Source organism: Arthrobacter sp. StoSoilB22, from assembly GCF_019977315.1.
GTDB lineage: Bacteria > Actinomycetota > Actinomycetes > Actinomycetales > Micrococcaceae > Arthrobacter.
The window spans coordinates 2,690,064-2,747,734 of the sequence record NZ_AP024652.1 but is presented as its reverse complement, the minus strand read 5'-3'; the positions used below and the strand labels follow the sequence as shown (position 1 = coordinate 2,747,734).

The window sequence follows — 57,671 nt, the reverse complement described above, 5'->3', positions numbered from 1 at the left end:
TTCGCGGACGTCGTCACGGAGCAGGTCTCCTACGTGAATGCTCCGGTGATCGCCGAACAGCGCGGCATCAACACCCGCCTCATCACCACCCCGGACGCTGAGGATTACCGCAATGTCCTAACCATCCGTGGTGCGCTCAGCGACGGTTCCCAGATTTCCGTCGCCGGAACCCTGACCGGTCCCAAGCAGGTGGAAAAGCTTGTGGGCGTCAACGGGTACGACGTCGAAATTCCCATCAGCGAACACCTGGTGGTTGTAGCCTACGCCGACCGTCCGGGCGTGATTGGCACCATTGGACACATCCTGGGCATGAACAACATCAACATCGGCGGAATGCAGGTGGCACGCCAGACCGAAGGCGGCCAGGTACTGGCACTCCTGACCATCGACAGCTCCGTTCCGCAGCAAGTGCTGGAAGCCATCAAGGCCGGTATTGGCGCTGAGATGGTTCGCGAAGTGGACCTGGAGGACTAGCACTGATCCGTATCAGTTAGGTTCGCGTGCCGGCGACACACCTTGGCACGCAGGAGTGGCCGGTCTGCTTACAATGGCTGGGTCCGGAATTCGGACCCGGCAGCAGGCCGGCCACAACTTTTTTGCACATACAGCCCGGTATTCCTTTGTGTCTTTTGAGGAATAACGGAGCATGTGTGCGCGCCCGTAATCAAGGTCTCAGGGAGCCCAATGAACGCCGTCCAAAGGTTCATCAGAAGCCGTGTGCTGCTGCTGACCGCGGCCATTTTGATCGTCGCCATGTGCTTGTCCGTCCTCGTCCAGAGCCAGTCGCAGGCGGCTCTGAACAGGACAGTGGACGAGAACTCGCGGGGACTCTACGACATCCTGGTCCAGGCAAAGCCTGACCAGTCACAAGATGGCGACGGCGGTGCATTGATCCAGCCGGAAATCGCCAACGGCCAGGGCGGCATCAGCTTTGAACAGTTGGAGAAGATTCGGACCATGGGCCAAACGGCCGTGGCCGCGCCCATCAGCCTGGTCTCGCGCGTATCGCAAAACCTTGAGGCCCCTCGCCTTAACGCCATGGACTACCTGGGGTACAACGCGGGACTTGCCGGGGCAGTAACGGCGGGGGACCCCTCCGCCATGGACTCCAGCAAATGGCCTGCAGCGGAATCCGTGCTCTCTGATTCCCCCAAGAAGTATCGTCTGACCGCCTCTGCCACCAGCTCTGACGGCGTTAACCAGCAGACTCTCTTCAAGACCAGCGCTGAAGGTACTTTGGGCAAGGGCCGGCTGATCCAGGAACAGACTGCGGGCGGCACCAACGTCCGGATCGCGGGCCCCGAGGGCGAGACCGGCGTCAAGTTCCCGGCCCCCGCCTTGGGCTCCGAGCATAACCTCTTCAATCTCTCCGTAGCGCTTCCCTTGGCGCCCGAGGTGACAGAGTCCGTCGTCGCCGTCGACCCCGCCGCTGAGCGCGCGCTGCTGGGCTCCGCAGGAGACTTCCTGGCACCGCTGGAGAAAGCTCCTCCGGCAGACGCCCGTGACGCCGGTGCAATCGGACGCCACTTCGAAAGTCTTTTCACCACCGGCCTCAGCATGGACCAGCTGGAAGAAGGACCGGATTTCCTGGGTGTAAAGCTCAAATACTGGGCGCCGCTGATGACGCAGTACCAGCAAGCCAAGCGCGACGGCCTGCTGACCAATGATTCCAAGGCCATCCCGCTGATTGTCCGTTCCGGCACCTCCCTAGACCTCCAGTACTCGGTAAAGATCGAGGAACTTGATGCAAGTGGCAAGGTGGTCAAGGATGTTGGCACCGTAACGCGGTCCTTGGACAAGGACTACCTCCCGTTCGTATCCAAGTCCCCGTTCGCCCTCGAATGGCCGGGATCCACTGACCACAGCCAATTGCTGGGCAGCACGGCTTCCTTCAGCCAGGGCCTGTACAACCCGGCCGCTTGGAGCACCGCTTTTGCCGCCGCTCCGCAGTACAAGGACGGCGATGAAGCCGCCAACGGTGCAACAGACAAGAGCGCCATCCCGGGAGACTGGGTGACGGTCAACCGTTTGCCCGAGAAGTCCTCCTTTGGGGCAGCCGTGGACCAGACGCAACGCAAGCCGGTTGACGAACGTTCCTACCGGGAGGACCTGGAGACGGGCAAGAAGCCGGCTACACCATTGCCCATGGTGTACGGAACCTTCGACCCTGCCGCCGTAAAGTCTGCGGCCGGGGACGTCAACAAGCTTCCCTTGGGCGGCTATGACCCCACTCCCATGACGCTGAGCAAGGACGCTGAGGGCAAAGAAGTGGAGGGCACGGAACTGAAGCCGTCCCTGAGCGCTACGGGCCTGGTCAGCCAGTCCGCCGGAGCCATCACCGACTACTACGGTCTGGCAGCAGCTCGTGGCTACGACAGCAACGCAGATGTCATTGACGCCATCCGGGTCAAAGCATCAGCAAGCGGCAACTGGAAGACGGCACAGCCCGAGGTGGAGAAACTTGCCACCCAGATCCGCGAGCTGGGCCTTGAGGCCACTGTGGTGGCTGGATCCGCCCGCGAGGACGCCAACATTTTTGTCCCCGGCTATAGCAAAGACGACGCCGGTAAGGAATCACCGCTGGGCACCGTCCAGCAGTCGTGGGTACGGCAGGACGCGGCCGACGCCGTCTCCGGCTCCCTCACCGGAACCAATATCACCCTGCTGTTCCTGACCCTTCTTGGCGCCACACTCCTGACGGGTGCCTCCACCGTGAGCTACATCCGCCAGCGCAGGAGCGAAGCCGGAATTCTTCGCGCCATGGGGTGGACGCAAAAACGCATACGATCCTGGGTCCTGGAAGAGTTCGGCGTAGGTGCCGCTGCTCTCGCTGCCGCCGGCATTGTCCTGAGCCTGCTGAGCTGGAATATCGCCACCGTGATCGTCTCGGTGACCATGCTTGTCATTTACTGTGGTGCTGCATTGCTGGCCGCCCAGCAGTTGCGCCACCGCGTGGTGATTGATCAGGAGCCGCAGCACGACGACCGGCTGGTCACCGTGGACTCGCCGCTGACATTTGCGAACAGGCAGCTGACAACCAACCGGTTCAACTCGATCTCTCTGGCCGTGGCAGTGGGTGTGTTTGGTGCCGCAGTGGGTGCCCTCATCGCGCTCCTGATCGACATTCCCCGGGCTGCCGGCGCCAGCGCACTGAGTGGTCTTGCCGCAGCAAGCATCGCCCTGCCGAGCGTCATCCTCGCTGTTTTCGGTGTGGTTGTCGGGCTCCTGTTGACCTTGGTCACCGGCCGCTTCGAACTCCATGCCAAACGGGAGTACCTCGGTACCTTGCGTGCCATGGGCTGGAACCCGGACATGCTGGGCCAGGTCCGCTTCTTTGAAAACGCACTTGTGGGCACGGTGGCACTTCCGCTGGGTGTCCTCGGCGCCTTGGGGCTGGGGCTGCTCCTGGCTCCCTACGCGGCTCTTTGGGCCGGGCTGGCCGGTCTGCTGGCCGTAATTTGCTGGATTCCGATTGCAACGAAAGTAGTCAAATGACTGACAATCCCAACCCCGAGCTGACGGCCACCCCGGAATCGGCGGAAGAGTCATTGCAGACCCGTGCCAACACCATCGTGAGGGCCACGGATCACGCAACACCCCTGGAACTGAGCCGGGTCACCATCCACTACGGTGGCGACAAAGGCGGAGCCGAGGAAGTTGACGTGGTGGACGACTTCAACCTCACCCTTCATTCCGGCGAAATGCACTGTGTTGCCGGTCGAAGCGGCTCCGGTAAGACCAGCATCCTGACCGTCAGCGCAGGACTGACGCTCCCGACGTCGGGCAAAGTCTTCTGGGAGGGCCAGCCCCTGGACAGCATGGGCGACGACGAGATCGCGGACCGCCGCCGGGCGCTGATCGGCTACGTGGATCAGGGCGGTGCCTTGATTGACGGCATGAGCGCGTTGGAAAACGTCCTGCTCCCCGCCGTGCCCGATGGCGAAGTGGAACAGCGTACCGAGATGGCCAAGGACCTCCTGGACCTCGTGGGCCTGGGACGCCGCATGCGCCACCGTCCTGCGCAGCTTTCCGGTGGTGAACGTCAGCGCGTGGCTATTGCCCGCGCCCTGATCCTGGGAACCCGCGTATTGGTGGTGGACGAGCCCACGGCCAGCCTTGACCGTGCGGCGGCCAACCGCATCATCGGCATTCTGAAGGACACCACCAGCGATGGCATTGCCGTCCTGGTTGCCTCCCACGACCACGAGCTCGTGCGGCTCAGCGATACGCTGACCGAACTTAACTAAGCTATTTCATCCCAAAAAAAGGTAACTTCTTAGAGTGACGTCTCCAGAGAAATCCCCGTTCTACATCACCACCGCAATCAGCTACCCCAACGGCGTGCCGCACATCGGCCACGCTTACGAGGTCATTGCGACTGATGCCATGGCACGCTTCAAGCGCCTTGACGGCCATGAAGTGTTCTTCATGACCGGAACGGACGAGCACGGACTCAAGATGCAGCAGTCAGCCGAGAAGGAAGGCATCTCTGCCAAACAGCTCGCTGACCGCAACTCGGCAGCCTTCAAGCAGATGAGCCAGGACTTGGGCATCTCCCATGACCGCTTCATCCGCACCACGGACCAGGACCACTACGCCGCCTCCCAAGCCATCTGGAAGAAGATGGAAGCCAACGGCGATATCTACCTGTCCAAGTACGAGGGCTGGTACTCCGTCCGTGACGAGGCATATTACGTCGAGGACGACACCGTGGTGAAGGAGGACGGGCTTCGCTACTCCAAGGAAACGGACACTCTGGTGACGTGGACCGCCGAGGAAAGCTACTTTTTCCGGCTCTCCAATTACCAGGAGAAACTCCTTGCCCTGTACGAGGAACAACCGGAGTTTGGTGCGCCGCAGTCGCGCTTTAATGAGGTCATCAGTTTTGTCCGGCGCGGCCTGGAAGACCTGTCCATCAGCCGCACCACCTTCGACTGGGGCGTTCCCGTCCCCGGCGATGAAAAGCACGTCATGTACGTCTGGGTCGACGCCCTGACCAATTACCTGACCGGCGTGGGCTACCCGGACATCGAGTCGGAATCATTCAAGAAGTTCTGGCCTGCCGACGTCCACGTGATCGGCAAGGACATCTCACGCTTCCACGCTATTTACTGGCCCGCTTTCCTCATGAGTGCAGGCCTGGAGTTGCCCAAGCGCGTCATGATCCACGGCTTCCTCACCAACAATGGTGTGAAGATGTCCAAGTCATTGGGCAACGTGGTGGCACCGCAGGACTTCGTGGCACAGTACGGCCTGGACCAGTGCCGCTACTTCTTCCTCCGCGAAGTTCCGTTCGGTGCGGACGGCAACTACAACCACGAAGCCATTGTGGGCCGCATGAACTCGGATCTTGCCAACAACTTCGGCAACCTTGCCCAGCGTTCGCTGTCCATGGTGGCGAAGAACTGCGACGGCAAGGTTCCCGTACCCGGCGCATTCACGGCAGAGGATGATGCTTTGCTGGCACAGGCCGGCCAGCTGCTGGACACTGCACGCGCTGCCTTCGAAAAGCAGGAATTCAGCCGGGCCCTCGAAGCGATCTGGACCGTCCTGGGCGACACCAATGCGTATTTCGCGGAGCAGGCTCCGTGGGTGCTGCGTAAGACTGACCTTGAGCGCATGAACACCGTCCTGTACGTCACCTTGGAGGTTGTCCGTATTGTGGCGATCCTCGCCCAACCGGTAATGCCGTCGTCGTCCGCGAAGCTCCTGGAAGTTCTTGGGCAACCGGAAGGCGAGTCCCGCCAGTTCGCCGCAATCGCGACGCCTTTGGTGGCAGGGACAGCGCTGCCGGCACCTGCACCTGTCTTCCCGCGGTACGAAGAACCCGCCGAGGCATAAACCTTCTCTCACATCACAGCCGTAAACAAGAAACGCTCTCTCACTTCCTGCCGGTCTATCCAAGGAAGTGAGAGAGCGTTTCTGTTTAAGGGTGATTAGCTGATAGAGCGTCGGGGGCTTAGGCGGTAGCTAGCCCCTCAACCGGTGACAACCGTGCCGCCCGCCGGGCAGGCACCACCGATGCCAGAAGTCCGGCGACTACGGCTACGCCAAAGACAGCTGCCAACTGCAGCCACGGCACCGCCGGAACAACACTGGCCACGCCGCCCAGGGTTGCCTGCGCTCCAAGCCATCCGTAAACGACGCCCATGCCGGCTCCCATGATCGCTGCCACGCCTGCGACGAGCACGGCTTCAATAGCCAACATCCCGCGAAGCTGCCCCTTGGTCAGGCCAAGGGCGCGGAGCAACGAGTTCTCGCGCGTCCGCTCCAGGACCGACAGCGACAAGGTGTTGGCCACGCCAATCAACGCGATCACCACTGCGACACCAAGGAGCCCAGTGACCACCAGCAACAGGACATCGATGATGCTGTTGAAGGTCACTCGCTCAATTGCTGCACCGCTGACAGTGCGCTCATGAACACCCAGAGCGGACGCGATGTCCTTCTGGATGGCCTGAACCCGGTCCCCGGAGACCGAATCGTCCAGTTTCACCCACACCATGCCCGGCGTTTCCGGCAACGCAGCTGAAGAGATGCTGGAACTCTCCACAAAGGCGGGTACGTGGCGGGTTCGCAGAACCTTGGCGTCGAGCGTAACGCTGCCTGCCGCCGTCGAGATGTCTGCTGGTCCCTGCCCGGAGTCTTCAGGCAGGTACACGGTGCCTGGCGCTGGCTTGAGTTTGTTGTCGCGCAGTACGGATGCGGCATCAACGGCGGAGAGCCCGTAGACGGTGGTGGCGGCGTCAGGCGTCGCTCCGTCCTGCAGCGTTCCCAACGGTTGGAGCAGCACCGCAGCGCTGACGCCGTCGAGGGCTTTGATTCGAGACAGGGCCTGCGTGGGGTCGGTGCCGTCCACTGCTGTCTGAGCGGACAGGTCCACCGGATAGTTTTCCGCCAAGGTGTCGTTGAATGCCTGCCTGGACGTCGCCGCCCCCGTCATCATGAGGGAGACCAGCGTGACCCCGATCAGCAGTGCAGCGGCCGTAGCGGAAGTGCGGGCAGGGTTTCGCGTCGCGTTAACTGCTGCGAGCTTGCCGGGCACACCGGCCGGTGCTGCCAATCGGCCTGCCATGGCTACCACGGATGGGATGAACAGGGTGGAGCACAGCAGGATGCCCACAAACGAGGCAGCACCCCCGAGCAACGCCACCAGCAAGGAGACCGTCAGGCTGCCGTACACCAGCAAGACGGCTCCGCCCAGCACGGCCACGAGGCCCAGGATAAGGCGGATCTTGCCTCGCCGGTTGCCCACGGTGGCGTCGTCGGCCGGTCGGAGGGCCGCCAGTGGTGCCACGGCTGTTGCCGCTTTCGCGGGTACCAGGGCAGCCACCACCGTCAGGAGCGTGCCGGCTACCAGGCCGGCAATGATGGCCGACGGCGGTACCGCCAGTGTGGCGAAGGCTTGCTCAGGTTGGGACTTGGCCCAGGCAATCAAGCCGGTCATCAGGCCGGTGGCAGCGAGGACGCCCACAACCGAGGAAATGAAACCGACCACCAGCGCCTCCAGCATGACGGATCCGCGGATCTGTGACCGGCCGGCACCAAGGCACCGAAGCAAAGCCAACTCCCTGGTCCGCTGGGCAACCAGGACTGAGAACGTATTGGCTACCACCAAAGTGGAAACAAGGATGGCCACTCCAGCGAAAGCGAGCAACACAACGGTCAACTGATCCTGGCCGGCACTGAGCATGGCCACTGTGGAGGTGACCTTCTCCTGCGCCGTTTCCAGCACGGGTCCAACGGTGCCGGCCGCTTCCATACGGTGTGCGATGAAGTCCTTGGCTGCGGTGACGTCTTCCCCGGGCTTGAGCGCGAACTGCAGCCCCGAATACCCGGCGCCCGCGTCCTGCACGGCGTTCAGAACCGATTCCGAACCCACCAACTGGGCAGCCGATGACGAGAAAGGATCGTTAGTGGCTTTCATGAGGCCCGATATGGTGACCTTCGCTGTCTTGACCGGTCCCGCGCCGCGCAACTCCACGGTACTGCCGACTGTGAGGCCCAAATGCTCGGCAGTCTTGACGTCAATTGCGGCTTCCAAGCGGCTCGATGGCATGGACCCTGAGGACAGCATGCCACTCTCCAGGGAAACCGGCGCCGCATTGCGCAGGCGCCCGTACTGCTCACCGCCACCGGCCACGAACGTCACATACGTGGAACGCTCGGCGTAGCTGTCCTGGACTGCAGGGGATGAAACGGCTGCATCCACCGCAGCCTGGGTGAACGGCTCCCCGTTCTTGGACGTAGCCACAACATCGGCGTTGCGGTACGCCTCGCCGATACTCGCGCCCAGTGAGGCATTGGTGCTGGCGCCCACCATAAGGGTGGCCGAGAGAAACATGACGGACAACATGACTGCAAGCCCGATAGCGACGAATCGTCGGAAATGCGTCGTCAATTGGGAGACGGCAACACGCAACATGCCTCAGGCCCCCAGCTTGCCGAGGGCGGTCAGCACAGAGTCTGCCGTTGGATGGTGAATCTCGCCCACCAGGCCTCCGTCGCTCATCAGCACTACGCGGTCCGCGTAGCTGGCGGCCACGGGATCGTGGGTGACCATGATGATGGTCTGCCCCATCTCCTGGCTGCTCCGGCGCAGCAGTGCCAATACTTCCCCGCCGGCCTTTGAGTCGAGGTTGCCGGTTGGTTCGTCACCAAACACGACGTCGGGACTAGTCAGCAGCGCCCGGGCAACAGCCACGCGCTGCTGTTGGCCGCCGGAGAGCTCATGTGGCCGATGCTTCATACGGTCCTTGAGCCCAAGGGTTGTGACAACGGTATCCAGCCATCCGGCGTCGGCAGTGGTTCCTGCCAAAGCGAGGGGGAGCGTGATGTTCTGTTCGGCAGTCAAGGTGGGCACCAGGTTGAATGCCTGGAAAACGAAGCCGATCCTCTCACGGCGGAGCGCCGTGAGCTGGCGGTCGTTGAGCCCTGTCAGTTCCGTGCCGCCCAGCACAATCCGTCCGGAATCAGCCGTATCCAAGCCGGCGAGACAATGCATCAAAGTGGATTTGCCGGAGCCGGACGGCCCCATGATGGCAGTGAACTTTCCGGCGTCGAAGCTCACGGACACTTTGTTCAGGGCAGTCACGGTGGTATCGGCGCGGCCGTAGCTCTTGGTCAGCTCATGAGCCTCCACAGCGGGACGGGCCTGAGCGCCTGACGAGCCTGCCGGACGATCGGTTCCTGACGGGTGGGGGAGAGACGTGAATGTTGTCATGGTTCCACGCTATGTTTCAGCCCTGCGCTGGAGGATCGGGCTGCGGGCCCATTATTCCGGGGGCCCGTTCATACCGTGGTCTGAGACAGGCCGCCGCAGTGCAGGGCTGCCTAAGTACCCGGCGCCACCACGCCGGTCTCATAGGCAATGACTACAATCTGGACGCGGTCCCGTGCACCAAGCTTGGCCAGAATATGGCCCACATGGGTCTTTACCGTTGCCTCGGAAAGGAACAGACCCGCTGCTATCTCCGGATTGGACTGTCCCTGTGCGATCAGCTGGAATACCTCGCGCTCGCGGGTGGTCAGGCGCTCGACTGCGGCTGCATGTTCAGTTTGCTCCGGCGATTGAGTCCTCAGGAGCGGTGCCACGTGGTCAAGCAGGCGCCGGGTGGTGGAAGGAGCGATCACGGCGTCACCGCGGTAGACGGTGCGGATGGCCTCGAGTAGTTCCTCTGGCGGTGCATCTTTGAGGAGGAACCCGCTGGCACCGGCCTGAATCGCGGCAAGGGCGTACTCGTCCAGATCGAACGTGGTCAGGACCACGATTTTGATTTCGGCCCGTTGGGAGCCGGAGGGCTGTGCCGCAGCTTGTTCCAAAATTCGACGGGTTGCTTCAATGCCGTCCATACCGGGCATGCGGACATCCATCAGGACCACGTCGGCGGCAGTGGCGCTCAGGGCCTGTACCGCCTCCATCCCGTTTCCTGCCTCAGCCACCACCTCCAGGTCCGGCTGGGAATTGATCAACATGCCAAAACCGGACCTCACCAATTGCTGGTCATCAACGAGCGCCACACGAATGGGCGCAGGAACTTCAGGCATGGCTAGGCCTCCGAATAGGGGATGAATGCGGACACACGGAAACCGCCGCCCTGTACCGGGCCTGCGGTCAAGGAACCATCGTAGAGGGAGACTCGCTCGCCCATTCCCGGAAGCCCGTTACCGCCGCCTGCCGTTGGCGGATCAGCAGCGGCGCCCCGGCCGTCGTCGATGATGTCCACTTGCAGGCCTCGGGCCTGCCATGTGAGCGTTACGCCCGCCGTCGCCTTGGGGCCGGCGTGTTTCATCACATTGGTGAGTGCTTCCTGAATGATTCGATAGGCAGTGAGTTCGGCGCCGGCAGGAAGGGCCCTGCGGGGCACACCGGTCTGTTCGAAGGCCACCTGAAGTGTCGCAGCGCGGAAGCCGAGGAGGAGTTCATCGAGATCTGAAAGCCGGGGTTGTGGGCGGGTAGGGGAGTCCTCGTCCGATCGGAGGACCCCCAGCAGTCTTCTCATTTCGCCCAAGGAATCCCGGCCCGTGGCTGCAATGGTGGCCAGTGCTTCGGTGGCGAGCTCGGGTTGTGCCGCAGCCGCGTATCGTGCGCCGTCCGCTTGGGTAATGATGACGGACAGCGAATGCGCCACGATGTCGTGCATCTCGCGGGCTATATGGGAGCGTTCGTCGGCAGCGGCCAGTTTCCGTTCCTGCATCTGCTCCACTTCGAGTCGCCGTGTTCGGTCCTCCAGTGCCTGAAGCTGGAGGCGGCGGACGCGCGTCAGGTCACCAAGTGTCCAACTCACCAATACAAGCATCCATATCAGCACGGTATAGAGCGCGCCTATGGTCAGGCCCAGAATTCCGGATTCGGCGGTAGTGGAAAAGAGCCGTGTGGTGAGCATGACCCCACCGACGAGCCCGGCCAGCAGAACCGTCCGGCTCGCCCACGCGGGTCCGTAGGCAGCCGTTGCGTAGATGACCAGCGGGACCGCGATTTGGCCCGCTACCGGTTCCGCACCCACGGCCCACTGGATGAGGCACACAAGGATCACGACGCCGGCCGCCACAGCCGGGCGCGTACGTCGCCAGGCGAGGGGAAACAGGAGGCTGCAGGACAGAAGGAACAGCCAGGGCCTGTCGGCGACCAGATATACGGGACCGAAGAGGAGAATCAGCAGGCAGGTAGCCGTCATGTCCACTTTAAAGCGGTTGATCCGGAACCATTCGTAAGCTGCGTGCCTTCTATCCACACTATGACTCTATGCGCTGGGTCCTGGCATGGGCATCATGCCGTGGTCTGAGCCTTCCGTTGCTGCAACCAGATGCCATTGTTCAAGGAGTGAGACGATTTTGACCAGCATGTGGATTGCTTGGCTAGATAGAACCATGAGTGCAACGTCCATCAATCTCGCTGTCATCCCTGGCGACGGCATTGGCCCAGAGGTCATCGCCGAAGCCGTCAAGGTCCTCGAAAAGGCTGTAGCCGCCGAAGGCGTCGCCCTCGAACTGACCAACTATAAGCTCGGTGCCCAGCACTGGCTTGAGACCGGCGAGACCCTCCCGGACGAGGTCCTGGCGGATCTGCGCACCCGCGATGCAATCCTCTTTGGTGCAGTAGGCGCAGCTCCGGGCGATACCCGCATCCCGTCCGGCATCATTGAACGCGAGATGCTGCTCAAGCTCCGCTTCAGCCTGGACCACTTTGTAAACCTGCGCCCGTCCCGCCTCTACGGTACGGTCGGCAGCCCGTTGGCCAACCCCGGCGCCATCGATTTCATCGTGGTCCGCGAAGGCACTGAAGGTCCCTATGTGGGCAACGGCGGCACATTGCGAGGCGGGACACCCCATGAGGTGGCCACGGAAGTTTCCCTCAATACCGCCCACGGCGTGGAGCGCGTGGTTCGCGATGCCTTCCGCCGCGCCAGTGAGCGTCCGCGCAAGCACGTCACCCTTGTCCACAAGCACAATGTACTCGTGTTTGCCGGGCACCTGTGGAAGCGGACCGTCGAGGCCGTGGCCAAGGAATTCCCCGAGGTCACCCACGACTACCTGCACATTGACGCAGCCACCATCTTCATGGTGACCGACCCCTCCCGCTTTGATGTCATCGTCACCGACAACCTCTTCGGCGACATCCTCACCGACCTCGCCGCTGCCGTTACCGGCGGCATTGGCCTGGCGGCATCGGGCAACATCAACATGGACCGTACGGCACCGTCCATGTTTGAACCCGTCCACGGCTCAGCCCCGGATATCGCCGGACAGCAGAAAGCCGATCCCACCGCGGCCATCCTCTCCGCAGTGCTGCTCCTGGACCACCTTGGCTACACCACGGCGGCCCGAAAGATCGAAGCGGCAGTAGTCGCCGACGTCGAAAGCCGCACCGGCGAGCCACGCAGCACAGCTGCCATTGGCGACGCTATTGCGGCCGCACTTTAGGCCTAATACTCAGGCGTAAGCTTGTCTTGAATTATTTACCTGCTTCCCTGGTCCATCGCTGAACCACACCCTTTGTGGGACCCGGTTCGCCCTGCCAGGTAGCTGACTGTGGAGGAAACATGACTCAGACTGCCCATGGCGTCGAATTCAGCCAGCAGCTTTCGGAAACCCCGAAGTCTGCTGAGGAGCGTGCAGCCGTCCTGGCGAACCCAGGTTTCGGCGACTACTTCACCGACCACACCGCCGTCGTTGACTACAAGGTTGACGCCGATGGCAATGGCGGTTGGCAGAACGCCCGGATCGAGCCCTACGGACCCATCTCCCTGGACCCGTCCGCTGCCGTGCTGCATTACGGCCAGGAAATCTTTGAGGGTCTGAAGGCCTACCGTCACGCCGACGGATCCGTGTGGACCTTCCGGCCTGAGGCCAACGCCGCGCGCTTGAACAAGTCGGCACGCCGCCTTGCCCTTCCGGAGCTGCCCGAGGAGTACTTCCTCGGTGCCATCCGCGAACTCGTACAGGCGGACCAGGAATGGGTGCCGTCCGGCGACGGTGAAGCCCTGTACCTGCGCCCGTTCATGATCGCCACAGAAGCGTTCCTTGGTGTCCGTGCTGCCCGCGAAGTGTCTTTCCGGGTCATCGCTTCCCCTGCCGGCAACTACTTCGGTGGCGAGCTCAAGCCTGTTTCCATCTGGATCTCCCGCGAATACGCCCGTGCGGGCCGCGGTGGAACAGGTGCGGCCAAGTGCGGCGGAAACTATGCAGCGTCCCTGATCGCACAGCAGGAAGCCGAAGCGAACGGTTGCAAGCAGGTACTTTTCCTGGACCACTTCAACGACGACGCCGTGGAAGAACTCGGCGGAATGAACGTCTTCTTCGTCATGAAGGACGGTTCCTTGGTTACTCCCGCACTCAGCGGCACCATCCTGGAAGGCGTGACGCGTATGTCCGTCATCCAGGTGGCCAAGGACATGGGCCGTGAGGTCACCGAGCGGAAGATCACCCTGGACGAGTGGCGCGAAGGCGTCGCTTCCGGCGAGATCACCGAGGTCTTCGCTTGTGGCACCGCAGCAGTGATCACGCCGATCGGTGTGCTCAAGGACGCCACGGAATTCATCGGTTCCGAGGACGCGAAGGCCGGGGAGACCACCATGGCCATCCGCCAGCAGCTCCTTGGCATCCAAACCGGAACGGTTGAGGACACCCACGGCTGGCTGACCCGCCTGGTCTAGTACCCGGGTGCCCTGCACAAACTAAAGACGCACGACGGCGGCCCGTCCCCTTGGCAGACAAGCGGACGGGCCGCCGTTCTGCTTCCCCGGACGCTCTCGCAGATCCCTCGGGTTTGGGGCGGGCCCTCTTGCAGGTCACTGGGGGCGTTCTAACGCTGTCAAGTCTGGCACTTCAAGGCGTCTAGCCCGGGAAGGGCGCGGGATGTGAGAGAGGGTTGGTGGTTTGGGCGCCGGATGTGAGTGAGGGTTGGTGGTTTGGGCGCCGGATGTGAGTGAGGGTTGGTGGGAAGGGCGCCGGATGTGAGAGAGCGTGGGTTCAGTGCCAAGATGGGACAGTGACTTCTGAATCAATGGCGACTTCCGGCACCACTCCTCCCGGCGATGGCTCCTCTCTGACGCCCACCGCGGAGTCTTTGCAGCGCAGCAGCGAGCTCACCCGCTACCGATTGGCTCCAAACCCGGGACCGATGAGCCTGGACGGCACCAACTCCTATGTCATTGGCGCCCCGGATTCTCCCGACATCGCGGTGGTGGACCCGGGTCCTGAAGACGAACACCACTTGGCCGTGCTGGCATCGGCGGGCGTTGTGGAGGTGGTCCTCATTACGCATCGGCATGCTGACCACACTGAGGCATCAGCGCGGTTCCATCAGATCACCGGGGCACCGGTGCGTGCTGCGTTGCCGGAACATTGCCATGGCGGTGAGCCGCTGATGGACGGCGAGGTCCTGATGGCGGGTGGCGTGGAAATCCGCGTGGTGGCAACCCCTGGTCATACGTCCGACTCCCTCTGTTTCCATCTTCCGGATGACGGCCCCACCGGTTCCGTTCTCACCGGGGACACCATTCTGGGCAGGGGAACCACCGTGCTGGATTACCCTGATGGCCGATTAGGCGACTACCTTTCAAGCTTGGACAAGCTGGAAGCGATGGGGCCCGCAACTCTGCTGCCCGCCCATGGGCCTGTGCTCCCGGCTTTGGACGAGAAGTGCCGCGAGTATCGTGATCACCGTGAGCAGCGGCTCGATCAAATCAGGGCCGCGCTGGACCACCTGGGGCAGGACGCCTCGATTCCAGCGGTCACCGATGCCGTTTATCCCGACGTCGACCCATCCGTCAGGTGGGCGGCGGAGACTTCCGTGGCAGCCCAGTTGGATTACCTCCGAAGCTAGAGGCGGACTGTAGGCTTGAGCCCATGCGTATCGCCCGGTTTGTAGTTGATTCTGATCCCCTTTATGGCGTTGTTGAAGGCGAGCCCGGCAGTGAGGAAATCACTGTCATCAACGGCGACCCCTTCTTTAATGGTGTTGAGCGTACCCACGTGAAGCACAAGCTCGAGGACGTGAGGCTCCTCGCTCCGATCATTCCCCGAAGCAAGGTCATCGGTGTAGGCCGGAATTTCGCAGAGCACGCTGCTGAACTCGGCAACGAGGTTCCCCAGCAACCGTTGCTGTTCCTGAAGCCCAACACCTCGGTGATCGGCCCCAACGATCCCATCATCCTTCCTGAGTTCTCGGAGGAAGTTTCCTTCGAAGCTGAGCTGTGCGTGGTGATCGGCCGGATCTGCAAGGACGTTCCCGAGGACCGTGCGGACGACGTCATCTTCGGCTACACCTGCGGCAACGACCTCACCGCCCGCGATGTCCAGAAGACAGACCTTCAATGGGCGCGTGCCAAGGGATTCGATACCTCCGCGCCGCTGGGTCCGTGGATCGAAACCGAACTGGACCACGAGGACCTGTCCATCCAGGGCCGCCTCAACGGCGAACTCCGCCAAGATGGCAGCACCAACCAGATGATCCGGGGTGTACGCGAGCTTGTCTCGATCGTTTCGCACGCATTCACCCTCCTTCCGGGCGACGTCATCATGACCGGCACCCCCGCCGGCGTAGGCCTGGTCAGTGAGGGCGACCGGTTCGAGGTGGAGATCGAGGGCATCGGCCGGCTCTCCAACCCGGTGGTCCGCCGCTAGGCATCACGCAAAACGCCAGACCCCGACGGCGGTACGCGCCTCTCGCTCGAAAGGCGCGTACCGCCGTCGGGCTTTCCCGGCCGGGAAACCGAAGCGGCGCCAAGCGGTAAAGTTGGAACCACTATGACTACTGCTTCTGCGTCGAACGCTGCCTCCAGCGCCATTCCTGCCGTCAACGCCGAGACTCCGGTCCGCGTCCGTTTTTGCCCGTCGCCTACGGGTACACCGCACGTTGGCCTGATCCGCACCGCCCTGTTCAACTGGGCCTATGCACGCCACACCGACGGCAAGCTGATCTTCCGCATCGAGGACACAGATTCGGCCCGTGACAGTGAAGAGAGCTACCACCAGTTGCTGGACGCCCTGAAATGGCTTGGCATCAACTGGGATGAGGGCGTTGAGGTTGGCGGACCGCACGAGCCGTACCGGCAGTCGCAGCGAGGCGAGATTTACCAGGACGTCATCGCCAAGCTCAAAGCCGGGGGACACGTTTACGAGTCCTACTCCACGCCGGATGAGATCGAGGCCCGCCACAAGGCCGCCGGTCGCGACCCGAAGTTGGGTTATGACGGCTTCGACCGCCATCTGACGGATGAGCAGCTGGCACAGTTCAAGGCCGAGGGCCGCGAAGCAGTGCTCCGCCTCCGCATGCCGGACGAGGACCTGACCTTCAACGATCTGGTCCGCGGTGAGATTACGTTCAAGGCGGGTTCGGTTCCGGACTTTGCTGTTGTCCGCGCCAACGGTGCACCGCTTTACACACTGGTGAACCCGGTGGACGACGCTCTCATGGGAATCACCCACGTCCTTCGTGGCGAGGACCTGCTGAGCTCCACTCCACGTCAGATTGCGCTGTATCGCGCCCTCTATGCAATTGGCGTCGCCGAGTACATGCCGGAATTCGGGCACCTGCCCTACGTCATGGGCCAGGGCAACAAAAAGCTTTCCAAGCGTGACCCCGAGTCCAGCCTGTTCCTGCACCGTGAACGTGGCTTCATCCCTGAGGGCCTTCTCAACTACCTGTCCCTGCTGGGCTGGTCCCTCAGCGCTGACGAGGACATCTTCACGGTGGAGCAGCTCGTAGCCAACTTCGACATCCACGATGTCCTGGGCAACCCGGCGCGCTTCGATATCAAGAAGGCTGAGGCCATCAATGGAACCCACGTGCGGATGCTCGCACCGGAGGACTTCAAGGAACGCTTGGTTCCCTACCTCCGTGCTGCAGGTTTCGTAGGGGAAATCCTCACTCCGCGTCAGGAGGAGATCCTCGCCGAGGCGGCGCCTCTGGTCCAGGAACGCATCACCCTCCTGGGCGAAGCTCCCGAGATGCTGGCCTTCCTGTTCAAGGCTGATGACGCCGTTGATGTTGCCGACGATGCCCGCAAGGGCCTTCCGGAGAACCTGGAGGAAGTACTCGATGCGGCCTTGGCTGCCCTGGAACCGATTGGGGAGTGGTCCGCGGAGAACATTCAGACCGCGCTCAAGCAGGCGCTGGTTGAGGATCTTGGCGTCAAGCCGCGGGCAGCATTCGGGCCCGTGCGCACGGCCATTTCCGGACGCCGCATTTCTCCGCCGCTGTTCGAGTCGATGGTGATCCTCGGCAAGGATTCCTCGCTCGCCCGTGTCCGCGCCTTCCGCGGCTAAAGGCAGAAGCAGTCATGGCTATCTCCAGCTCGTTCGGAACCGTCCGCGGCGTCCTCTTCGACATTGACGACACCCTGGTGGACCTTGAGTACGCCATGACAACGGCACTGCGCGATGTCAGCGAACATCTCCTGCCCGGCCTGGATCAGGCCGGGTGGGTGAAGTTCGGACGTATCTTCACGCACGAAACAACGCACTTCTACGACCGCTACCTGGCCGGGGAGCTGACTTTCAATGAGCAGCGGCTCCTGCGGGGCAGGGCTGCTTTGGGACACTTTGGCGTGGAGCTTCAGGACGGCGAGGAATCCCAAGCCTGGGTAGCCGAGTACCATCAACGCCAGACGGCGTATGTGCGGGCTTTTGACGACGTTGAAGGCGTACTCGACGCCCTCGATGCCGCAGGGATTCCCTACGGCGCCGTGAGCAACAACGTGCATGATTACCAGCGGGCCAAGCTGGACGGTGCAGACCTGTCAAGGATCAAGGTCCTGGTGGGTACGGACACGGTGGGCGTGCCAAAGCCGGATCCGGCGATCTACCTCGAAGGTGTGCGTCTGCTGGGCACGGTGCCGGGAGAGACGTTGTATGTGGGCGACAACAGGTTGCTTGATGCCGACGGTGCAACGGCGGCGGGCCTGATCGGCGTTTGGCTCAACAGGACGGGAGAAGTGGTGGAAGAGTTCACCGGGCGCCAGGTGGACTCTCTGTCCCGGCTGCTGGTAACAGCTCCTGCTGCGGCGTGAGAATGGTGTGATGCAGGTAACGGCTTTCCGATTTGTGCAGGTGGCCAGACTCCGGTAGAGTCATTACTCGTGCTGAGGGGCACGGAGGGAAAGCTGAGGGAAACCAAAGCGCTGAACTCCGGTCCGAAAGTCACTTTGGGATATGGTGTAATTGGCAACACTACGGTTTCTGGTACCGTCATTCTAGGTTCGAGTCCTGGTATCCCAGCTCTGAAAATCCGCGTGAATACGCCGGAAATTCAGAACCTCCAAGTCGCTGAAGCGATTTGGAGAGAAGCTGAAAGTATGAAATACTCATTCAGCTTGATCGCCGGAAACGGTGACAAAAAAGTGCAAGGCCCCATCGTATAGCGGCCTAGTACGCCGCCCTCTCACGGCGGTAACGCGGGTTCGAATCCCGCTGGGGTCACAGACAAATCCCCCGGAACCACGGTTCCGGGGGATTTCTTTTTTCCTTGGTTTTATCCTCTGTGCCTGCGGCGCCGCTCCTGTGACGGGGATTGGGCTGGCATGATGATGCTGTGACCGCAAATGATGATGAGGCAAGACCCCGGGCTACCCCAGCTGCCTCGGGCGCGGCAGCCGCCGTCGAGACCCTGGTAGCTGCCCGCACTGAACTTGCGGCCACAACCCTTCCGCTCGCCGTGCCGGAGGTTCGGGAGGCCCGTCAGTGGATCCGTGAGTCCCTGGCCCAGCTCGACGATTATGTGATTCCCCGCTACCGCAGCCTCGACGCTCCGCTACTGGCAGTCGTAGGCGGTTCCACGGGGGCGGGGAAGTCAACGCTGGTTAACGCGCTGATCGGCTATCCGGTGACGCGTGCCGGCGCTATCAGGCCCACCACCCGCCAACCCATCCTCCTGCATCATCCGTTGGACGCTGAGTGGTTTGAAGGCCACCGGATCCTTCCGGGCCTGGACCGTATCCGCGGAACCGTGTCAGCGAGCCCGCTGCCGGCCCATCAGGCGGGTGCCGCTCCCGACGCGCAGGCCATCACGTCATTGGTACTGGTGGGACACGAGGCAGTGCCGCAGGGAATCGCGCTCCTGGATGCGCCCGACGTCGACTCCATCTCCGATGACAACCGCAGGCTCGCCGGTCAGCTTCTTGCCGCCGCCGACCTTTGGGTGTTTGTCACCACAGCAAACCGCTACGCCGACGCCGTGCCCTGGCGGCTGCTCTTGGACGCAGCTTCGAGGGACATCACCGTAGCTGTGGTGCTGGACCGTGTGCCCGTCGCCGCGGAAGAAGAGGTCAGGACTGACCTCCAGGCAATGCTGGATCGGCAAGGCTTGGGTGAGGCGGAGCTTTTTGTCGTTCCGGAGAGTGCCTTGAATGGGCTGGGGATGCTCCCGGAGGAATCCGTGATTCCCCTGCGTCAGTGGCTGGGCGCTTTGGCAGCCAATGCAGCCGGCCGGGCAGAGGTCGCCAGACGCACGCTTAATGGCGCCGTCAAAGCAGTCAGCGTCCGTTTGGAGGGAATCGCGGAGGCCGCTGCCGTCCAGGACACCGCTGCGCACAATCTCCGGGCAGCCTGCGTTGCAGAGTACGAGCAGGCGCTCCAACGTATTCTTGAGGCCACCAGAGACGGAGCATTGCTCCGCGGCGAGGTATTGGCGCGATGGCAGGACTTCGTAGGTACGGGAGAGTTCTTCCGTGCGCTCGAGCAGAATATCGGCAGGATGCGGGACCGCGTAGGAGCGTTCTTCCGTGGCGAACCCGCTCCTGCTGTGAAAGTTGAGACCGCCATTGAGACCGGCTTGCAGGCGGTGATCCTGGACGAAGCCGCGAACGCAGCCGAAAACGTGGACAGGCGGTGGCGTTCGGACATGGCTGGTCGGGAACTCCTTGGCACTGAGGATCTTTCGGGAACCAGCGAGGGGTTTGACGCGAAGGCCGCAGCGGCTATTCGATCCTGGCAGGAAGGGCTGATGGAGATGATCCGTACCCAGGGCCAGGGCAAGCGAACCCAGGCACGGTGGCTATCCTTGGGCGTCAACGGGCTTGGCGCCGCGCTCATGGTGGTGGTGTTCTCCATGACTGCCGGTCTGAGCGGCTTGGAGATCGGCATTGCCGGCGGAACGGCCGTTGTTGGCCAGAAGCTGCTCGAAGCGGTGTTCGGTGAGGACGCAGTACGTCGACTGGCCCAGCAGGCAAGGGACGATCTGCATACTCAGTGCCAACGGCTCCTTGACGATGAGAGGGAGCGGTTCCTTGGCCGCCTCGAGGCAGCACTTCCTGGATCTGGAGTTGACCTCGCCCGGCATGCTCAAGCATTGCGCGGCTTGGCAGGGGTCGCATGAGCCGGCACAGCCAGGTTCGCGAATCGTCCCGGTTGCAGCGCAGGCTTGAATCGCTCAATGCTGCACGGGAGCTGGCCGAGGGCGTCCTCCCGGATCCGGAGTTGCAATCCGTCTACGAGGTCCTGGAACGTGCCACCTCGCGGCGGTCACTCTCGGCCGATCACACCGTGGTGGGATTCTTCGGAGCGACAGGCAGCGGAAAATCCTCCCTGTTCAATGCTGTTTCGGACAGTCGGCTGGCAACTGCCACCGCGCGGCGTCCCACAACGTCAGCACCTTTGGCGGGCATTTGGGGAGAGGAAGGCAGCGGGCCGTTGCTCGACTGGCTGGATGTCAAAGAGCGGCACACGCTGCCGCCAGTTCCAGGTCTCGCGGACGAACACACCGGCCTGGTGCTGCTGGACCTACCGGACTTCGATTCCACCAAGGTGGAAAACCGGGAGATCGTCCAACGGATGGTGGGCATGGTTGACGTCCTGGTGTGGGTCTTGGACCCACAAAAGTACGCCGACGCCGCAGTGCATAATGACTTTCTTCGCCCCATGGCCTCCCACGGTGCAGTCACGCTGGTTGTCCTGAACCAGGTGGACAAACTCAGTGCTGCCGACGCCTCTGCGGTGATGGAGTCTTTGGAAGCTATCCTGGCGCGGGACGGACTGGGGAAAGTTCGGGTCCTCAGTGCCTCAGCACTGACTGGCGACGGCGTCCAAGCCCTCCGCAGTGCCATCAGGAAGGTGGTGGTCCAACGGGAGGCAACCACAGAACGCTTGGCGGCGGACGTTGCAAAGGCGGCCGGGGAACTCGCCCGCGCCTCCGGCGAAGGCGAAGCCCGGGGCGTCAAGGTAGGTACGAAAGCCCGCCTGGCGTCTGAATTGTCGACGGCGGCAAATGTACCGGTGGTGGTGGACGCGGTTCAGCGATCTTTCCAAAGAGAGTCCGCCAAGAGGACGGGGTGGCCCGTCACCCGCTGGCTCTTGCGTTTCCGGCCCGACCCGCTCCGGCGGTTGAACCTTGGCAGGGATGACACCAGGCCGGAGCTGAACAGGACATCGCTGCCACCTGCAGGCGCACCCGAGCGGGCACGCACGGATGCGGCCGTCAGGGATTTTGCCGACGACGCCTCGACGGGTGCCCCGGGTCCTTGGCGCGCAGCCATCCGCAGCGCGGCAAGGGACGGGCGGGAGGAGCTGCCCGACGCCTTGGACCAAGCGATTGCAGGCACTGACCTCTTGGCGGGCAAACGTCCCCTGTGGTGGCTTATTTTCAATACCCTCCAATGGATCGCGCTTGTGCTCGCAGCAGGGGGCCTGGGCTGGCTGGGTGTGTTGGCCGTGCTCGGCTACTTCCAAATGCCGGTGCCTGAGGTGCCTCGAACAGAAGGGTGGCCGTGGCCAACCCTGATGGTTGCCGGGGGAGTGTCGCTGGGAATTGCCCTTGCCATCACCGGGAGGATTCTTGGTGGATGGGCCGCTCGGGTTAGGGCGTCGAAGGCAGGGAAACGGTTGAAAGCTGCCGTGGCGGCGGTTGCCGAGAAGCGGATTGTAGAGCCCGTCGAGGTGGAAATTACCCGCTTGAAGGCGTTCAACGCAGCCCTCAAGGCCGCACGTTCCGGCTAGAGGGCCGCGGCTGCGTCCCTGACTTTGATGAGTGTTCTCAAGTTCCGGGTAGTGGTGCCGGCTTTGTAGCGTGCCTTGGCGGAGAGCTTGCTGAAAGGGCTGTCCAGCGTGCCGCCAGCCGGTGCCAGCCAAGCGGAGGCCTCCGGGCCAAGGCGCACTTGTTCTACGCCGCCCAGGTTTTCGCCTGCTTCAAAGAGTTCGTCGAGCATTGCGGTGTCCGAGGCGAGAGTGATGTAACTGTGCGTGGATTTGTCGTCGGCCGGGTATGGGCACGCGTCCACCAGTTCGCTGACCCGCGCGGCGGTGAGGACCACCACCCAGGCGTCGTATCCGAAGGTTTCCCGCAAGCACTTTTCGAACTGCGCTTTGACGAACTTTGGGCTGAGGTCACTCTGAAGCACCACGTTTCCGCTGGCCAGGAGCGTTTTGACCTTGGTGAACGGGTAGTCCTTCAGGGCTGCGGAGAGATCGGCCATCTTGATGTTGATGCCGCCCACGTTGATGCCGCGCAGAAAGACGGCGTAGCTTTCCATGGCTAGTCGTTGTTCTTCCTGAGGGCCTCGGTCAGTACCCTGGCGGCGTTACAGACCACTTCGGCGTGCAGCCTGCCCGGCTGGCGGGTGAGTCGCTCAATAGGACCGGAAATCGATACTGCGGCAATGACCCTTCCGGAGGGTCCGCGCACGGGGGCCGAAACCGAGGCGACCCCAGGTTCGCGTTCGCCGAGGCTCTGACCCCAGCCCCGGCGTCGTACTCCTGCCAGGACGGTAGGCGTAAAGCGGGCGTTTTGCAGCCCCTCAAGGAGGCGGTCATGGTCTTCCCATGCCAGCAGTACTTGGGCGGCGGAGCCGGCCTTCATGGACAGCTGGGTGCCGACGGGAATGGTGTCGCGAAGGCCGATAGGGCGTTCCGCCGACGCCACGCAGACACGCCAGTCGCCTTGGCGGCGGAAAATCTGCGCGCTTTCGCCCGTGGCGTCGCGGAGCTGAATGAGAACGGGACCGGCGGAGGCGATGAGCCGGTCTTCACCGGCAGCGGATGCGAGTTCCACCAGCCGGCTGCCCAGGACGAAGCGCCCTTGAATGTCGCGGCTTACCAGGCGGTGGTGAACCAGGGCCAGCGCGAGCCGGTGAACTGTGGGCCGGGCAAGGCCTGTGGCCGCCACGAGCTGCGCGAGAGTGGTGGGCCCGGCCTCAAGGGCATCGAGTACTTGGGCCGCTTTATCAATGACACCGACTCCACTAGAATTGTCCATGTAATGATATTGCCGTCTCAATATCTGAGATGCAAGTTGTTTCGCTGGCCTATTTTGACGCCGGGCTGCTTCAGTGGAACAAGAACATGCAACAAGCCAATCGCAGTGAAGGGAGCAAGGCCGTGGGAAAGACACTGGCCGAGAAGGTCTGGGACGCGCACATAGTGCGCAAAGGTGAAGGCGAAGGAGCCAATGCCCAGCCCGACCTTCTCTTCATCGACCTGCACCTTGTCCATGAAGTAACGTCCCCGCAGGCATTTGAAGGCCTGCGCCTGGCCGGCCGGCCTTTGCGCCGGGTAGACCTCACGATTGCCACCGAGGACCACAACACTCCCACGCTGGACATCGACAAACCAATTGCGGACCTGACCAGCCGTACCCAGATTGAAACCCTCCGCGCAAACTGCAAGGAATTCGGCGTCCGCTTGCACTCCCTCGGTGACAAGGAACAGGGAATCGTGCACGTAGTGGGTCCGCAGCTGGGCCTGACTCAGCCGGGTATGACCGTGGTTTGCGGCGACTCGCACACCTCAACCCACGGGGCCTTCGGGGCGTTGGCCATGGGCATCGGCACGTCCGAGGTGGAGCACGTCATGGCCACCCAGACCCTGTCCTTGAAGCCGTTCAAAACCATGGCCATCAACGTTGAAGGTACCCTGCGCCCCGGCGTCACCGCCAAGGACATCATCCTGGCCGTCATCGCCAAGATCGGCACCGGCGGCGGTCAGGGATACGTCCTGGAATACCGTGGCTCCGCCATTCGTGCGCTGTCCATGGACGCCCGCATGACCATCTGCAACATGTCCATCGAAGCCGGCGCCCGCGCCGGTATGGTGGCTCCGGACCAGACCACCTACGACTACATGCAGGGCCGCCCCCACGCCCCCGAAGGCGCCGACTGGGATGCCGCCGTCGAGTACTGGAACACGTTGAACACGGACGCCGACGCGACCTTCGACGTCGAAGTTGACCTCGACGCTGACACCCTGGAGCCGTTCGTGACCTGGGGAACCAACCCGGGCCAAGGCGTCTCGCTGTCCGCCAAGGTGCCTTCGCCCGAGGACTTCGGTGATGAGAATGCCAAGGCAGCCGCTGAGCGCGCACTGCAGTACATGGGCCTGGAGGCCGGCACTCCCATGAAGGACATCCGTGTGGATACGGTCTTCCTGGGTTCCTGCACCAATTCCCGGATTGAAGACCTGCGCGCTGCTGCAGACATCATCCGTGGCCGTGAAAAGGACCCCAACATTCGCATGCTGGTGGTTCCCGGATCAGCCCGTGTCCGGCTCGAAGCCGAAGCAGAGGGCCTGGACAAGGTCTTCAAGGACTTTGGCGCTGAATGGCGTTTTGCTGGTTGTTCCATGTGCTTGGGCATGAACCCGGACCAGTTGGAGCCGGGGGAGCGTTGCGCCTCAACATCCAACCGCAACTTCGAGGGACGCCAAGGTAAGGGCGGCCGCACGCACTTGGTCTCGCCGGTGGTGGCCGCCGCCACGGCGGTCCGAGGCACGCTGAGCTCGCCGTCGGACCTCGAGTCCGCTGCCGCAGGCACACTGACCGGAACCGCAGTCTAGGAGGATCCCATGGAAGCATTCACTACCCACACCGGCATCGGCGTTCCCCTGCGCCAGAGCAACGTGGACACGGACCAGATCATCCCCGCTGTGTACCTCAAGCGCATCACCCGGACAGGGTTTGAGGACGCGCTGTTCGCCGCTTGGCGGAAAGACGAGTCCTTCATCCTGAACCAAGCCCCGTTCAGCGCAGGCTCCGTCCTGGTGGCCGGCCCCGATTTCGGTACGGGGTCATCCCGCGAACACGCCGTCTGGGCGTTGAAGGATTACGGTTTCAAAGCTGTTCTGTCATCACGTTTCGCAGACATCTTCCGCGGAAACTCCGGAAAGCAGGGGTTGCTGGCGGCGCAGGTAGCCCAGGACGACATTGAGTTGATCTGGAAGGTCCTGGAAAACCACCCCGGTACCGAAGTCAAGGTGGACCTGGTCTCCAAAACGGTTGAGTGCGGCAATGTAGTGGCGCCGTTCGAGATTGACGACTACACCCGGTGGCGCCTGCTGGAAGGCCTCGACGACATCGGCCTGACCCTTCAGCATGAGGCAGACATCACGGCGTACGAGGCCACGCGCCCGTCTTTCAAGCCGAAGACGCTGCCAGCGAAGGTTCAAGCCCAGTAGCCTCTGCTGTGAGGTCGCAACCTTGCGGATAACGGACCGGTGGGCCCCCCTGGGAGGGCCGGCCGGTCCTTTTTTGTCGGTGTGCTTCAGGGACGTGATCGGCGAGCCTTCGGGCGGTTCCATTTCGGATCGGTAAAGCGAGCTTCTATGCTTAGCTGGAGCCTTTGTAAGTTTGGGGGGCGAGTAGTCGTGAGGAAACCGGTATAGATGAGTAGTGTTCTGACAATCCGCGGTGGCGTCCCGTTAACCGGACGAGTGACCGTTCGCGGTGCCAAGAACCTGGTGCCCAAGGCCATGGTGGCGGCGTTGCTGGGCAGCGAGCCATCGGTGCTGAGGAATGTGCCGGAAATCAAGGACGTAGAGGTAGTCACCAGCCTGCTGCAGCTGCATGGCGTGACCGTCGTTAAGGATCCGGTTTCGGGCGACCTCACCTTGGATCCCAAGGATGCGAAGACGGCCTCCAGCACAGCAATTGATGCACACGCGGGCGATTCAAGGATTCCCATCCTGCTGTGCGGACCCCTGATCCATGCGATCGGCGAGGCATTCATCCCGGATCTGGGTGGCTGCAAGATCGGCGACAGGCCCATCGACTACCACCTGAACGTTTTGCGGCAGTTCGGTGCCGTGGTGGAAAAGCGCCCCGGTGGCATCCACATCTCTGCCCCGAACGGCCTTCACGGAGCCAAAATTTCCCTGCCATACCCCTCGGTTGGGGCCACCGAGCAGGTGCTGCTGAGTGCAACGCGTGCGGAGGGCATCACCGAACTCATTGGCGCGGCCACGGAACCGGAGATCATCGATCTCATAGCTGTCCTGCAGAAAATGGGCGCCATCATCAGCGTCCAGACGGACCGGACCATCCGGATCGAAGGCGTCAAGGACCTGCGTGGATACAACCACCGCGCACTCCCGGACCGCAACGAGTCCGCGTCCTGGGCTTCGGCTGCTTTGGTGACCCGGGGCGACATCTATGTTGAGGGCGCTTCGCAGCGGGACATGATGACCTTCCTCAATACCTACCGCAAAGTGGGCGGTGGCATGGACATTGGCGATGACGGCATCCGCTTCTACCATCAGGGCGGCAAACTCTCCCCGCTCGTCCTGGAGACGGACGTCCACCCCGGATTCATGACGGACTGGCAGCAGCCGTTGGTGGTTGCCCTCACGCAGGCCGAGGGCGTCTCAATCGTCCACGAGACGGTCTACGAGAACCGGTTCGGATTCACCGAAGCCCTTGCGCGAATGGGTGCGAACATTCAGGTACACCGTGAGTGCCTGGGCAGTGTTCCCTGCCGGTTCGGACAGCGGAACTTCCTCCACTCAGCAGTCATTTCAGGTCCCACTCCACTCAGGGGCACCGATATTGACATCCCTGATCTCCGGGGCGGTTTCAGCCACCTCATCGCAGCGCTTGCTGCTACGGGAACTTCACGGGTTACGGGCATCGACATCATCAATCGCGGCTATGAGCGCTTCACCGAGAAGTTGGCCGGCCTGGGCGCCGATTTCGATATCACCACCACCAAGTAGCGGGGGCTCCTTTGAAGGAATCGGCCAAGAGCCGTGCAACATTCATGCTGCTGGCCGGTCTCGCGCGTCCGCTGATGAATCTCCTGATGGCCAAGAAGTGGGAAGGCATGGAGAACCTGCCATCCGGCGGCTTCATCGCAGTACCAAACCACTGCACCGAGATCGACCCCATCGTGATCGGGCATATGGTGTACAACCAGAAGCGGCCACCGCACTTCCTCGCGAAGACGGGCCTCTTCAAGGTTCCCGTATTGGGTGCCCTGTTGCGCGCCACCAGGCAAATTCCGGTTGAACGCTCGACGGCGGGAGCGAACCGCTCGCTTCAAGTCGCCAAAGAGGTAGTGGACGCCGGCGGCGCAATCATTATCTATCCCGAGGGCACCCTGACCCGCGACCCCCATCTGTGGCCGATGAAGGGCCACACCGGGGCCGCCAGGCTTGCCCTGCAGACCGGCGCGCCCGTGGTACCCATGGCGCACTGGGGTGCACAGGAAGTTTTTCCGCGGTACGCCAAGCGGTTCCACATCTTCCCTCGCAAAACTGTGCGCGTGCTTGTGGGTAAGCCCGTTGATCTCAGTGCGTTCAGCGACCGGCCCATGGACCGTACAACGCTGACGGCGGCCACGGAGGTCATCATGGATGCGATCACGGAACTTCTTGAAACCCTTCGCGGAGAAGATGCGCCGGCTGAGCGCTGGGATCCGGCTGTCCACAAACAGTCCAAGCACGGCCGCTTCACCCAGGAGGGCTCCCTTGACGAGCACGAAGGGGATGACGGCAAATGACCACTGTGGACGGTACTGTCAATACACCGGATATCGTGGCAGTTTTGGGTGCGGGGTCCTGGGGAACCACGTTTGCCAAGGTCTTGGCCGATGCCGCTGCGGCAACCGGATCCGAGCGCAGCATCCGGATCTGGGGTCGCCGCTCCCAGGTGGTTGAGCAGATCAACTCTTCGCACCGCAACGAGCAATACCTCAAAGACATAGTGCTCCCGCCTTCAGTCACCGCCTCCACGGATGTGGCCGAGGTGCTCAAGGACGCCACCTTGGTGGTCCTCGCCGTGCCCGCCCAATCCCTGCGGCCACAACTCGGGGAATGGAAGCCCTTGCTTGCACCCGACGCCGTGGTTGTCTCTTTGATGAAGGGCCTCGAGCTGGGCACGGACGCCCGGATGAGCGAAGTCATCGCCCAGGAGTTGGGTCTTCCCGCGTCCCGCGTAGCAGTGGTCTCCGGTCCTAACCTGGCCATGGAGATCGCCAGGGAGCAACCAACAGCATCCGTTGTTGCTTGCAGCGACGCGGACACCGCTGCTGCCATAGCCTTGTGCTGCACGGCACCGTACTTCAGGCCCTACACCAGCACTGACGTTGTGGGCGTGGAAATCGGCGGGATCGTAAAGAACGTGATTGCCCTTGCCGTTGGAATTTGCGAAGGCAAGCAGATGGGCGACAACACCAAAGCGTCGGTGATCACACGAGGACTCGCCGAGACGTCCCGGCTTGCGCTGGCCCTCGGCGGAGAAGCTCACACCATGGCCGGCCTTGCCGGGCTGGGGGATCTTGTTGCCACATGCTCGTCAGCTCTCTCACGCAACCACACCGCCGGGAGGTTGCTTGGAGAAGGCCTCAGCCTCGAGCAAGTTGCCGAACAAATGACACAAACAGCCGAGGGCATCAAATCGGGCCCGGCTGTACATGAGCTCGCTGGCAAGTTGAATGTAGAAATGCCGATTACGGCCGCCGTCGTGGCAGTGCTGGAAGGCAGAATGTCCGTTGATGACCTGGGACCGCGACTGCTGGCCCGGGCACTGAAGTCCGAAGGCGACTACTGATGGTGACTGACCAATCCACCCCCGTGACGGGCCGTCCCCGTGTAGCAATCCTCTTCGGGGGGCGCTCCAGCGAACACGCAGTCAGCTGCGTCACTGCCGCTGGCGTGATGGGCGCGATCGACAAAAACAAGTACGAGGTCATACCGATCGGCATCGCCAAATCCGGTCAGTGGGTTCTCGCTTCGGGCGACACCAGCGACTGGTCCTTGAGCTCCGCAGCGCTTCCCGAGGTGGCGCCGTCGGGTAAAACCGTCACCTTGGCCGAGGTGGGTGGTGAGCATCAGCTCATCGTGACCGAGCCCAACGCCGTTCCCTTGGAATTGGGTGCCGTGGACGTGGTCTTTCCCCTGCTGCATGGGCCGTGGGGAGAAGACGGTACAGTCCAAGGCCTCCTGGAGCTTTCGGACACCCGCTATGTCGGAGCCGGTGTGCTGGCCTCGGCTGTGGGAATGGACAAGCACTTCATGAAGGTGGTGTTTGAATCCGCCGGACTAAGCGTGGGCCCGTACGTGGCTGTCACGGACCGCGAATGGAGCACTGACTCCGAGGCAGTTCGTAAGCGGGTGGACAAGCTTGGGTTCCCCGTGTTCGTCAAGCCTGCCCGCGCGGGTTCGTCCATGGGTATTTCCAAAGTGGACTCGATGGATGGGCTGGACGCTGCCATAGAGGAAGCGCGACGCCACGACCTGAAGCTTGTCATTGAAGCCGGCATCGTGGGCCGTGAGATCGAATGCGCGGTCCTTCAAGGCCGTGGCACCGATGCTCCCCGTACTTCCATGCCCGGTGAAATTGCCGTGGCAGAAGGAGAGCATCAGTTCTATGACTTTGCCGCCAAATACGTGGAGGACGGGGCCGCAGCCCTGAGCTGCCCTGCCGATATGCCGGATGAGGCAATCGCGCGTGTGCGCGAACTTGCCGCCGTCGCTTTCGACGCCGTCGGGGCAGAAGGCCTTAGCCGTGTGGACTTCTTCTACACCCCGGCCGGCGAGCTCATCATCAACGAGATCAACACGATGCCTGGCTTCACGCCTAAGAGCATGTACCCGCAAATGTGGGCCGCATCCGGCCTTGCCTACGGGGATCTGATTGACGAATTGATCCATCTGGCGCTGACCCGCAAAACGGGCCTGCGCTGACCTGGTTGATTGACTACTGCGCTGACGGCAGGTTCTGAAGGTCTTCCTGGCCAACGCACTTTCCGGTTGCCTTGATCTTGCCAACAGCTGCTGCCAGTTCGGTGAGCACGGTAGCCGAACTGATGTTCGCTGCCTCCAATTTGACCGGATCAATCAGGATTTCCGTGGCGGGTTCGCGCCCGAAGGTGGTCAGGGTATAGACGGGATCGCCTTCCTTGATGACCCAGTCGATGTCATTGACGCTCACGCAACGGTCTGTGGTGGGACCTGGAACGTTTACGCCGCAGCGGAGAATAACCTGAGAAGGATCTCCCCATGCGGCTGTGGCCTGGCTGTTGGTTTTGCGAAGGGCCGCATCACCGATTTGGTCTGGCAGGGCCACCATCATGGGTGCGCAGGCAGGATTGGCCGCGTCCGCGGCGGCCGTGACGTCCACGGCCGGGGAGCAGGCCGACAAAGCGGTGACGGATGCGGAAGCCAGGGCGATGGCCAGAGCTGTCCGGCGGAGGGTCTTACGGTGCATCCATCCAGCCTATCCCGCACGCGGGTGCTGGAAGATACGCGTTGCCGGGGTCACATTCCTGCTGGAACGCCAGAGGGAGTGCCGCATTATCCTGTCGGTGGAGCGCGATAGCGTTAGGCAGTACCTGGAAAAGGGTGGAGATCCGTGTCGAGAGAAGAATCGAGTGCAGTGCCAGTAGATCAGTTGACCGTCCAGGACCTAACGGAGTCCGCGCTCCTTGCCCGGATCTTCCCGCGACTGCACCATAGCCCCGGCGTTCTCCTGGGACCCGGCGACGACGCTGCCCTGATCGCAGCACCGGACGGCCGTACCCTCATCTCCATCGACACCCAGACCCAGGACCAGGACTTCAGGCTTGAGTGGCGCAACGGCTATCGGACCACCGGATACGACGTCGGCTGGAAGGCCGCGGCGCAAAACCTCAGCGACATCAACGCCATGGGTGGCAGTGCCACCAGTATGGTGGTGAGCCTTACCCTGCCACCGGACACGCCCGTCGAATGGGTTGAAGCGTTTGCCGATGGCCTTACGGCGGCGATTAGTGGCCTGGGAGCACCGGACTGCTCCGTGGCTGGCGGGGACCTGGGCCGTGGCCGGGAGCTTGCAGTGACTGTCGCCGTCGTCGGCACGCTCGCCGGCCTCGCGCCGGTGCTGAGGTCCGGCGCCAAACCCGGGGACATAGTGGCTGTTTCGGGAACGCTGGGAAGGGCAGCTGCCGGGTGGGCGCTGTTGGAAAGCGAGATTTCCTTGGACAGCTTATCTGCTGACTTGCGGATCCTGGTGGACAACCAATGCAGGCCGCTGCCACCACTGCTCGCCGGGCCTCTGGCTGCGCGCGCGGGTGCCACCGCCATGTTGGACATCTCCGATGGCCTGATGCGCGACGGCAGCCGCCTGGCCGCAGCAAGCCGCGTGATCCTGAATTTCGATTCTGCGGCCTTGGAGACTTATGCAGCCACGTTGGAACCAGCAGCTGCCTTGCTTGGCGATGACGCTATGCGATGGGTACTGGGCGGGGGAGAAGACCATGGTTTGCTTGCCACTTTCCCGGCAGATATACAGCTGCCGAAGGGCTTCACTGCGATAGGCTCGGTTCAAGCCGTTGTCGAGCCGCCAGGCAGTGGCGTCCGGATTTCCGGGCAAACTGCTGACACCGTTGGATGGGATCACTTTGCAGACTAAGATCGCCGCGAATGCGCACGCCATGAAACGTTGGCTCGGCAAGGCGGAGGTGGTCCTCGGCAATCACAGCGACCGTCTCAACGCGATTAACATTTTTCCTGTTGCCGATGGCGATACCGGAACCAACCTCTATCTCACCGTCCGGGCAGCCGTCACTGCTTTGGGTGGCACGGCAACTGATGCCGCGGAAACCGGCAACGATGTCGGCGCCTTGCTGTCGCGTGCCGGGCAGGCAGCCATGGAACAAGCACGGGGTAACTCGGGCACGCTCTTTGCCGTTTTCCTGTGCGCCGCCGCAGAGCCTCTGGTTGGTAAATCGCGCCTCAGTGCACCACTGCTTGCCACCGCATTGAACAGGGCGCAGATCAGGGCCTGGTCCGCGCTCAGTGAGCCGGTTGCCGGCACTATGCTCTCCGTCCTGGAGGCGGCCGCCCATGCTGCCCAAGCAGTGGACGCCTCCCAGAGCGGCGATGACAGCAACCATGCCTTGGGGCTTTCACTTGACGCCGTGGCGGAGGCCGCCTACCAAGCTGTTGTCCGGACAGAGGACGAGCTCGCACAGCTGCATGAAGCGCGCGTTGTGGATGCAGGGGGCGTGGGCATGCTGCTGGTGCTCGATTGCCTTCGTGCTGCCGTTTTGGGGGAGGAACTTCAGGATGAACTTCTGGACGGCCTCCACGGATACAAAATGCAGGACCCCCACATCCATGAGCACATGCCTGCCGATGACGGTGTGGAAGTCATGTGCACCATCAACCTTTCGCCCTTGAATGCGGCTATTCTCCGCCAACGTTTGGACGAGATGGGCGAATCCGTGATTATGAGCCAGGTTGGCGGTGCCCAAAGCAGCGATGATGACGACGACGAAACCGGCGTCGAAGTCAGCTATCGTTGGCGCGTTCACGTACATGTTCCCGATCCGGAGCCGGCTGTCGCCCTTATCCGCTCATTGGGAGAACCGACGGATATCGCGGTAAGCCAGTTGGCGATACCCCGCGACAACGAGCCGGCCTCTCAGGAAAGCTCCGGTGGTGCCAATGGCAGCGGTATCGAAGCCGTCAACGTCCCAGGCCAGTCACGGCATGAATTCTGAACTGGAACTGCCCCTCGAACGCAGGATTGGAAAGCGCTCTGCGGCTGTCATCGACAAACACCTGGGCCTTAAGACCACCGGGGCTTTGCTGAACTACTTCCCGCGCAGGTACTTGAGCCGCGGTGAGCTGACGCCCATCAGTAAACTCCCCCTGGATGAGGAGGTCACGTTGATTGCCCGCGTGCTGTCCAACAGCACGCGCCAGATGCGGGCCCGGCGTGGTTCCATCACAGATGTGGTGGTCACTGATGAGGCCGGGGGCGGCGGCGTTCCAGGTACCTTGAAGGTCAGCTTTTTCAACGGATTCCGGGCGAAGGCAGAACTTCTGGCTGGGCGGCGGGCCATGTTCTCGGGCAAGGTGTCCCGGTATGGTGGGGCTCTTGGCCTGACCAACCCGGACTTCCTTCTGCTGGATGAGGACCCTGAAGCCGAGGGCGCCGTAGACCCCGAAAAGCTCGCGGCCATGCCCATTCCCGTCTATCCTGCAACGGCTAAGCTGACCAGCTGGTCCATTCACAAAGTGATAACAGCGTTGCTCCAGACCATGGACCTGGATTCCCTGCAGGATCCCTTGCCGCAAAGCATCGTCCGAAGGGACGCATTGCTCAGCGTGGCTGAGGCATACCGTCTGATCCATTCACCCGAAACAGCCAAGGACTGGCAACAGGCCCAAGAACGCTTCCGATTTCAGGAAGCCCTCGTGCTGCAAACGGCGCTGGCACGCCGGCGCGCGCAGCTCGCCGCCGAGGAAGCCACTGCGCGCCGGCCGCGCGCGGGCGGTTTGCTCAGCAAGTTCGATCAAAACCTCCCTTTTACGCTGACCTCCGGCCAGGCCGCCGTCGGAAAGACACTGGCTGAAGAGCTCGGGCGAGATACTCCCATGAACAGGCTGCTGCAGGGTGAAGTGGGCTCGGGCAAGACGATCGTCGCCCTACGGGCCATGCTGCAGGTGGTTGACGCAGGCGGCCAGGCTGCCCTGCTGGCGCCCACGGAAGTATTGGCGGCCCAACATTTTCACTCCATCCGAAAGACTCTGGGGGTGCTGGCCCGCGATCAGATCTTTGGTGGTGCGGGCATGCTTGGCGGTGACTCGGCTCAGGAAGCCGTGCAGGTAACGCTCCTGACCGGTTCCATGCCCACGGCTGCACGCAAGCAGGCTATGTTGGATGCGGCCTCCGGGAATGCGGGAATCGTCATTGGCACCCATGCCCTGCTGAGCGACAAAACCAGCTTCCAGGACCTCGGACTGATCGTGGTGGATGAGCAGCACCGCTTTGGCGTTGAGCAGCGCGATGCCCTCCGCGCAAAGGCGCAGCGACCTCCACATTTGCTGGTCATGACGGCCACTCCGATTCCTCGTACGGTTGCCATGACAGTGTTTGGCGACCTTGAGACGTCCATTCTTGATGAGCTTCCAGCCGGGCGCGCACCTATTTCCACGCACGTGGTGGGACTCGCTGAAAATCCAGGCTGGGTGGACCGCATCTGGAAGCGTTCACGCGAAGAAGTGGACTCCGGTCACCAGGTCTACGTGGTGTGTCCCAAGATCGGTTCGGACGACGACGGCGACTTCAGTCCGGGCGAAGCGGAACCAAGCGAGGCCGAGCTCGCGGACGAAGGCCCGGCGCGGGAACTGGCATCGGTGACCTCCGTCGTCGACGCCCTCCTGCAGGAGCCGGCGCTGGCCGGCGTCCCCGTTGCCCCGCTTCATGGGAGGCAGGATCCCCAGGTGAAGTCCGAGACCATGGCGTCCTTCGCGTCCAACAACACCAAAGTACTGGTGTCCACCACCGTCATTGAGGTGGGCGTGGACGTCCACAATGCCACGCTCATGGTGATCCTCGATGCCGACCGTTTCGGTATCTCGCAGCTCCATCAGCTGCGTGGCAGAGTGGGCCGCGGGGGATTGCCGGGCACTTGCCTGTTGGTGACTACTTTGGAACCCGGGCATCCGAGTCGTCGGCGGCTCGATGCCGTTGCTTCAACAACTGACGGTTTTGAGCTGTCCCAGGAGGACTTGAAACTCCGAAGGGAAGGGGACATCCTGGGTGCTTCGCAATCGGGCGGACGGTCCACGCTGAAGTTGCTCCGCGTACTTGAGCACGAAGACATCATTGCCCGTGCACGTACTGACGCCCAACGCCTCGTATCGGAAGACGTGTCCTTGGACCATCAGCCGGCGTTGGCCGCCGCTATTGACGAATATTTGAACCCTGAGAAGGAGGCGTTCCTTGAGCGCGGTTAGAGATTCCTGGATGCTCGCACGCGGAGAATCCCGGTGAGCCGCATTATTGCCGGCGTTGGGGGTGGAAACCCGCTGACCAGCGTCCCTGGGACGGCCACGCGACCAACCACGGACAGGGTCAAGGAGGCTCTGTTTTCCCGTCTGGAATCCTTGGCCGTCATTGACGACGCCCGGGTTCTGGACCTTTATGCCGGTTCTGGAGCCTTGGGTATTGAAAGTGCCAGCCGAGGCGCCCGGAGCGTGGATCTGGTGGAGTTCGATGCCAAGGCCAGCGATGTCTGCCAGCGTAATGCGGACTTGGTGAACCAGCTGCTGCGCAGCAGGGCGGTCTCCGTGCACCGATCCAAGGTGGAGTCATTCCTGGAGCGGGCAAGCGATGCAGACAGGTGGGATCTGGTCTTTCTTGACCCGCCGTACCCTTTGGATGAGGCGGCGCTGAGTGCTGTGCTGGAGAAACTGGCGCCGCATATGGAAGACGGTGCCGTTGTAGTGGTGGAACGGAGTTCGCGGAGCCCGGAACCGCTCTGGCCTCAGGGTTTGGAGTGTTTTGCCGACAAGAAGTACGGGGAGACCAAACTGTGGTTCGCTGAGCCTGCCTAACGCTCGCGGGCCCTAGGCAGTAATCTTGTCCAGCTCCACGCCCGTGAGGACGGTTGCGGGGTGGGGGCCGCGGGCCAGTAGCTGCGCTGTCCATTCCGGAGACCACTGCTTGCGGGTGCCCACCAGGATGATGTTGCCGGGGTAGCGGCCGGCAAACATTCCTGTTTCAGCGAAGGCTGCAACATCAGCCATGGCTTGGCGCAGTGCGCTCACTTGGCTGCGTACCAGAGTCAGCGCAGGTTCGTCGCCCACGTTGACGATCAACACGCCGTCGGGCCGCAGCCGCGCCGCTGCTTCTTCGTAGAATTCCCTGCAGGCGATGTGGGCAGGGGCTTCCGGTCCGGAGAAAATATCGAGAATCACGACGTCGAACCCCACTTGGGCGGGAAGCTCACCTAGGGAGTCTCGGGCATCGCCGATGTGCGTGGTGAGGATGGTGCCGTCAGGCATGGGCAGCTTCTGAAGCACGAAGTCCAGAAGTTCGCGCTCAAGCTCCACGGCGTACTGTTCCGAGCCGGGGCGGGTGGCTTGGATATAGCGCGCCAAGGTAAGGGCACCGGCACCAAGATGGAGGGCGTTGATGGGTTGTCCGGGCTCGGCCGCCAGGTCCACCACATGCCCGATCCTGCGCAGGTATTCGTAGAAGATCTCTGAGGGATCGGCCAGGTTCACATGTGATTGCTCGGCGCCGCCGATGCTCAGGATGAACCCGCCCGCAACCAGTGTGTCGGCTTCGATCGTGGCGTGCTGTCCTGTGGTTCGGAGGAAGCGCGTGGCCTGGTGCTGGCCGGAGCCTGCGGCGTTCAGAGCCTGTCCTTCAAGGTGGCGAGCCGTTCGGCGGCTTGCTGGAGGACATCGGTCTTCTTGCAGAAGGCGAATCTCAGCAGGCTGCGCGTGCGTTCGGCTCCTGCCGGGTGGCAAAACACCGGAACCGGAATGGCTGCCACTCCAATGAGCCCGGGCAAGCGCCTTGCGAGGTCGACCGAGTCGTGGATGCCCAGGGGTGCTGTATCGACGTTGATGAAGTACGTGCCGCTCGGGTTGTACACACCGAATCCGGCAGCGCGCAGGCCCTCGGCGAGGATGTCGCGTTTTTCGCGGAGGGTGGCAGCGATGCCTGTATAGAACTCGTCTGGAAGGGCGAGGCCCACGGCGATGGCGCCCTGGAAGGGTGTGCCCGAGCTATAGGTCAGGAATTGCTTGACGGTGCTAACGGCGGCCACCAGCTGCTCCGGTCCGGTGAGCCAGCCAATTTTCCAGCCGGTGAAGGAGAAGGTCTTACCGGCAGAAGAAATGGTGATGGTGCGTTCTGCGGCGCCGGGCAGTGATGTGATGGGCAGGTGCGCCACGCCGAAGGTGAGGTGCTCGTACACTTCGTCGCTGACGATCATGGCATCGTACTTTTCGGCCAATTCCACGATCCTGGCTAGGACGGGCTCCGGGAAGACGGCACCTGTGGGGTTGTGCGGATTGTTCAGAAGGACGATTCTTGTGCGGCTGCTGAAGGATTCTTCCAAGACGTTGAGGTCGGGAAGAAAATCCGGGGCGAGCAAGGGGGCTGTGACATGCCGGCCTCCGGCCATGCCAATGATGGCCCCGTAAGAGTCGTAGAAGGGTTCGAAGGTCAGGACTTCGTCGCCGGGCTGGATGAAAGCCAGCAGGGTAGCTGCGATGGCTTCCGTTGCGCCCGTTGTGACCAGGACTTCAGTGTCCGGATCCGGCTCCAACCCGTAGAAGCGTTGCTGGTGTGAGGTGATGGCTTCCCTGAGGGCGGGAACGCCTTTGCCGGGCGCATACTGGTTGACGCCGGTTGCGATCGCTGACCTCGCCGCGGCCTTGATCTCCGCCGGGCCGTCTTCGTCGGGAAAGCCCTGGCCGAGGTTGATGGCACCGGTGGACAGTGCCAAGGTGGTCATTTCCTCGAAGATTGTCACTCCCAGATGTCCTCCCGGGGCGAGCAGGTTGGCGCCTGTGGCGGCACGCTGCCACGGTGCCGGTCGGGTGCCTCCGGGGGTGCCGGCGCTCATATCTAGGGAGGGGCTACTGCCTGCGGATGCCATGTCAGCCATGGTATCCCGGCAAAGTCATGGGGTAGGTTCGTCTCATGAGACGCGCGGTATGCCCTGGATCCTTTGACCCCATCCACAACGGACATCTCGAAGTCATTGCCCGGGCCGCCGGCCTGTTTGACGAAGTCATCGTGGCCGTGTCAACGAATTACGCCAAGAAGTACAGGTTTAGCCTTGAGGACCGCATGGAGATGGCCCGTGAAACGCTGGCTTCGTTGCGGGGCATCATCGTTGAGCCCATGGGCGAAGGGCTCTTGGCTGAGTACTGCCGTCACCGGGGTGTTTCAGCCATCGTCAAGGGTCTGCGGTCATCCTCGGATTTCGATTACGAGCTTCCCATGGCCACCATGAACCGCCAGCTGACTGGCGTCGAAACGGTCTTCCTGCCTGCTGAAGCGCATTACCTGCACCTTTCCTCCACTTTGATTAAGGAAATCAATGTGCTTGGCGGTGACATCTCCGATTTCGTCCCTAAATCTGTCCTGAAAAGGCTTCTGGCAGGCGAGCCGCCAGCGGAACAGTCTCGTAAGGGGTAGGCTTGACGGGTACCTTGCGCCTTAGCGCGGAGTTCCCCAAGCTGAAACCCTTGCGCATTTACCTGTGCCCGGGGCCGGTTTGAGTCCTCAAGCGTGATCAGGCTAAGATGGTACGTCGGTCATATGTTCTACAGGAGTTCTCATTAAGCGAGATGCAAGTTCGCCCTTGGCGCTAGTAGTCAAGGACCTTGGACGTAGTCCAGGGACCATGCGGACACTCAACGAGCATGTACCTGCGCCGAGTGACCTTGGTGTGGCGCTCATTGGCGTAAAGGAAGGCTCGGATGTCGAGCTGGATCTTCGTCTCGAGGCCGTACACGAAGGAATTCTGGTATCCGGAACCGTAGTCGTCGAAGTAACCGGCGAATGCGGTCGATGCCTGGATCCCCTTGCGTATGACCTTGAGGTCAATGTGCAAGAACTTTTCTTCTATGAAGGTGCTGAGCTTTCAGAAGAGGAAGACGATGAAGAGCAACGTCGAGTCGAGTACGATCTGATCGATCTTGAGCCGGTGTTGCGGGACGCAGTAGTCACAATGCTGCCGTTCCAGCCGGTGTGCCGGGAAGACTGCCAGGGCCTGTGTTCCGAATGCGGAGCGCGCCTGGAAGACGAGCCGGGGCACCACCACGAGGTCATTGACCCTCGCTGGGCTGCCCTAGCTGATCTGGCTAAGACTGACCGGCAAACCGATTAGTAAGTGTTCGTCTAAGAGAGAAATGAGATAGCCGTGGCTGTTCCCAAGCGGAAAATGTCTCGCGCAAATACACGCGCCCGCCGTGCCCAGTGGAAGGCAACTGCCCCCAACTTGGTCAAGACCATCGAAAACGGTCAGGTTACTTACAGCCTGCCGCACCAGGCAAAGGTCGTTACTGACTCTGCCGGCACCGCGCTGTTCCTTGAATACAAGGGCCGCAAGGTCGCAGACGCCTAATCTGCCGTACAGGCTGACTAAGGATGTCTTCAACTGAAGAGCTTCTGAAGCGTCTCGGTGTCTCGATTGACACCGAGACGCTTCGTCTTGCTCTGACACATCGCTCATATGCGTATGAGAACGGCGGGATTCCCACCAACGAGCGCCTTGAGTTCCTTGGCGACTCCATCCTGGGATTCTCGGTCACCGATTCTCTATATCGTGAGAACCCCTCACTGCCTGAAGGTGAGCTCGCCAAGCGGCGTTCCGCCGTCGTCAGTACCCGGGCGTTGGCCGGTATTGGCCGGGAGATCGGCGTCGGCGAGTTCATCTACCTCGGGCAGGGCGAAAAGCTGACCGACGGCAAGAACAAGGCCTCCATCCTGGCTGACACCATGGAGGCCCTGATCGGTGCCACGTACCTCTCGAACGACATCGAGACCGCACGGCAATTGGTCATGCGCCTGGTGGGCCCGCTCCTCAAGGACGCCGGTGCGCTTGGCGCAGGAACCGACTGGAAGACGAGCATCCAGGAGCTTACGGCGAGCAGGCAATTGGGCGCCATCCACTATGCCGTGGAAGGCTCGGGGCCGGATCACGCCCGGACCTTCGAGGCAGTGCTTAATATTGGCGGTACGCCCTACGGCCGGGGATCGGGCCATTCCAAAAAGGAAGCAGAGCAGGAGGCAGCCGCTGATGCCTGGCGTGCTCTGACTGCTTTGGACCCCACCTCCGCCGGTCCCGCTACGTCATAAACCCACATGCCTGAACTTCCCGAAGTAGAGGTAGTCCGACGCGGCTTGGCCCGTTGGGTGCGTGGACGTACCATCACCGGTGTTGACGTGCTGGATGCACGCTCCATCCGCCGGCACACCCTTGGTACCGAAGACTTCATCGGTAATCTTGAACACGCCACCGTTCTGGACGTTGTGCGCCGTGGGAAGTTCCTCTGGATGCCACTTGCCATGTCGGACTCGCCGGATCCCAGCACTGAAATCAACCGGGAAGACCTCCCCAAGGTAGCGCTCATGACCCATCTGGGAATGAGCGGCCAACTCCTCATGCAGGACCCGGACGTTGCGGACGAAAAGCACCTCAAAGTCCGAATCAGGCTAAGCAGCGCTGACGGCATGCCTGAACAACTGCGGTTCGTTGACCAGCGCATTTTCGGCGGCCTCTTTGTGACGTCCTTGGTGCCAACGCTCGACGGCGGTCCCGGTGGTCTGGGCGAAACGCCGCTGCCCGAGATCGCCGAGGAAGCGTCCCACATCGCCAGGGACCCGTTGGACCCCTTCTTCTCCTTCGATGCCTTCTACCGAAAGGTTAGAGGCCGTAAGACTGGCCTGAAGCGCGCGCTGTTGGACCAATCGGTGATTTCCGGCATCGGCAATATTTATGCGGACGAAGCCTTATGGCGTGCCCGCCTCCATTACGCAAGGGCAACGGACACACTTCGCAGGGCGGACGCGGAGCGGCTGATTGAAGCTGTGAAGGACGTCATGAACGCCGCCCTTGACGCAGGAGGAACAAGCTTCGACTCTCTTTACGTCAACGTCAACGGCGACTCAGGCTACTTTGCCCGTTCCCTCAATGCCTACGGCCGTGCTGGTGAACTGTGCAGCCGCTGCGAGGCAACAGGTTTGCGTAGCATCATGAAGCGGGAACAGTTCATGAACCGTTCCTCCTACACCTGCCCGGTGTGCCAGCCGCGGCCGCGAAATGGACGTTGGTAGGGCCAAAACTGTTCCCGAATCGGGGCGGCAATGGCAGACTGTCCCCATGAACAGCTTGGCGCTTCGAATCGCCATCGCAAACGTCAACGCCACCACAATGCGGGTGGCGTCAGTTCTACCCGCAGTGTTTTCCGAAACGGCCCATCAACCTGTTGCCCAGCCCGTCACCCCGGACATGCCATGATGGCGCGGCGGCTGGTCATTGCGGGTATTTGCCTTGCTGTGCTGATCGCCGCCGTAGCCATCATTTTGGATCAGATGGCAGCGAAGCCCGGGCCGACGGCCGCCCAAAGCACATCGTCTTCGGCCCCAACCCCAGGCTCCAACGCCACCGCTTCAGGGACCCCGACCCCAGGTGGTGCCGGGGAGCCCGCCCAGTCCGGCAGCCCGGCGTCGGGCACTGAAGGCAGCGGCGGCAGCAGCAGCGACAACAGCACCGAAGGTACCAGCAGCGAGGGCGGCCCTTCCACGGCTAAGCCGCTTGAGGTCCTGCCGCCGGTCACGACCACCCCCACCGGCTTGCCCGAACCTTCCGCCCCCGCGCCGTTGATTACCGGCTCCTTGCCCCAGCCGGGAAGTGCGGCCGGTGAAGTGGTGGACGGTTGGCCGGCCGGCGTCCTGACCTTGCCCGAAGGTACAACAATCGGCTCCACGTCAGTCTCGACCTCCGGTGATGTCCTCCAGGTTGCCGCGGATGGCGTCATCGGCAAACCACAGGCTGAGGTTCTGGCGAACTTCCGCCAGTCCTTGGTGGCCCATGGATTCTGGTTCGAGGCGGCGCCGGCGGCGGAGGGGGCGATGGCCGAACGGTTCGTTCGTGGCACGGATACGGTCACGGTGTCAGTGACGACGACAGGTACAGGCAACTCCCGTTTCCAACTTTTGGGCAGCCTGCGCACGGCGGCGGACTAGGAGCTGCGATGTACATTTCACTCTCGGACCGAGGCAAGCGGGACAAACCGGAGGGAGCACGAACGGCACTAACAAGTGAAGTGCCGTTCCGTTTGTCCCCGGTCATCCTCTGGCTGGGCATTGTGAGCATGGTGACCGATGTTTCCTCGGAATCGGTCACCGCGATCCTCCCGTTGTACGTGACCGGATTCCTGGGTCTGTCCACCATTGCCTTCGGCCTCATCGACGGCATCAACCAAGGAGCCAGCGCGATTGTCAGGATCGCAGCCGGCTGGGCCGCCGACCGCAGCGGCCACCCCAAACGAATCGCCTTGGCCGGCTACGGCTTATCCATGCTCGCCAGGATCGGTTTCCTCTTCGCCGGCGGTTTCTGGGCGATCGCTGCGATAGTCACCGGGGACAGGATCGGCAAGGGCATTCGCACAGCTCCGCGGGACGCTCTGATCTCCGTGTCTGCACAGCCTGAACATCTGGCGCGATCCTTTGGCGTTCACAGGATGCTGGACAACATTGGCGCTGCAACCGGTCCGTTGATCGCCTTCTTTGTGTTGCTGATGATTCCCAACGGTTTCAGTACGGTGTTTGTGGTGTCTTTGGCTTTCGCGGTGATTGGTGTCGCCGTCCTGGCTCTGGTGGTGCCGGATATCAAAGCACGTGGTCTCCAAGGCACGGAGGACCGCGAGGAGCGGCGTTTGTTCGCTTTTTCCTGGAGTCACCTGAAGGAGCCGGGGCTGGGCAAGCTGCTGGTTGCTGCTGGCCTCCTGGGTTTGGTCACCATTGGTGACGGCTTTATCTACCTCGTCCTGCAGGCTCGGGATTCTTTCGCCGTACAGTGGTTTCCCCTGTTGTTCGTAGGCACCAACGTGGTGTTCCTGGCGTTCGCCGTTCCGTTGGGCAGGCTCGCGGACAGGGTGGGGAAAATTCCGGTGTTCGTGGGTGGGCACCTTGCATTGCTGGCAACGTATCTCCTGGCGGCAGCACCTTTTTTCGGAGGGCTCTGGGCAACCATTGGCTGTCTGGTCCTTCTGGGGGCGTTCTACGCGGCCACGGACGGAGTTCTGGCGGCCTTGGCGAGCCAACTGACGCCCCCGGGAAAGCTTGCCTTGGGCATCGCATCCGCACAGACGGTGGTGGCCCTCACCCGGATGACGGCATCGGCAGGTTTTGGTGTCCTGTGGTACGCAGTAGGTGCTCCAACGGCCATGGTGGCAGCGGCCGGTTTGCTCGCTTGCGCTGTGGTGGCTGTGGCTTTCATCCTGCGTGGCGCCCGGGTGGCACCGGCAGGGGACGTGAGTGACGGGGCATGAGTGGCGCGCTGGCTCAAAGTAAGTTGCGGTGGGGCGCACTCCTTGCTGTCACGGCACTGGTCCTGGTGGCGGCCGGTATTTATGCTGTGGGCGCGTACCAGCGTTTTGAAGAGAGCCGAACTGCCGCTTCATCAGTAGGCGTCACGGCAGGCCAGCCTCTTCCGGCAGGCCCGTTTATCCTTTTTCGGAATACAGCGTCGGGCCAGGGATACGGCAAAGCAGCTACAGTCCCGCTGTCGGCTCCTGACGGTCCCCGGGCCGTGAGTGAGCATGAGTGCGATCGTGTTTACGGAACACCGGAGAAAGTGGTGTGCCTGAGAACAAACCGGGGCTTGGTAACAGCGTTTGAAGCTGAGGTCCTGGACCGCAATTGGCAGCAACAGCGTTCATGGCCGGTCCCGGGAATTCCCAGCAGGACCCGCATCAGTCCTGATGGGTCCATGATCGCCACAACGGTATTCGTCTCCGGCCATTCCTATGCCGCCGCGGGGTTTTCGACCGCCACAGAGATCAGCTTCCCGGACGGCACCTCAGGAAACCTTGAGGACTTCGCCTTGATGGTCAATGGTGAGCGGGTTCTTGCCACGGACAGGAACATATGGGGTGTGACGTTCGCTCCAGGCCAGGGTGATGTCTTCTACGCCACTGCCGCTTCTTCCGGACGCATCTGGCTGGTGCGGGGGAGCCTGTCCGACAGGACCTTGACAGCTATTCACGACAACGTGGAGTGTCCGTCCATTTCCCCTGACGGTACACGAATTGCGTACAAGAAGAACGACGGCGGGGCGCTGGCGCCGCACTGGAACGTCGGTGTGCTGGAGCTGGCCACGGGACAGGAAACCGAGCTCTCAGAGAAGCGCAGCGTTGATGACCAGATCGAGTGGCTGGATAACCAGAACCTTCTTTATGGTTTGGCTGACGAAACCACCGACGGAGACAGCAACATCTGGAAGCTGGGAACCGGACCCGGCTCCCAGCCCAGTTTGTTCATCGCCCATGCGTGGTCCCCGGGCGTTGTTCGCTAAAGCCGTCAGCAGACCCGCAACAGCCCGCAGAGTAGCCCGCCTGATTGCGTGGGACTGGGTGTCGGGCTCGGTGACGGACTAGGAGTTGGCGTCGCTGTGCCTGTCGCAGTCGCCGTGGGGGTCGGTGCCGGTGTCACTGTGGGGGTGGCTGTAGACGACGGAGCTGGCGCGGCCAACTGCTGCTGGGCCGGCGCAGTGGTTGAGTACACCACGTCCACAAAGTAGTTCGTGGCGTTCCACGAGTTAGTGGGCATGGCGCCTCCCGAGCCGTACCGGTACCGGCCGTTGTTCGGACCGGTGGCGGTGAAGACCCCACTTGTCCAGGTCTGGTTGAAGAAGCCTTGCGTCGAAGAGTAACGGCCATTCGGTGCCCGGTAGGACACCACGTAGGTTTGGCCGGTCGCCAGTGCCACTGGTGTGGCCAAGGTGGCGGTTTGCCAGCCCGTGGCCGTCTCGTTGGTGAAGGTCACTTGCGCCAGACGGGTGCCTGCCGAGTTCCACAGCGAGCCAACGTGGGTTCCAGTGTTTCCAGCTCCCTTGTAGAAGCGGATTCCCGTCACGTTCCCGGCTTGGGACACCGTAAAGGCGGTACCCAATTCGACAGGCATGAAGTCCGATGTTGTGGCAACCTGTGGAACCAGCGACCCGAAAATTGTGGATTGCTGGACGGCCGGGGCCGCAGTAGTGAATTGCCATGTAGTGGTGGGGAAAGCTTGCCCCTGTTGGGACAAGACATTCGCCACGCTTGCAGTAACCACAGTGCTGGCGGGCAGCGCCGCTGCGGGGGTGAACGTCACGCTCCGGTTGTCGGCGGATAGGGCTGCCGCCCCGGCGATCGGGCCGCCATTTGCCGTCAGGGTGAACGAAGCGCCCGGCCGTATGGCTGATGAGAAAGTGATCGACGGTTTGACGTCAACCGGAATCCCAGTAGCCCCCCGGTGCCGGAACTTGCTCGGAAATCGTCAATGGTGGCGTGGTCACCGTGAACACCAGATCCACCAGGTAATTGGCAGTAGAGGATGCATTGGGGAAGTCACCGCTGTAGGAGAAGGCTCCGGAATCGGAAGCCGCACGGAGCGGACCACTTGTCAGGCCGGCACCAAATCCGCCTGAGCTGTAGGAGTACTTGCCGGTGGGAGACTTGTAGGCCACCACGTACTCTGTATCTGCTTCGATGCTCACTGGCTGGCTGAACGACGCAGTCTGCCATCCTTGACTGGACTCGTTGGCGAAAGTCACGGTTGCCAGTAACTGCCCGGCCGTTGTGTACAGCGAGCCCGTGTGCGTTCCGGTGTTACCGGCCGCCTTGTAGAACCGCACGCCGGTGACCTGCCCGGCGGTGTCGCTGGCAAACCGGACACCGAGGGACAAAGGCACGCCGTCATTCGCATCCGGAGTGGTGGGAGTCACAGTGTCCTGGAAGAGCGTGCAGGGGCAAACCCCGGGCGTTCGCGGAGCCGGAACAGTGGTGAAGGTCCACGTGCTTCCGCCGGACATCGGCTGGCCGGACACCGAAGTCGCAGTAACTGTTGCCGTGTAGGACGTCCCGGCGGCCAAGGGTGCAGCCGGGGTGAAGGTGACCTTGCGGGTGGCTTGATCATAGGTGGCGGACCCTGCTACCGAGGCTCCACCGGTGACTTTCAGTCCCAGTGTGACGCTGGATGCGACTGCTTCCTCGGAGAGCACTGCACTGACCGCGGAGCTCAAGGGAACGCTGGCCGCGTTGGGTAGCGGGGACTGTGAACCGACAGTAAACGGCGGGTTGGGGACGGTGACCACCACATCCACCAGGTAGCTGGAGGTGGACCGGGAAGAGGCAAAATCGCCGCTGTACGTGTAAGCGCCTGCGTCGGAAGCAGCCCTCAGCGGACCCACACTCATCCCTGATCCGAAACCATTGGTTGTGGCTGAATAGGTGCCGGTCAGTGACTTGTAGGACACGATGTAGTCCGTATTTGCGGCCATTTGGACAGGTTGACTGAACATCGCGGTTTGCCAGCCGGAGGCGGTCTCATTCGTGAACGCGACCGTTGCCAGTTGCTGGCCGGTGGCCGAGTAGAGGGCGCCGTTGTGGGTTCCTGTGTTCCCCGCCGACTTGTAGAAGCGCATGCCCAGAACCTCACCCGCCGAGACACTGGAGAACCTCACGCCAAGCGTCAGGGGAACCCCTTCACGCAGTTCGGCGATGCCGGGAGTGACCGAGTCATTAAAGAGACTGCACGGGCAGGCGCCGGGGACCGGCAGCGTTGCTGCTGTGGTGAAGGTCCAGGTTCCGCCGGCTGTTACCGGACCACCAATTGAATCGGTGCCGGATAAGGTTGCGGTGAATTGGGTGCTGAAGGCTAAAGCGTTCGACGGCGTGAACGTCGCCCGACGCGTGGCGGCGTCGTACGCCGTGGTGCCTGCTACCGGCCCCGACGGCGACTGCACGGTCAGTTGCACACTGGCGGCAGTGACGGGCTTGGAGAAGACCGCGCTCACCTTCGTGTCAACAGGAACACTCGAGGACGAGGGAATGGGGGAATGTCCCGAAACGGTCATAGGCGAGCTGTCCACGGTGCTGAAAAGAGCATCAGCGAAGTAGTTGCCGCCGTTATAGCTGGCGGTGGGGAAGCTTTGGGATGTTGCATAGACACCGGCCGGTTCGGCCCCGAATCCTCCGGCCACCTTCAGCGGGGGATCGGCGGATCCGAAGCTCGCCCACTGGAAGTCCTTGGTGGCGTAGTGACCGTTGGGTGCCCAATAGGAGACCGTGTACTTTTGTCCGGCCGCCACCGGAACAGCTTGCGTAAAGAGTGCGGTCTGCCACCCCGAAGCCGTTTCATTCGTGAAGGTCACTGTGGCCAGGCGCTCGCCGGTGGAGCTCCACAAGGATCCTGTGTGCGTTCCCGTGTTGGCAGCACTCTTGTAGAAGCGAACCCCTGTGATGAAGCCATCCACAGAGGGAGTGAACCGGAGGCCCATCTCATAGGCGCCTCCGTCACCGGAGTCTTTGACCGTTGGAACGGTTTGGCCGAAGACGCTGTAGGGCCCACTGAGAGTCAGGTTTCTGACGGTGGCCGCCCCGATGTTGGCACTATCGTCGATGGCCCGGGCCTGAATGGTTGCCGTGGCGAAGCCCGTTTGGACGTAGCTGTATGTCCAATTTTGCTTGCCTTGGGCAGGATGCCACGTGGTGCCGCCGTCGGTGGAGACTTCCACGCCAGCGATCACGCCGCCCACATCGGCGGCAGTTCCCGTTACTGTGACGCTGCTTCCGTGGGCCACCGTTGCACCATTGGCCGGCGCTGTGATGGCGGCCGTGGGCTTGGTGGTATCGGTGCTCGGTGCTGCCGCAACCAGACCGGCAGCCCTCGTGGCGGGCTGTGCACCCATATCGGCCAGTAGGTTGACCTGTGCCTGCCTCATGCGTACATCGGCCGCTGCACCATTGCCGTCGTGCTCCTGGTCCAGGCCCCAGGTCCATTGGACACTGCCTGCAGAAAAGACCAAGGCTCCGCTTGCTGCCCGGTAAAGAGTCACATTGTGCGTGGTGCTTCCCGGAGCCACTGTGTTGCCGAAGTCCTGAAGATATTGTGGAACGTTCCCCACGGTGGTGGACAGCTTGACCAGACCCGCAGGCCTGAACCCGTTGTCCAGATCTTCATTTGACTCGTATCCGATGGTGTGGGGAGCCAATGCTGCCGAAGAACCAGCCGGAAGCGACGCCAACGACGTATTGCGCCATAGGCGGGCCTTCCCTTCCTGAGCCGAGACTGTCACCGGCAGGTCTGAAAAGTTTGACATGTACAACGTGCCTGTCAGGCCGTTTTCGGGAAGGCCTCCGCCGTTGGCTTGGGACGCGAAGCGAGGATCACGCCAGGTGCCTGTCCACTGGGCAGTGGGATCAATCTTTTCGTTTGCCCACGTCTCCTTGTAGCACGTCAGGGTGCGGTTGGCTGCACCGTCAACCGCAGACGGCTCAAACCGTGTTCTCCAGTACATTTCGTTACCGGAGAGAAATTGAAGATTCACTCCTGCATCCCTTGCAGCAGTGACGTTCGCACGTTGCGGTCCCGACCAGTATTCGTCGTGGCCTACTGACAGGAACACCTTGTGGTTCAGCAGCTCTGCGCCATTGCGGTCCGCGTCCAGGCCGCTGATGTAGCTGACGTCGTAACCATTCTGTTCCAGGAAACGCACCATGGGGTATTCGTTGGCGAAGTAGAAATCCCGGCCATCCGGTCCTCCCCTGGTGGCCACGGGGCGGTTATAACTGACTTTATAGGCACGGCCGTTGACGCCTTGGTAGAAGTCAGCACCGCCGTATGAGTTGTAGGCCTGCCACGTCTGGTCAGCGGTTTGGAAGATCACAGCGGAACGGTTTCCGTCGTTGCGCACAATGAAGGTGATGTGGCTCTTCGCCCCCGTATCGGGCCGCTTCAGCAGGGCGATATAGACCCCTGAGACGGCTGTGGCCGGCACCTGCCACGTTGCGGAAACCGCCCAGGTTCCGCAGTCATATATGCCGGTGGTGGCGTCACTCCGGCAAGCTGGCTGGTTTTGCCGCAGCACCGAAGGCACTACGTCGGCGATCTTGCGCGCCCCCTGGCCGCCATACCAGCCTGTTCGATAAATCGCAATGGTGTAGCTCGGGGCACTCGTATCCACCTTGAAGCGAATGGGTTGCCCCGCATTCACACTGATTTCGGTGGAAAAGCCCTGAATGCTGTCATCGCCGGCACCGCTGATGTCCCATTCCGACGGCGGACTTCCGGCCTTAGAGTTCTCGCACGCCACGAGGTTCACCACGGGGTCGCAGGGCCCTGCCGCAACTGCAGCTGGTGCGGTAAGGGGCAGCAGGGCCGCCGTCATGCCAATCACCAAGGGAACAAGAAATCCCCTGAAGACTCGCTGTGATCGGGTAGCTGAACGACCGGGCATGAGAACTCCTGGAGTGGTACGCCAATTGCCAAGACAGGCCACGCAATTAAGCGCAGCCCCTGCTTTGCCGCTCCCCAGCCAGGGTCAAGCCAAGATCTTCAGTTATGAAACCCAAGGTTGGCACCGATGATTGTTCCGTAGATCGGGACCGGATCCAGCAATAACCGAACCGAAGTTCAAGCAAAAGCCGGATCACAGGAACGAATCCGCCAAGTAACCCTTGGCAGGAGTGTAGGGGCGTGGCATGCCGCCCGCAAGAGCTTCCGCTTGCAGATCAGCATATTTCGCACAAACCGCAGTAGATTTAGTGGATACAGACACCCGGGCCACCCAGGAGAACCGAAGCACCTTGCACTTGAAAAGTTTGACTGTCCGAGGATTCAAGTCGTTTGCGTCGGCCACGACCTTCGACTTTGAACCTGGCGTCACCGCCGTCGTCGGGCCCAACGGATCGGGCAAATCCAATGTGGTGGATGCCTTGGCCTGGGTCATGGGAGAGCAGGGCGCCAAAACCCTCCGGGGTGGCAAGATGGAAGACGTCATTTTCGCAGGTACTTCTGGCCGCCCACCGTTGGGCCGGGCCCACGTCGCCCTGACCATTGACAACGCAGACAACGCGCTCCCCATCGAGTACAGCGAAGTCACTATCTCCCGCACTCTGTTCCGTACCGGTGGGTCCGAGTACGCCATCAACGGCGCCCCGTGCAGGCTGTTGGACATTCAGGAACTTCTCTCCGATTCCGGCTTGGGCCGTGAAATGCACGTGATCGTGGGACAAGGCCAGCTGGACCGCGTACTCCATGCCACCCCCGAGGACCGCCGGGGCTTCATCGAGGAAGCAGCGGGAATCCTCAAGCACCGCCGCCGCAAGGAAAAGACGGTCCGCAAGCTCGAAGCCATGCAGGCCAATCTCGCACGGCTCGGTGACCTCACGGCAGAAATACGTCGGCAATTGACTCCGTTGGGCAAACAGGCGGAGATAGCCCGCCGCGCCCAAACAGTCCAGTTCGACGTCCGGGATGCCCGCGCCCGGCTTTTGGCGGACGACCTTGTCCAACTGACAACCACCCTTGAAAAGGACGTTGCAGACGAAGCCGCCCTCAAAGAGCGCCGCCGGGTGGTTGAGGCAGGGCTTGGGACGGGTCGGCGCCGCCAAGCGGGATTGGAGCAGCAAGCCGCCGAAGCCACGCCGCGACTCAATGCCGCACGGGAGCAGTGGTACCAGCTTTCGGCCAACCGGGAACGACTCCGCTCACTCGGATCCTTGGCCAGCGAACGCAGAAGACTCCTGGGTTCCGCGGAGGCCTCACCGGACACCGGACGTGACCCCGAACAACTCGAGCGCCAGGCTGCCCGGGTCCGTGAGGAACAGACTGCCCTCGAACACGACATCCTCGCCAAGCAGGCGGCTCTTCTTGAGGCAACGGTTGCAAAGGACTCGGCCGAGGCGCTCGCAGCTGCGGAGGACAAGCGCCTAACAGCCATGTTGAGGGCGGCCGCCGACCGCAGGGAGGGGCTGGCCAGACTGGCAGGCCAGGTGGCCGCGGCCAGGTCCCGGGCCGAAGCTGCCGAGGCCGAACGTGGTCGCCTCAGGGAATCCCTCGCTGCAGGTGACGAACGGCGCCGCAAGGCGCAGAGCGAGTTCACTGCCCTCGAAACGCAAGTGGCTGGCGTTGAAGATGGCGAAGAGAGCCTCGACGCTGACTACGAGAATGCCAACGAGGTCCTGGATGCAGTCCTCGCGGAGATCGAGGAACTGAAAGCTTCCGAGCGGGAAGCTGTCCGCGAGCGGGACGCCCTGACGGCACGACGCGATGCCCTTCAACTCGGGCTCAACCGCAAGGACGGGGCGGGAAGTCTTCTGACGGCTGAGGGCGTTCTTGGACCGTTGGCGGCGCTGGTATCCATCGAGCCGGGATACGAGGCCGCCATAGCTGCCGCCTTGGGCAGTGCCTCGGACGCCTTGGCGGTTGCCGACACCGACAGCGCCCTGGCAGCCATCCGCCTGCTGAAGGATAACGACGCGGGGCGGGCATCACTGCTTCTTCCCGGAAGTACTTCCCCCGGTGAAGATCCCGGCACCAACCTCGAGCTTCCCGCCGGCTGCCGTTGGGCTGCCGACGTGGTGAAGATCGCTGATCCTGTTGCCCAAGGCGCGCTCGGGCTCCTGGTCCGTACCGCCGTCGTTGATGATGTTGCGGTGGCGGCAGCTCTCATCGCAGATAATCCACACCTCAGGGCGGTGACCCGCGAGGGTGACGTTTTTACCTCCCTGACCATCACAGGAGGATCTGCCACCGCGCCGTCGCTGCTGGAAGTTCAGGCGGCAGTGGACGACGCCGTTGCCCGGCTCCAGGAGGTCACGGCCCGTCTGGAACGTGGACGCTTCGCCTTGGCCGCCGCTCAAACCCGCCGTGCCGAAGCGCAGGACCGCGCGGACGCCGCTTTGGAGCGGTTGCATGAATCGGATGCCCGCCTTGCCGCTGTTGCTGAGCGCCTGGGTCATCTCAACTCCGTTCTTCGCAGCGCTGTGGGCGAAAGCGAACGGCTCGCCACGTCCATGGCCAAGGCCGAAGCCAACATCGCAGAAGCCCAACTTGACCTTGAAGTCGCCGTGGAACGCCTCGCTGCGGCCCAGGAAGCACCTGACGAGGAACCATCCACGGAACAGCGGGATGAACTCGCTGTCCAGGCCAGGACTGCCCGGGCATTGGAAACCGAAGCCCGGCTTGCCCTCCGGACATCCGAGGAGCAGTTGGGAGCCATCAGCAACCGGGCGGCATCGCTTGAGCGCGCCGCGGCTACCGAACGGCGTGCCCGTGAGGAGGCCGCCCGGCGCGCGCAACGCCGACGCGCGCAGGCGCAGCGTGCGGCGGCGGTCGCGTCCGCTGTGGAGCAGACCCTCAGGTTCATCGACGTTTCAGTTGACCTGGCCGACTACGATCGCGACCTTGCCGAGCAAAAGCGGGATGAGTTGGAGAAGGAACTCGCTGAGGTTCGCTCGGGCAACGACGCCTTGGCGCGGGAGCTTGCCGAGCTAACGGACTCGGTACACCGGGATGAGATGGCCCGGACGCAGCAGCGGCTCCGTATCGAGGCTTTGGAAAGCCGGTCCATTGAAGAGCTGGGACTCTCAGCCGAACAACTCATTGCCGATTATGGTCCGGATAAAATGGTGCCCCTGCCTCCCGGATCGGCTACAGATAAGTGGGCCGAACTCCGGGCGCCTGTTGACGAAAACGGTGACGCCATCATTGAGGGGATTCCGTTCGTCCGGGCAGAGCAGGAGAAAAGGCTGAAGAAAGCCGAGCGTGAGCTCGGGGCCCTTGGCAAAGTGAACCCGTTGGCGTTGGAAGAGTTCGCCGCCCTGGAAGAACGGCACCAGTTCCTGAGCTCGCAGCTGGAGGACCTCAAATCCAGCCGCAAGGACCTGTTGGACATCATCAAAGAGGTGGACAACCGTGTCCAGCAGGTGTTTACCGAGGCTTTTGCTGACACGTCAGCCCAGTTCGACCACGTCTTTGCCAGGCTTTTTCCCGGCGGTGAGGGCAGGTTGGTTCTCACGGACCCCGACGACATGCTTAATACCGGGATTGAAGTGGAGGCGCGTCCGGCGGGCAAGAAAATCAAGAGGCTCTCTCTGCTCTCCGGCGGGGAGCGCTCACTGACAGCAGTGGCGCTGTTGGTGGCCATCTTCAAAGCCCGCCCCTCGCCCTTCTATGTCATGGACGAAGTAGAGGCGGCGTTGGACGATACCAACCTGGGCCGGCTTATCACCATCTTTGAGGAATTGCGTGAGTCCAGCCAGCTGATTGTGATCACCCACCAGAAGCGCACCATGGAAGTGGCAGACGCGCTCTACGGAGTGACGATGAGGGGCGACGGCGTCTCAACCGTGATCAGCCAGAGGCTCGGTGCCGGGGCATAGCTTTATGAGAAGGTAGGGGAGTGAACGATTTCCTACCCATAATTCTGTCCATTCTCGCTGCGCTCGTAGTGGTCGGCGGACTCGTGCCGGTACTGATGAAAGCCCGGAAGACCGGCGCAAAGTACCCCGGAACACGTGACGCGAACGATCCCGTCCAGTCATCGGCAGCAGGCGGCGGAACCCTTGTGGAGGACCGCCCGGATGCGGTGAAGGCTCCGGCCCCGACCTTCGACGGAACCGTTGCGGACACGGACGTCCCGGATGACGCCGCCGGGCTAGAGACCATCGCCATCGATACACCGGCGCCGGTGGAGGGTCGCCTGACCCGTCTTCGTGCCAGGTTGATCAAGTCCAACAACATCCTGGGCAAGGGCCTCCTCGCACTGTTGTCCGGCGACAAGATCGACGAGAACGTGTGGGACGAGGTAGAAGAGACCCTCCTGCTGGCCGATCTTGGAACCGAACCCACCATGCAGTTGGTCGACGCCCTGCGTGAGCGTGTCAAGGTTCTGGGCACCCGCAGCCCCGAAGACGTCAAGGCGATGCTCCGTGAAGAACTGATCAAACTGGTTGATCCAAGCATGGACCGTTCCTTGAATGTCGAGCGCAAGGGCGACCGCCCCGCCGTCGTGCTTGTTGTAGGCGTGAACGGCGTTGGTAAGACCACCACCGTGGGCAAGCTGGCACGTGTGTTGGTGGCTGAAGACAAAGATGTCCTTTTGGGCGCCGCTGATACTTTCCGTGCTGCTGCTGCCGAGCAGTTGGCCACCTGGGGACAGCGCGTGGGTGTGCCCACCGTCAAGTCCGACATCGACGGCGCCGACCCCGCGTCGGTGGCTTACGAAGCGGTGAAGGCCGGCATCGATCAGGAGGTCGATGTGGTCATGGTTGACACCGCAGGACGCCTGCAGAACAAAACCGGACTCATGGATGAGCTCGGCAAGGTCAAGCGGGTCATTGAGAAGCTGGCAGAAGTGGACGAGGTTCTGTTGGTCCTGGACGCCACCACCGGACAGAACGGACTCAATCAGGCACGCGTCTTTGCAGAGGTAGTGAACATCACCGGCATCGTTTTGACCAAGCTGGACGGAACGGCCAAGGGCGGCATCGTGGTGGCTATCCAGAAGTCTCTGGGAGTACCCGTGAAGCTCATTGGTTTGGGCGAAGGCCCGGACGATCTTGCACCGTTCGACGCCGAAAGCTTCGTGGACGCACTGCTCAACTAGCGTCGTGGCCGGCGGGGGAGTGCTTCGAAGGCTCCCGCGCCGGCAGCCATGCCGCCGCCGTAAGGAGGAGCACGCCTCCGGTGACGCCGAACGCCCATCCGTAGCCGAGGCGGTCAGCGAGGAGCCCGGCTACGATCGGACCGACGATCGCACCCGTGTCAGCGGCCATTTGGAAGATGGCCAGTACTTTCCCTCCCGAGCGTCCGCGGCCGATGACATCAGCGACAGCAGCCTGCTGCGCCGGGCCCAGCAAACCGGAACCGAAACCCGCCACTGCTGAGGCGATGAGGAATCCGGTGAGATCCGTGGTCAGTCCGATCACGCCGGTGGCTGCGCCCGTGATGAGCAGGCCGGGAATCAGCAGCGGCTTTCGCCCCCAAGCGTCCGCGAGCCGTCCACTGAACGTCAGGGCAAGGGCGTTGCCCACGGCAAAGATGGCCAGGGCCCAAGCGGCGGTCTCCGGCGCGGACTGCAGGACCGCAACGGCGAACAGCGGGATGGTGGCCATTCGGACGCCGAACGTCACCCAGCCGTTGCCAAAACTCGAGAAAATGGCGGCACGGTACGCGGAGTCCGCCAGTGCTTCCTTCACGGTCATTGCCGGGGCAGGCGCGGTGTCCTCGGCCGTGTTGCCTTCCCCGCTAAGCATGGTGCGTACCACCAAGGCAGCTACCAACAACGCTCCGGCGTAGGCAAGGAAGGGCACCCGGAGGCCAAAGCCTGCCAGCAAGCCGCCCACTACCGGCCCCAGGACGCTTCCAATCAGGAAAGCCGAGGCGTAAGCACCGGAGACCCGTCCCCGCCGTTCGGGTGGTGCGAGTCGGATGAGTAGTCCCATGGCGGCAACGGTAAACATCACCGAGCCGGCGCCGCCTAGCCCGCGGAAGATCAGCAGTTGCCAGTAGTCCTGGGCAAAGGCGCAAGCCGCCGTGGACACCGCTACGATCAGCAGGCCTGAGACGTAAACGTTCCGTTCGCCAAACCGTCCGATCAGGGCGCCCCCCGCCGGGGCGAAGACCAGCCTCATGAAGGCGAAGATGCTGACGATCACCGCGGCAGCTGTAGCGCCGACGTCGAACGTTGTGGCGAATTGCGGCAGAACCGGGGCCACCAGGCCAAAGCCCAAGGCAATGAGGAACGCTGCGGCCAACATCACTTTGATGTCGCGCGGAAGGGGAGTCTTGTCCGGCCTGATCCTTTGGGCTTTGACGGATCTGGGCGACTCGGTCATACGGTGCTGGTCCTTCGGTGGGATTCACGGTGGTATTTCTGGGGCAAATGAGGTGCATGTGGTGCCAAACCGGATTTTTCCGGTGAAGTCCGACGCCTGAAACATATCCGTAACACCGGGGATATGCACCATTTACGTTGGGGAGGTTGTTGTAACGAGCCCGCAATGTAAAACCTGCGCAGGTGAAACACGGCGGCACAAAACTCTTAAGCAGGACGCAAACGGCGTCAGGACAGCGGTTGAACCGCAGATCTAGCAAGAGAGGAACGTGCACCATGGAACTTACCGCAGGTCACGTATGGGTCATGGTGGCGGCGGCGCTTGTGCTGTTCATGACACCTGGTCTGGCATTTTTCTACGGCGGCATGACACGCGCCAAGGCAGCCCTGAACATGATGATGATGAGCTTCATCTCCATCGGCATTGTGGGCGTCGTCTGGGTGCTCTGGGGTGCTTCGATGAGCTCCGGCGAAGGCTTCATGCAGATTGTGGGTAACCCCTTTGCTGCCTTCGGTCTTGCCGGGGTGGAAACCACACCCGACGCCATGATCAAGATTGGTTACGCGGCAACCTTTGCCATCATCACGGTAGCCCTTATCAGCGGCGCGATTGCTGACCGCGCCAAGTTCGGCGCCTGGAGCATCTTTGTCCCTGTATGGGTCACCCTGGTTTACTGCCCGCTGGCCTACATGGTCTGGGGTGGCGGGTTGTTCGGTCCCGAAGGTGCGATCGGCAAGGCCCTCGGCCCGGCCATTGACTTTGCCGGCGGCACCGTAGTTCACATCAACGCAGGTGTAGCGGCACTTGTCCTGGTACTCATCATCGGCAACCGCCGCGGCTTCGGTAAGGACCCGAACCACCGCCCGCACAACATCCCGTTCGTGATGCTCGGTGCTGCAATCCTCTGGTTCGGCTGGTTCGGTTTCAATGGCGGCGCAGCTACAACCGCTGAACAAGCGGGCCTGATTTGGATCAATACCCTGGCGGCCCCTGCAGCAGCCATGATCGGCTGGCTCATCACCGAACGCATCCGTGACGGCCACCCGACGTCGCTCGGCGCGGCATCCGGTGTGGTTGCCGGCCTGGTAGCTATCACCCCGGCCTGCGCAAACGTGGACCCCATTGGCGCCCTCGGCCTGGGTGTAGTTGCCGGTGTTGCTTCCGCCCTGGCAGTCGGCCTGAAGTTCCGTTGGGGCTTCGATGACTCCCTGGACGTTGTAGGCGTCCACCTCGTTTCCGGCATCATCGGCACCGTGGCCCTTGGCTTCATCGCCAAGTCCACTGACGGCGTGGGTGGTGGCCTCTTCTACGGCGGCGGCATGGCACAGATGTGGGCACAGCTCGCAGCAGCCGGTATTGCGATTGCCTTCTCGGCCATCATGACGGCCATCATTGCCTTCGCCATCCACAAGACCATGGGCTTCCGTGTCTCCACTGAGCAGGAAAACGTTGGCGTGGACCTCAGCCTCCACGCTGAGACGGCCTACGAGTTCGGAGTCAATGGCCACGGTGGCAGCTTCCAGCCGTTGCACAATGCAATGACAGGTAAGGCAGACACGGCAGCAGACGCCAAGACCCCCGCAGAAGGCAAGGAGAGTGTCCAGGCATGAAGCTCATCACAGCGATCGTCCGTCCCGAAAAGCTTGAAGCAGTCCGGGAAGGCCTCGAATCATACGGGGTCCAGGGCCTGACGGTCAGCGCGGCAAGCGGCTACGGCCGTCAGCGCGGCTACACCGAGGTGTACCGGGGAGCCGAGTACAACGTGGATTTGTTGCCGAAGATCCGCATCGAGGTCCTTGCCACGGATGAGCAGGCAGATGACATCCTGGATGTCCTCATCGCCAGCTCAAACACAGGCCGCGCCGGTGACGGCAAGGTGTGGACCGTGGATGTTTACGAAGCAGTCAGGGTCAGGACCGGGGAGCGCGGCGCAGCCGCAATCTAAGTCCCTGACGCAGCAAAGCGGGCCGGGTACCAGTCAAGGTACCCGGCCCGCTTGTGCTGTTAACGCTGTCTTGGATGTGCCATCAGTCTTTAGTCCACGACGCCGGTGGGCCAGTTCGCCGGCCCCGCGCTGCCGGCGTCGTACTCGTCCAGCGGGACGTGGCCTGCCTCCCAGGCACGGAGGACCGGCTCGATGATCCGCCAGCAGTCCTCCGCGGTGTCGCCTCGAACAGACAGCAAGGGGTCGCCGTTCAGGATGCCTTCCAGCACCTCACCGTAAGGGAGCATTCCGGCTGCGCTGAGCTGCGCCACCAGACTTGCCCGGTCCAGCGTGAAAATGTCGCCGGGTCCGTTGACGTCGATGTCGAATTCCAGCACGTCGGGTCCGAAACCGATCCGCA

Annotated in this window: 46 protein-coding genes, 2 tRNA genes and 1 pseudogene (2 of these 49 cut by a window edge); 37 read left to right on the top strand and 12 right to left on the bottom strand. The window is 62.3% G+C overall.

Going from position 1 to position 57,671, the window contains the following annotated elements:
* The 4 genes from serA to metG form a co-directional block, all read left to right on the top strand.
* Positions 1-474 carry the 3' portion of a phosphoglycerate dehydrogenase gene (gene serA / locus LDN70_RS12790; RefSeq protein ID WP_142938727.1) on the top strand. 1,122 nt of this gene lie to the left of the window's left edge, so only the last 474 of its 1,596 coding nucleotides appear in the window; its start codon lies off the left edge, out of view; the stop codon is at positions 472-474.
* Between the two features lie 210 nt (positions 475-684).
* Positions 685-3,495 (top strand): FtsX-like permease family protein, encoded by a 2,811-nt coding sequence (locus tag LDN70_RS12785; protein ID WP_142938728.1) that lies wholly within the window; start codon positions 685-687, stop codon positions 3,493-3,495.
* Positions 3,492-4,247, top strand: coding sequence for an ABC transporter ATP-binding protein (locus LDN70_RS12780; RefSeq protein ID WP_166840275.1), 756 nt, complete (start codon positions 3,492-3,494; stop codon positions 4,245-4,247). The genes LDN70_RS12785 and LDN70_RS12780 overlap by 4 nt, the downstream gene beginning before the upstream one ends.
* Before the next feature lie 34 nt (positions 4,248-4,281).
* Positions 4,282-5,841 carry a methionine--tRNA ligase gene (metG, locus tag LDN70_RS12775; RefSeq protein WP_223940476.1) on the top strand — a complete coding sequence of 520 codons (1,560 nt, stop codon included), beginning with the start codon at positions 4,282-4,284 and terminating at the stop codon, positions 5,839-5,841.
* Between the two features lie 118 nt (positions 5,842-5,959).
* On the opposite strand, the gene LDN70_RS12770 is transcribed toward metG, so the two are convergent.
* The 4 genes from LDN70_RS12770 to LDN70_RS12755 all read right to left on the bottom strand — a co-directional run bounded on the left by LDN70_RS12770 (position 5,960) and on the right by LDN70_RS12755 (position 11,234).
* Complete coding sequence (locus LDN70_RS12770; protein WP_223940475.1) at positions 5,960-8,425, bottom strand: ABC transporter permease; 2,466 nt, start codon at positions 8,423-8,425, stop codon at positions 5,960-5,962.
* Between the two features lie 3 nt (positions 8,426-8,428).
* The gene (locus LDN70_RS12765) at positions 8,429-9,223 is read right to left on the bottom strand and encodes an ABC transporter ATP-binding protein (RefSeq protein WP_223940474.1); all 795 of its coding nucleotides are present in this window, start codon (positions 9,221-9,223) and stop codon (positions 8,429-8,431) included.
* Between the two features lie 110 nt (positions 9,224-9,333).
* The gene (locus LDN70_RS12760; RefSeq protein WP_223940473.1) at positions 9,334-10,047 is read right to left on the bottom strand and encodes a response regulator; all 714 of its coding nucleotides are present in this window, start codon (positions 10,045-10,047) and stop codon (positions 9,334-9,336) included.
* Between the two features lie 2 nt (positions 10,048-10,049).
* On the bottom strand, positions 10,050-11,234 hold the full coding sequence (locus LDN70_RS12755) for a sensor histidine kinase (protein ID WP_223940472.1): 1,185 nt from the start codon (positions 11,232-11,234) through the stop codon (positions 10,050-10,052).
* Positions 11,235-11,370: 136 nt separating this feature from the next.
* On the opposite strand from LDN70_RS12755, the gene LDN70_RS12750 reads away from it, so the two are divergent.
* From LDN70_RS12750 to LDN70_RS12705, 10 genes are all read left to right on the top strand, one after another.
* Complete coding sequence (locus LDN70_RS12750; protein WP_223940471.1) at positions 11,371-12,423, top strand: 3-isopropylmalate dehydrogenase; 1,053 nt, start codon at positions 11,371-11,373, stop codon at positions 12,421-12,423.
* 119 nt (positions 12,424-12,542) lie between these two features.
* Complete coding sequence (locus LDN70_RS12745) at positions 12,543-13,655, top strand: branched-chain amino acid aminotransferase (RefSeq protein ID WP_142938735.1); 1,113 nt, start codon at positions 12,543-12,545, stop codon at positions 13,653-13,655.
* 350 nt (positions 13,656-14,005) lie between these two features.
* Complete coding sequence (locus LDN70_RS12740; protein ID WP_223942649.1) at positions 14,006-14,827, top strand: MBL fold metallo-hydrolase; 822 nt, start codon at positions 14,006-14,008, stop codon at positions 14,825-14,827.
* Positions 14,828-14,850: 23 nt separating this feature from the next.
* The gene (locus LDN70_RS12735; RefSeq protein ID WP_011775161.1) at positions 14,851-15,627 is read left to right on the top strand and encodes a fumarylacetoacetate hydrolase family protein; all 777 of its coding nucleotides are present in this window, start codon (positions 14,851-14,853) and stop codon (positions 15,625-15,627) included.
* 123 nt (positions 15,628-15,750) lie between these two features.
* Positions 15,751-17,271 carry a glutamate--tRNA ligase gene (gene gltX / locus LDN70_RS12730; protein WP_223940470.1) on the top strand — a complete coding sequence of 507 codons (1,521 nt, stop codon included), beginning with the start codon at positions 15,751-15,753 and terminating at the stop codon, positions 17,269-17,271.
* A 14-nt stretch (positions 17,272-17,285) separates the two neighbouring features.
* On the top strand, positions 17,286-18,014 hold the full coding sequence (locus LDN70_RS12725) for an HAD family hydrolase (protein ID WP_166840291.1): 729 nt from the start codon (positions 17,286-17,288) through the stop codon (positions 18,012-18,014).
* A 136-nt stretch (positions 18,015-18,150) separates the two neighbouring features.
* Positions 18,151-18,222 (top strand) — tRNA-Gln (locus LDN70_RS12720).
* 128 nt (positions 18,223-18,350) lie between these two features.
* A tRNA-Glu gene (locus LDN70_RS12715) sits at positions 18,351-18,423 on the top strand.
* A 112-nt stretch (positions 18,424-18,535) separates the two neighbouring features.
* Positions 18,536-20,317: a dynamin family protein gene (locus LDN70_RS12710; RefSeq protein WP_142938738.1), complete on the top strand. Its 1,782-nt coding sequence runs from the start codon at positions 18,536-18,538 to the stop codon at positions 20,315-20,317.
* Positions 20,314-21,933: a GTPase gene (locus tag LDN70_RS12705; protein ID WP_223940469.1), complete on the top strand. Its 1,620-nt coding sequence runs from the start codon at positions 20,314-20,316 to the stop codon at positions 21,931-21,933. The genes LDN70_RS12710 and LDN70_RS12705 overlap by 4 nt, the downstream gene beginning before the upstream one ends.
* On the opposite strand, the gene LDN70_RS12700 is transcribed toward LDN70_RS12705, so the two are convergent.
* Positions 21,930-22,466, bottom strand: coding sequence for a DUF1697 domain-containing protein (locus LDN70_RS12700; protein WP_142938740.1), 537 nt, complete (start codon positions 22,464-22,466; stop codon positions 21,930-21,932). The genes LDN70_RS12705 and LDN70_RS12700 overlap by 4 nt on opposite strands.
* Before the next feature lie 2 nt (positions 22,467-22,468).
* On the bottom strand, positions 22,469-23,188 hold the full coding sequence (locus LDN70_RS12695) for an IclR family transcriptional regulator (RefSeq protein ID WP_014922101.1): 720 nt from the start codon (positions 23,186-23,188) through the stop codon (positions 22,469-22,471).
* 122 nt (positions 23,189-23,310) lie between these two features.
* On the opposite strand from LDN70_RS12695, the gene leuC reads away from it, so the two are divergent.
* From leuC to LDN70_RS12665, 6 genes are all read left to right on the top strand, one after another.
* Entirely contained in the window at positions 23,311-24,762 is a 1,452-nt protein-coding gene (gene leuC / locus LDN70_RS12690) for a 3-isopropylmalate dehydratase large subunit (RefSeq protein ID WP_142938908.1), read from the top strand.
* Between the two features lie 9 nt (positions 24,763-24,771).
* Positions 24,772-25,380: a 3-isopropylmalate dehydratase small subunit gene (gene leuD / locus LDN70_RS12685; protein ID WP_142938741.1), complete on the top strand. Its 609-nt coding sequence runs from the start codon at positions 24,772-24,774 to the stop codon at positions 25,378-25,380.
* 207 nt (positions 25,381-25,587) lie between these two features.
* Positions 25,588-26,913 (top strand): UDP-N-acetylglucosamine 1-carboxyvinyltransferase, encoded by a 1,326-nt coding sequence (murA, locus tag LDN70_RS12680; RefSeq protein ID WP_091468167.1) that lies wholly within the window; start codon positions 25,588-25,590, stop codon positions 26,911-26,913.
* A gap of 11 nt (positions 26,914-26,924) precedes the next feature.
* Positions 26,925-27,698: a lysophospholipid acyltransferase family protein gene (locus LDN70_RS12675; protein ID WP_142938742.1), complete on the top strand. Its 774-nt coding sequence runs from the start codon at positions 26,925-26,927 to the stop codon at positions 27,696-27,698.
* On the top strand, positions 27,695-28,747 hold the full coding sequence (locus tag LDN70_RS12670; RefSeq protein WP_166840295.1) for an NAD(P)H-dependent glycerol-3-phosphate dehydrogenase: 1,053 nt from the start codon (positions 27,695-27,697) through the stop codon (positions 28,745-28,747). The genes LDN70_RS12675 and LDN70_RS12670 overlap by 4 nt, the downstream gene beginning before the upstream one ends.
* On the top strand, positions 28,747-29,883 hold the full coding sequence (locus tag LDN70_RS12665) for a D-alanine--D-alanine ligase family protein (protein WP_142938744.1): 1,137 nt from the start codon (positions 28,747-28,749) through the stop codon (positions 29,881-29,883). Before LDN70_RS12670 ends, LDN70_RS12665 begins: the two co-directional genes overlap by 1 nt.
* A gap of 13 nt (positions 29,884-29,896) precedes the next feature.
* On the opposite strand, the gene LDN70_RS12660 is transcribed toward LDN70_RS12665, so the two are convergent.
* Positions 29,897-30,406: a DUF3515 family protein gene (locus LDN70_RS12660; RefSeq protein WP_142938745.1), complete on the bottom strand. Its 510-nt coding sequence runs from the start codon at positions 30,404-30,406 to the stop codon at positions 29,897-29,899.
* A gap of 168 nt (positions 30,407-30,574) precedes the next feature.
* Between LDN70_RS12660 and LDN70_RS12655 the strand changes: the two genes are divergently transcribed.
* The 4 genes from LDN70_RS12655 to rsmD are packed head-to-tail and all read left to right on the top strand — an operon-like array spanning position 30,575 to position 35,526.
* A complete protein-coding gene (locus tag LDN70_RS12655) occupies positions 30,575-31,588 on the top strand; it encodes a thiamine-phosphate kinase (RefSeq protein ID WP_223940468.1) in 1,014 nt (337 codons plus the stop codon).
* A 22-nt stretch (positions 31,589-31,610) separates the two neighbouring features.
* A complete protein-coding gene (locus tag LDN70_RS12650) occupies positions 31,611-32,681 on the top strand; it encodes a DAK2 domain-containing protein (protein WP_223940467.1) in 1,071 nt (356 codons plus the stop codon).
* Positions 32,671-34,926, top strand: a complete 2,256-nt coding sequence (locus LDN70_RS12645) for an ATP-dependent DNA helicase RecG (RefSeq protein ID WP_223940466.1) — start codon at positions 32,671-32,673, stop codon at positions 34,924-34,926. Before LDN70_RS12650 ends, LDN70_RS12645 begins: the two co-directional genes overlap by 11 nt.
* Positions 34,927-34,959: 33 nt before the next feature.
* The gene (gene rsmD, locus LDN70_RS12640) at positions 34,960-35,526 is read left to right on the top strand and encodes a 16S rRNA (guanine(966)-N(2))-methyltransferase RsmD (protein ID WP_223940465.1); all 567 of its coding nucleotides are present in this window, start codon (positions 34,960-34,962) and stop codon (positions 35,524-35,526) included.
* 12 nt (positions 35,527-35,538) lie between these two features.
* Here the strand turns inward: rsmD and LDN70_RS12635 are convergent, their stop codons facing one another.
* Together LDN70_RS12635 and LDN70_RS12630 are read right to left on the bottom strand one after the other, a co-directional pair.
* A complete protein-coding gene (locus LDN70_RS12635; protein ID WP_187697164.1) occupies positions 35,539-36,333 on the bottom strand; it encodes a spermidine synthase in 795 nt (264 codons plus the stop codon).
* Positions 36,330-37,595, bottom strand: coding sequence for an aminotransferase class I/II-fold pyridoxal phosphate-dependent enzyme (locus tag LDN70_RS12630; RefSeq protein WP_502773745.1), 1,266 nt, complete (start codon positions 37,593-37,595; stop codon positions 36,330-36,332). Before LDN70_RS12630 ends, LDN70_RS12635 begins: the two co-directional genes overlap by 4 nt.
* 35 nt (positions 37,596-37,630) lie before the next feature.
* Here LDN70_RS12630 and coaD point away from each other — a divergent pair, with 35 nt between their 5' ends.
* From coaD to LDN70_RS12585, 9 genes are all read left to right on the top strand, one after another.
* Positions 37,631-38,131 (top strand): pantetheine-phosphate adenylyltransferase, encoded by a 501-nt coding sequence (gene coaD / locus LDN70_RS12625; RefSeq protein WP_142938752.1) that lies wholly within the window; start codon positions 37,631-37,633, stop codon positions 38,129-38,131.
* Between the two features lie 166 nt (positions 38,132-38,297).
* Complete coding sequence (locus tag LDN70_RS12620) at positions 38,298-38,825, top strand: YceD family protein (RefSeq protein ID WP_142938753.1); 528 nt, start codon at positions 38,298-38,300, stop codon at positions 38,823-38,825.
* A gap of 33 nt (positions 38,826-38,858) precedes the next feature.
* Positions 38,859-39,062, top strand: coding sequence for a 50S ribosomal protein L32 (gene rpmF, locus LDN70_RS12615; protein WP_011775139.1), 204 nt, complete (start codon positions 38,859-38,861; stop codon positions 39,060-39,062).
* A 23-nt stretch (positions 39,063-39,085) separates the two neighbouring features.
* The gene (rnc, locus tag LDN70_RS12610; protein ID WP_142938754.1) at positions 39,086-39,796 is read left to right on the top strand and encodes a ribonuclease III; all 711 of its coding nucleotides are present in this window, start codon (positions 39,086-39,088) and stop codon (positions 39,794-39,796) included.
* A 6-nt stretch (positions 39,797-39,802) separates the two neighbouring features.
* Positions 39,803-40,774, top strand: a complete 972-nt coding sequence (mutM, locus tag LDN70_RS12605) for a bifunctional DNA-formamidopyrimidine glycosylase/DNA-(apurinic or apyrimidinic site) lyase (protein ID WP_223940464.1) — start codon at positions 39,803-39,805, stop codon at positions 40,772-40,774.
* Positions 40,775-40,820: 46 nt separating this feature from the next.
* The gene (locus LDN70_RS12600) at positions 40,821-40,958 is read left to right on the top strand and encodes a hypothetical protein (RefSeq protein ID WP_160147638.1); all 138 of its coding nucleotides are present in this window, start codon (positions 40,821-40,823) and stop codon (positions 40,956-40,958) included.
* Complete coding sequence (locus LDN70_RS12595; protein ID WP_166840306.1) at positions 40,955-41,686, top strand: hypothetical protein; 732 nt, start codon at positions 40,955-40,957, stop codon at positions 41,684-41,686. Before LDN70_RS12600 ends, LDN70_RS12595 begins: the two co-directional genes overlap by 4 nt.
* An 80-nt stretch (positions 41,687-41,766) precedes the next feature.
* A complete protein-coding gene (locus LDN70_RS12590; RefSeq protein WP_223942647.1) occupies positions 41,767-42,993 on the top strand; it encodes an MFS transporter in 1,227 nt (408 codons plus the stop codon).
* Positions 42,990-44,018: a hypothetical protein gene (locus LDN70_RS12585; RefSeq protein ID WP_223940463.1), complete on the top strand. Its 1,029-nt coding sequence runs from the start codon at positions 42,990-42,992 to the stop codon at positions 44,016-44,018. Before LDN70_RS12590 ends, LDN70_RS12585 begins: the two co-directional genes overlap by 4 nt.
* Before the next feature lie 5 nt (positions 44,019-44,023).
* On the opposite strand, the pseudogene LDN70_RS12575 reads toward LDN70_RS12585, so the two are convergent.
* Positions 44,024-48,941, bottom strand: a pseudogene (locus LDN70_RS12575) (DUF4082 domain-containing protein).
* 349 nt (positions 48,942-49,290) lie between these two features.
* On the opposite strand from LDN70_RS12575, the gene smc reads away from it, so the two are divergent.
* Positions 49,291-52,869, top strand: coding sequence for a chromosome segregation protein SMC (gene smc, locus LDN70_RS12570; RefSeq protein WP_223942645.1), 3,579 nt, complete (start codon positions 49,291-49,293; stop codon positions 52,867-52,869).
* A gap of 20 nt (positions 52,870-52,889) precedes the next feature.
* The gene (ftsY, locus tag LDN70_RS12565; RefSeq protein ID WP_223940461.1) at positions 52,890-54,095 is read left to right on the top strand and encodes a signal recognition particle-docking protein FtsY; all 1,206 of its coding nucleotides are present in this window, start codon (positions 52,890-52,892) and stop codon (positions 54,093-54,095) included.
* Here the strand turns inward: ftsY and LDN70_RS12560 are convergent.
* Complete coding sequence (locus tag LDN70_RS12560) at positions 54,088-55,326, bottom strand: MFS transporter (protein ID WP_223940460.1); 1,239 nt, start codon at positions 55,324-55,326, stop codon at positions 54,088-54,090. The genes ftsY and LDN70_RS12560 overlap by 8 nt on opposite strands.
* Positions 55,327-55,601: 275 nt before the next feature.
* Here LDN70_RS12560 and LDN70_RS12555 point away from each other — a divergent pair, with 275 nt between their 5' ends.
* Together LDN70_RS12555 and LDN70_RS12550 are read left to right on the top strand one after the other, a co-directional pair.
* Positions 55,602-56,936 (top strand): ammonium transporter, encoded by a 1,335-nt coding sequence (locus tag LDN70_RS12555; RefSeq protein WP_142938762.1) that lies wholly within the window; start codon positions 55,602-55,604, stop codon positions 56,934-56,936.
* Positions 56,933-57,271, top strand: coding sequence for a P-II family nitrogen regulator (locus LDN70_RS12550; protein ID WP_011775128.1), 339 nt, complete (start codon positions 56,933-56,935; stop codon positions 57,269-57,271). Before LDN70_RS12555 ends, LDN70_RS12550 begins: the two co-directional genes overlap by 4 nt.
* Before the next feature lie 89 nt (positions 57,272-57,360).
* Here LDN70_RS12550 and LDN70_RS12545 read toward each other — a convergent pair whose 3' ends face one another.
* Positions 57,361-57,671: the 3' end of a glucose-6-phosphate dehydrogenase gene (locus LDN70_RS12545; RefSeq protein ID WP_223940459.1), read on the bottom strand. The gene runs 1,090 nt beyond the window's last position; only the last 311 of its 1,401 coding nucleotides appear in the window; the start codon falls outside the window, past its right edge — the gene reads right to left on this strand; the stop codon is at positions 57,361-57,363.

What these genes read in the sequence shown, in the direction of transcription:
- LDN70_RS12785 (WP_142938728.1), top strand. Translation starts at nt 685, where the DNA reads ATGAACGCCGTCCAAAGGTTCATCAGAAGCCGTGTGCTGCTGCTGACC.
- LDN70_RS12780 (WP_166840275.1), top strand. Translation starts at nt 3,492, where the DNA reads ATGACTGACAATCCCAACCCCGAGCTGACGGCCACCCCGGAATCGGCG.
- LDN70_RS12770 (WP_223940475.1), bottom strand. Translation starts at nt 8,425, where the DNA reads ATGTTGCGTGTTGCCGTCTCCCAATTGACGACGCATTTCCGACGATTC.
- LDN70_RS12765 (WP_223940474.1), bottom strand. Translation starts at nt 9,223, where the DNA reads ATGACAACATTCACGTCTCTCCCCCACCCGTCAGGAACCGATCGTCCG.
- LDN70_RS12760 (WP_223940473.1), bottom strand. Translation starts at nt 10,047, where the DNA reads ATGCCTGAAGTTCCTGCGCCCATTCGTGTGGCGCTCGTTGATGACCAG.
- LDN70_RS12750 (WP_223940471.1), top strand. Translation starts at nt 11,371, where the DNA reads ATGAGTGCAACGTCCATCAATCTCGCTGTCATCCCTGGCGACGGCATT.
- LDN70_RS12745 (WP_142938735.1), top strand. Translation starts at nt 12,543, where the DNA reads ATGACTCAGACTGCCCATGGCGTCGAATTCAGCCAGCAGCTTTCGGAA.
- LDN70_RS12740 (WP_223942649.1), top strand. Translation starts at nt 14,006, where the DNA reads ATGGCGACTTCCGGCACCACTCCTCCCGGCGATGGCTCCTCTCTGACG.
- LDN70_RS12735 (WP_011775161.1), top strand. Translation starts at nt 14,851, where the DNA reads ATGCGTATCGCCCGGTTTGTAGTTGATTCTGATCCCCTTTATGGCGTT.
- gltX (WP_223940470.1), top strand. Translation starts at nt 15,751, where the DNA reads ATGACTACTGCTTCTGCGTCGAACGCTGCCTCCAGCGCCATTCCTGCC.
- LDN70_RS12725 (WP_166840291.1), top strand. Translation starts at nt 17,286, where the DNA reads ATGGCTATCTCCAGCTCGTTCGGAACCGTCCGCGGCGTCCTCTTCGAC.
- LDN70_RS12705 (WP_223940469.1), top strand. Translation starts at nt 20,314, where the DNA reads ATGAGCCGGCACAGCCAGGTTCGCGAATCGTCCCGGTTGCAGCGCAGG.
- LDN70_RS12700 (WP_142938740.1), bottom strand. Translation starts at nt 22,466, where the DNA reads ATGGAAAGCTACGCCGTCTTTCTGCGCGGCATCAACGTGGGCGGCATC.
- LDN70_RS12695 (WP_014922101.1), bottom strand. Translation starts at nt 23,188, where the DNA reads ATGGACAATTCTAGTGGAGTCGGTGTCATTGATAAAGCGGCCCAAGTA.
- leuD (WP_142938741.1), top strand. Translation starts at nt 24,772, where the DNA reads ATGGAAGCATTCACTACCCACACCGGCATCGGCGTTCCCCTGCGCCAG.
- murA (WP_091468167.1), top strand. Translation starts at nt 25,588, where the DNA reads ATGAGTAGTGTTCTGACAATCCGCGGTGGCGTCCCGTTAACCGGACGA.
- LDN70_RS12670 (WP_166840295.1), top strand. Translation starts at nt 27,695, where the DNA reads ATGACCACTGTGGACGGTACTGTCAATACACCGGATATCGTGGCAGTT.
- LDN70_RS12665 (WP_142938744.1), top strand. Translation starts at nt 28,747, where the DNA reads ATGGTGACTGACCAATCCACCCCCGTGACGGGCCGTCCCCGTGTAGCA.
- LDN70_RS12660 (WP_142938745.1), bottom strand. Translation starts at nt 30,406, where the DNA reads ATGCACCGTAAGACCCTCCGCCGGACAGCTCTGGCCATCGCCCTGGCT.
- LDN70_RS12650 (WP_223940467.1), top strand. Translation starts at nt 31,611, where the DNA reads ATGAAACGTTGGCTCGGCAAGGCGGAGGTGGTCCTCGGCAATCACAGC.
- LDN70_RS12645 (WP_223940466.1), top strand. Translation starts at nt 32,671, where the DNA reads ATGAATTCTGAACTGGAACTGCCCCTCGAACGCAGGATTGGAAAGCGC.
- LDN70_RS12630 (WP_502773745.1), bottom strand. Translation starts at nt 37,595, where the DNA reads ATGGCTGACATGGCATCCGCAGGCAGTAGCCCCTCCCTAGATATGAGC.
- coaD (WP_142938752.1), top strand. Translation starts at nt 37,631, where the DNA reads ATGAGACGCGCGGTATGCCCTGGATCCTTTGACCCCATCCACAACGGA.
- rnc (WP_142938754.1), top strand. Translation starts at nt 39,086, where the DNA reads ATGTCTTCAACTGAAGAGCTTCTGAAGCGTCTCGGTGTCTCGATTGAC.
- mutM (WP_223940464.1), top strand. Translation starts at nt 39,803, where the DNA reads ATGCCTGAACTTCCCGAAGTAGAGGTAGTCCGACGCGGCTTGGCCCGT.
- LDN70_RS12600 (WP_160147638.1), top strand. Translation starts at nt 40,821, where the DNA reads ATGAACAGCTTGGCGCTTCGAATCGCCATCGCAAACGTCAACGCCACC.
- LDN70_RS12595 (WP_166840306.1), top strand. Translation starts at nt 40,955, where the DNA reads ATGATGGCGCGGCGGCTGGTCATTGCGGGTATTTGCCTTGCTGTGCTG.
- LDN70_RS12585 (WP_223940463.1), top strand. Translation starts at nt 42,990, where the DNA reads ATGAGTGGCGCGCTGGCTCAAAGTAAGTTGCGGTGGGGCGCACTCCTT.
- LDN70_RS12560 (WP_223940460.1), bottom strand. Translation starts at nt 55,326, where the DNA reads ATGACCGAGTCGCCCAGATCCGTCAAAGCCCAAAGGATCAGGCCGGAC.
- LDN70_RS12555 (WP_142938762.1), top strand. Translation starts at nt 55,602, where the DNA reads ATGGAACTTACCGCAGGTCACGTATGGGTCATGGTGGCGGCGGCGCTT.
- LDN70_RS12550 (WP_011775128.1), top strand. Translation starts at nt 56,933, where the DNA reads ATGAAGCTCATCACAGCGATCGTCCGTCCCGAAAAGCTTGAAGCAGTC.